The 57,671-nt window shown below is 46.9% G+C and carries 45 protein-coding genes (2 of these 45 running past the window's edge); 17 read left to right on the plus strand and 28 right to left on the minus strand.

Annotation, left to right across the window (positions count from 1 at the left end; genetic code table 11):
* Positions 1 to 1,411, plus strand: the 3' portion of a protein-coding gene (locus tag LJ740_RS04525; RefSeq protein ID WP_229527852.1) for an SDR family oxidoreductase. 629 nt of this gene lie to the left of the window's left edge; only the last 1,411 of its 2,040 coding nucleotides appear in the window; the start codon falls outside the window, past its left edge; it ends in the stop codon at positions 1,409 to 1,411.
* Between the two features lie 91 nt (positions 1,412 to 1,502).
* Here LJ740_RS04525 and LJ740_RS04530 read toward each other — a convergent pair whose 3' ends face one another.
* From LJ740_RS04530 to LJ740_RS04540, 3 genes are read right to left on the minus strand one after another with little or no spacing between them, the layout of a single operon-like run.
* Positions 1,503 to 1,727 (minus strand): tautomerase family protein, encoded by a 225-nt coding sequence (locus LJ740_RS04530; RefSeq protein ID WP_229527853.1) that lies wholly within the window; start codon positions 1,725 to 1,727, stop codon positions 1,503 to 1,505.
* Positions 1,728 to 1,739: 12 nt separating this feature from the next.
* Positions 1,740 to 2,132, minus strand: a complete 393-nt coding sequence (locus tag LJ740_RS04535) for a nuclear transport factor 2 family protein (RefSeq protein WP_229527854.1) — start codon at positions 2,130 to 2,132, stop codon at positions 1,740 to 1,742.
* A complete protein-coding gene (locus LJ740_RS04540) occupies positions 2,113 to 2,727 on the minus strand; it encodes a glutathione S-transferase family protein (RefSeq protein WP_229527855.1) in 615 nt (204 codons plus the stop codon). The genes LJ740_RS04535 and LJ740_RS04540 overlap by 20 nt, the downstream gene beginning before the upstream one ends.
* Before the next feature lie 133 nt (positions 2,728 to 2,860).
* Between LJ740_RS04540 and LJ740_RS04545 the strand changes: the two genes are divergently transcribed.
* Positions 2,861 to 3,739 (plus strand): LysR substrate-binding domain-containing protein, encoded by an 879-nt coding sequence (locus LJ740_RS04545; RefSeq protein WP_229527856.1) that lies wholly within the window; start codon positions 2,861 to 2,863, stop codon positions 3,737 to 3,739.
* A 15-nt stretch (positions 3,740 to 3,754) separates the two neighbouring features.
* Here LJ740_RS04545 and LJ740_RS04550 read toward each other — a convergent pair whose 3' ends face one another.
* The 10 genes from LJ740_RS04550 to LJ740_RS04595 form a co-directional block, all read right to left on the minus strand.
* Complete coding sequence (locus tag LJ740_RS04550) at positions 3,755 to 4,672, minus strand: LysR family transcriptional regulator (protein ID WP_229527857.1); 918 nt, start codon at positions 4,670 to 4,672, stop codon at positions 3,755 to 3,757.
* A gap of 527 nt (positions 4,673 to 5,199) precedes the next feature.
* Positions 5,200 to 7,377, minus strand: coding sequence for a beta-lactamase family protein (locus LJ740_RS04555; protein ID WP_229527858.1), 2,178 nt, complete (start codon positions 7,375 to 7,377; stop codon positions 5,200 to 5,202).
* Between the two features lie 137 nt (positions 7,378 to 7,514).
* Positions 7,515 to 8,702 carry an MFS transporter gene (locus LJ740_RS04560; RefSeq protein WP_229527859.1) on the minus strand — a complete coding sequence of 396 codons (1,188 nt, stop codon included), beginning with the start codon at positions 8,700 to 8,702 and terminating at the stop codon, positions 7,515 to 7,517.
* Between the two features lie 32 nt (positions 8,703 to 8,734).
* Entirely contained in the window at positions 8,735 to 10,579 is a 1,845-nt protein-coding gene (locus LJ740_RS04565) for a serine hydrolase (RefSeq protein ID WP_229528044.1), read from the minus strand.
* Positions 10,580 to 10,623: 44 nt separating this feature from the next.
* Positions 10,624 to 12,333, minus strand: a complete 1,710-nt coding sequence (locus LJ740_RS04570) for a tetratricopeptide repeat-containing sulfotransferase family protein (protein WP_229527860.1) — start codon at positions 12,331 to 12,333, stop codon at positions 10,624 to 10,626.
* Between the two features lie 43 nt (positions 12,334 to 12,376).
* Positions 12,377 to 14,797 carry a TonB-dependent receptor gene (locus tag LJ740_RS04575; protein WP_229527861.1) on the minus strand — a complete coding sequence of 807 codons (2,421 nt, stop codon included), beginning with the start codon at positions 14,795 to 14,797 and terminating at the stop codon, positions 12,377 to 12,379.
* Between the two features lie 106 nt (positions 14,798 to 14,903).
* Positions 14,904 to 15,773, minus strand: coding sequence for a carbon-nitrogen hydrolase family protein (locus tag LJ740_RS04580; RefSeq protein ID WP_229527862.1), 870 nt, complete (start codon positions 15,771 to 15,773; stop codon positions 14,904 to 14,906).
* A gap of 99 nt (positions 15,774 to 15,872) precedes the next feature.
* A complete protein-coding gene (gene pdxR, locus LJ740_RS04585) occupies positions 15,873 to 17,687 on the minus strand; it encodes a MocR-like pyridoxine biosynthesis transcription factor PdxR (RefSeq protein WP_229527863.1) in 1,815 nt (604 codons plus the stop codon).
* A 36-nt stretch (positions 17,688 to 17,723) separates the two neighbouring features.
* On the minus strand, positions 17,724 to 19,010 hold the full coding sequence (gene gabT, locus LJ740_RS04590; protein WP_229528045.1) for a 4-aminobutyrate--2-oxoglutarate transaminase: 1,287 nt from the start codon (positions 19,008 to 19,010) through the stop codon (positions 17,724 to 17,726).
* Positions 19,011 to 19,027: 17 nt separating this feature from the next.
* On the minus strand, positions 19,028 to 20,476 hold the full coding sequence (locus LJ740_RS04595) for an NAD-dependent succinate-semialdehyde dehydrogenase (RefSeq protein WP_229527864.1): 1,449 nt from the start codon (positions 20,474 to 20,476) through the stop codon (positions 19,028 to 19,030).
* A 437-nt stretch (positions 20,477 to 20,913) separates the two neighbouring features.
* Between LJ740_RS04595 and LJ740_RS04600 the strand changes: the two genes are divergently transcribed.
* The 6 genes from LJ740_RS04600 to LJ740_RS04625 all read left to right on the plus strand — a co-directional run bounded on the left by LJ740_RS04600 (position 20,914) and on the right by LJ740_RS04625 (position 28,226).
* A complete protein-coding gene (locus LJ740_RS04600; RefSeq protein ID WP_229527865.1) occupies positions 20,914 to 22,170 on the plus strand; it encodes an efflux RND transporter periplasmic adaptor subunit in 1,257 nt (418 codons plus the stop codon).
* A gap of 41 nt (positions 22,171 to 22,211) precedes the next feature.
* On the plus strand, positions 22,212 to 22,928 hold the full coding sequence (locus LJ740_RS04605; RefSeq protein ID WP_229527866.1) for an ABC transporter ATP-binding protein: 717 nt from the start codon (positions 22,212 to 22,214) through the stop codon (positions 22,926 to 22,928).
* 1 nt (position 22,929) lies between these two features.
* On the plus strand, positions 22,930 to 24,246 hold the full coding sequence (locus tag LJ740_RS04610) for an ABC transporter permease (RefSeq protein ID WP_229527867.1): 1,317 nt from the start codon (positions 22,930 to 22,932) through the stop codon (positions 24,244 to 24,246).
* Positions 24,247 to 24,256: 10 nt separating this feature from the next.
* Positions 24,257 to 25,462, plus strand: a complete 1,206-nt coding sequence (locus LJ740_RS04615) for an ABC transporter permease (protein WP_229527868.1) — start codon at positions 24,257 to 24,259, stop codon at positions 25,460 to 25,462.
* A 73-nt stretch (positions 25,463 to 25,535) separates the two neighbouring features.
* Positions 25,536 to 26,903 (plus strand): sigma-54-dependent transcriptional regulator, encoded by a 1,368-nt coding sequence (locus LJ740_RS04620; RefSeq protein ID WP_229527869.1) that lies wholly within the window; start codon positions 25,536 to 25,538, stop codon positions 26,901 to 26,903.
* 30 nt (positions 26,904 to 26,933) lie between these two features.
* On the plus strand, positions 26,934 to 28,226 hold the full coding sequence (locus tag LJ740_RS04625) for a sensor histidine kinase (RefSeq protein ID WP_229527870.1): 1,293 nt from the start codon (positions 26,934 to 26,936) through the stop codon (positions 28,224 to 28,226).
* A gap of 16 nt (positions 28,227 to 28,242) precedes the next feature.
* Here LJ740_RS04625 and LJ740_RS04630 read toward each other — a convergent pair whose 3' ends face one another.
* The 4 genes from LJ740_RS04630 to LJ740_RS04645 form a co-directional block, all read right to left on the minus strand.
* A complete protein-coding gene (locus tag LJ740_RS04630; protein ID WP_229527871.1) occupies positions 28,243 to 29,751 on the minus strand; it encodes a hypothetical protein in 1,509 nt (502 codons plus the stop codon).
* A complete protein-coding gene (locus LJ740_RS04635; protein WP_229527872.1) occupies positions 29,735 to 30,364 on the minus strand; it encodes a hypothetical protein in 630 nt (209 codons plus the stop codon). Before LJ740_RS04635 ends, LJ740_RS04630 begins: the two co-directional genes overlap by 17 nt.
* 67 nt (positions 30,365 to 30,431) lie before the next feature.
* Positions 30,432 to 31,538: a hypothetical protein gene (locus LJ740_RS04640; protein ID WP_229527873.1), complete on the minus strand. Its 1,107-nt coding sequence runs from the start codon at positions 31,536 to 31,538 to the stop codon at positions 30,432 to 30,434.
* Between the two features lie 77 nt (positions 31,539 to 31,615).
* Positions 31,616 to 33,442, minus strand: coding sequence for a family 31 carbohydrate-binding protein (locus tag LJ740_RS04645; protein WP_229527874.1), 1,827 nt, complete (start codon positions 33,440 to 33,442; stop codon positions 31,616 to 31,618).
* A 389-nt stretch (positions 33,443 to 33,831) separates the two neighbouring features.
* Between LJ740_RS04645 and LJ740_RS04650 the strand changes: the two genes are divergently transcribed.
* Positions 33,832 to 35,241 (plus strand): alpha-amylase family protein, encoded by a 1,410-nt coding sequence (locus LJ740_RS04650; RefSeq protein ID WP_229527875.1) that lies wholly within the window; start codon positions 33,832 to 33,834, stop codon positions 35,239 to 35,241.
* 54 nt (positions 35,242 to 35,295) lie between these two features.
* Here LJ740_RS04650 and LJ740_RS04655 read toward each other — a convergent pair whose 3' ends face one another.
* The 8 genes from LJ740_RS04655 to LJ740_RS04690 form a co-directional block, all read right to left on the minus strand.
* Positions 35,296 to 36,198, minus strand: coding sequence for an AraC family transcriptional regulator (locus tag LJ740_RS04655; RefSeq protein WP_229527876.1), 903 nt, complete (start codon positions 36,196 to 36,198; stop codon positions 35,296 to 35,298).
* Positions 36,199 to 36,203: 5 nt separating this feature from the next.
* On the minus strand, positions 36,204 to 36,830 hold the full coding sequence (locus LJ740_RS04660) for a flavodoxin family protein (protein WP_229527877.1): 627 nt from the start codon (positions 36,828 to 36,830) through the stop codon (positions 36,204 to 36,206).
* Positions 36,831 to 36,908: 78 nt separating this feature from the next.
* On the minus strand, positions 36,909 to 37,847 hold the full coding sequence (locus LJ740_RS04665) for an alpha/beta hydrolase (RefSeq protein WP_229527878.1): 939 nt from the start codon (positions 37,845 to 37,847) through the stop codon (positions 36,909 to 36,911).
* Between the two features lie 59 nt (positions 37,848 to 37,906).
* The gene (locus LJ740_RS04670; protein WP_229527879.1) at positions 37,907 to 38,821 is read right to left on the minus strand and encodes an alpha/beta hydrolase; all 915 of its coding nucleotides are present in this window, start codon (positions 38,819 to 38,821) and stop codon (positions 37,907 to 37,909) included.
* 277 nt (positions 38,822 to 39,098) lie between these two features.
* Positions 39,099 to 39,428 carry a hypothetical protein gene (locus LJ740_RS04675; RefSeq protein WP_229527880.1) on the minus strand — a complete coding sequence of 110 codons (330 nt, stop codon included), beginning with the start codon at positions 39,426 to 39,428 and terminating at the stop codon, positions 39,099 to 39,101.
* A 192-nt stretch (positions 39,429 to 39,620) separates the two neighbouring features.
* Positions 39,621 to 39,830, minus strand: coding sequence for a helix-turn-helix domain-containing protein (locus LJ740_RS04680; RefSeq protein ID WP_229527881.1), 210 nt, complete (start codon positions 39,828 to 39,830; stop codon positions 39,621 to 39,623).
* A gap of 22 nt (positions 39,831 to 39,852) precedes the next feature.
* Entirely contained in the window at positions 39,853 to 40,374 is a 522-nt protein-coding gene (locus tag LJ740_RS04685; RefSeq protein ID WP_229527882.1) for a DUF2975 domain-containing protein, read from the minus strand.
* Between the two features lie 101 nt (positions 40,375 to 40,475).
* Positions 40,476 to 41,678, minus strand: a complete 1,203-nt coding sequence (locus LJ740_RS04690) for a benzoate/H(+) symporter BenE family transporter (RefSeq protein WP_324255598.1) — start codon at positions 41,676 to 41,678, stop codon at positions 40,476 to 40,478.
* 127 nt (positions 41,679 to 41,805) lie between these two features.
* Between LJ740_RS04690 and LJ740_RS04695 the strand changes: the two genes are divergently transcribed.
* The 3 genes from LJ740_RS04695 to LJ740_RS04705 all read left to right on the plus strand — a co-directional run bounded on the left by LJ740_RS04695 (position 41,806) and on the right by LJ740_RS04705 (position 48,847).
* Positions 41,806 to 42,351, plus strand: a complete 546-nt coding sequence (locus LJ740_RS04695; RefSeq protein ID WP_229527884.1) for a helix-turn-helix domain-containing protein — start codon at positions 41,806 to 41,808, stop codon at positions 42,349 to 42,351.
* 272 nt (positions 42,352 to 42,623) lie between these two features.
* The gene (locus LJ740_RS04700; protein WP_229527885.1) at positions 42,624 to 46,148 is read left to right on the plus strand and encodes a glycosyl hydrolase family 18 protein; all 3,525 of its coding nucleotides are present in this window, start codon (positions 42,624 to 42,626) and stop codon (positions 46,146 to 46,148) included.
* Positions 46,149 to 46,225: 77 nt separating this feature from the next.
* Positions 46,226 to 48,847 (plus strand): glycosyl hydrolase family 18 protein, encoded by a 2,622-nt coding sequence (locus LJ740_RS04705; RefSeq protein WP_229527886.1) that lies wholly within the window; start codon positions 46,226 to 46,228, stop codon positions 48,845 to 48,847.
* An 80-nt stretch (positions 48,848 to 48,927) separates the two neighbouring features.
* Here LJ740_RS04705 and LJ740_RS04710 read toward each other — a convergent pair whose 3' ends face one another.
* From LJ740_RS04710 to LJ740_RS04720, 3 genes are all read right to left on the minus strand, one after another.
* Positions 48,928 to 49,335, minus strand: a complete 408-nt coding sequence (locus LJ740_RS04710) for a hypothetical protein (protein WP_229527887.1) — start codon at positions 49,333 to 49,335, stop codon at positions 48,928 to 48,930.
* A 205-nt stretch (positions 49,336 to 49,540) separates the two neighbouring features.
* Positions 49,541 to 50,938, minus strand: a complete 1,398-nt coding sequence (locus tag LJ740_RS04715; protein ID WP_229527888.1) for a sensor histidine kinase — start codon at positions 50,936 to 50,938, stop codon at positions 49,541 to 49,543.
* A complete protein-coding gene (locus tag LJ740_RS04720) occupies positions 50,935 to 51,612 on the minus strand; it encodes a response regulator transcription factor (protein WP_229527889.1) in 678 nt (225 codons plus the stop codon). Before LJ740_RS04720 ends, LJ740_RS04715 begins: the two co-directional genes overlap by 4 nt.
* Before the next feature lie 380 nt (positions 51,613 to 51,992).
* Between LJ740_RS04720 and LJ740_RS04725 the strand changes: the two genes are divergently transcribed.
* From LJ740_RS04725 to LJ740_RS04745, 5 genes are all read left to right on the plus strand, one after another.
* Positions 51,993 to 53,729, plus strand: a complete 1,737-nt coding sequence (locus tag LJ740_RS04725) for an LTA synthase family protein (RefSeq protein WP_229527890.1) — start codon at positions 51,993 to 51,995, stop codon at positions 53,727 to 53,729.
* 42 nt (positions 53,730 to 53,771) lie between these two features.
* Entirely contained in the window at positions 53,772 to 55,397 is a 1,626-nt protein-coding gene (locus tag LJ740_RS04730) for a phosphoethanolamine transferase (RefSeq protein WP_229527891.1), read from the plus strand.
* Between the two features lie 12 nt (positions 55,398 to 55,409).
* Positions 55,410 to 55,790: a diacylglycerol kinase gene (locus LJ740_RS04735; protein WP_229527892.1), complete on the plus strand. Its 381-nt coding sequence runs from the start codon at positions 55,410 to 55,412 to the stop codon at positions 55,788 to 55,790.
* A 177-nt stretch (positions 55,791 to 55,967) separates the two neighbouring features.
* Positions 55,968 to 57,038 carry a DUF2868 domain-containing protein gene (locus tag LJ740_RS04740; protein ID WP_229527893.1) on the plus strand — a complete coding sequence of 357 codons (1,071 nt, stop codon included), beginning with the start codon at positions 55,968 to 55,970 and terminating at the stop codon, positions 57,036 to 57,038.
* A protein-coding gene (locus LJ740_RS04745; RefSeq protein ID WP_229527894.1) for a GTPase/DUF3482 domain-containing protein crosses the window boundary here: on the plus strand, positions 57,035 to 57,671 show its 5' end (the start). Its footprint extends 737 nt past the window's final position; the window shows 637 of its 1,374 coding nt (coding positions 1-637); it begins with the start codon at positions 57,035 to 57,037; the stop codon falls past the right edge of the window. The genes LJ740_RS04740 and LJ740_RS04745 overlap by 4 nt, the downstream gene beginning before the upstream one ends.

A 57,671-nucleotide genomic window follows, 5' to 3' on the forward strand; every position in this document is an offset into this window, starting at 1 on the left:
TTTGCCCGTTTATCGCGGCAACCCCACCAATATAGTGCCGGTTGATTTCGTCGCTGACGCTCTTGACCACATCAGCCACAAGCCGGATCTGGACGGTAAATGCTTTCATTTAACCAACCCAGAACCCATGACTTTCGGCAAGGTAATCAACAACTTCCTGAAAGCCGCTAAAGGACCAACGATGAAGCTGGATATTCCAGCGGAGCGACTACTGGATTTTCTGCCTGCGGGTCCCAGAATGTTCCTGAAAAACAAGGCCATTGTTCAGGGCGTGAAAATGCAGGTATTGGAAAACCTGAAAATTCCCAAAGAGGTCATGCTAACGGAATACCTCACTACCGAATACGACTGTAGTAATACCCTCGCCGCCCTCGAAGACAGTGATATCCATTGTCCTCAACTTAAAACCTATGCCCGCCGCTTGTGGAATTATTGGGAACAGCACCTCAATCCTGAGTACCTGAAACCCCACTACCTGCCTGACGTGGTTAAAGGAAAACACATATTAATTACTGGCGGTTCTGAAGGCATTGGCCGCGAAGTGGCAGACAACTGTGCCAGGGCTGGAGCCAAAGTGATTCTGGTAGCCAGAACCCAGGAAAAACTGGATGCCGCAGTGGAAGAAATCAGAGCAGCGGGTGGTGATGCAGTGAGTTACTCCTGCGATCTGTCGGATCTCAACTCCCTGGATGATCTAACAGAGAAAGTGCTGAAAGATCATGGTCATGTGGATATCTTAATCAACAACGCTGGCCGTTCTATTCGTCGCTCGTTAAGACTCACCTACGAGCGCTTCCACGACTTCGAACGGGTGATGCAAATCAACTATTTCTCTGCTATTCGTCTGACTATGAACCTGCTACCTTCCATGGTTGAGCGCAAAACGGGTCACGTCGTCAATATTTCAACCATTGCCGCCATGAGTTCCGGTAGCCCGAGATTCTCATCCTATACCGCTTCAAAAAGCGCGTTGGATGCCTGGTCCAATACTGCGGCCTTTGAATATGCCTCTGACAACATTCAGTTTACCAATGTTCACATGCCGCTGGTACGCACTAAGATGATTGCCGCAACAACGCAATATCAAAGTGTTAATGTGTTAACCACTGAACAGGCAGGAAAACTGGTTAACAGCGCGCTGATCAATCGCCCTGCAGAGGTTAACACCATGACGGGCACCATCATCAGACAGTTGGGTATCCTGGCTCCGCAATTAAACCACCTGGTATTCTCCACTTTGTATCAGTTAACCGATGACTCAGAAGCCGCCAAAGCCTCAGCATCGGCCAAACCGGTTGAAGATGATAAGCATGCTATCGCCGATAAAGCGATGGACGCATTGCAACGCCTGAAGCTGGACAAGGAGACACTGGAAGCCGTGGACAACCTGCTGCGCGGTTACCATACCTGACGGAATGCCTGCACAGGCAAACTCTACAGATATTCCACATACAATTTAAAAGGTGCTGCTCGAAAGAGCCGCACCTTTTTTGATATGAGAGTCACCCTTTCAGAGCTTGTCGATACGCCTCTACCGGCAATCCTCCAACACCCCAATTGGCCAGCTCTACTTCGCTGATCACCACATGGGTAGTAGCCGGATCTTTGTGAATCTCCCGCTGTAACAACTCGGTGACGCCTTTGATCAGGTTCGCTTTTTGCGCTGCGCTGATCCCTTGCCCATTTTCTCCACCTTCTTTGGTAATTTGAATATTTACGTATGGCATTTTTTACCTCCTTTAAGGTTTATCTGCGTACATTTTATTGACGATACGCCACTGCCCGTCTTCCCTTAGTAACCCCAGAAAATCGATAAACACATCATCCAGCAAAGGACATAACACCTTAACCATTGCCTGTTCACCAATAATTTCCAGCGTCAGTATTTGATAATCAAAGGCCGCACCTGTTTCAGCCGGAACCGGACGATCTTCCACCCGCGCCAACCACTGATTGAGGTCCCGGCGAATGCCCGGTGCCTTGAGCACACAGTCTTCACTAAACAGAGTGCGTAGCAACCCGGTATTGGCAAAATGCAGTCCTTCGAAATAGTGCTGAACAATCTCTCGGATCTGGCTTTCAGCTTCAGGCATTGATAAAGCTTCAGATTGTTCAGCCAACACTTTCAGCATCCTTATTTTGCTCTGCCAACGCCGTCTGGAAAGCGTCATGTTCTAACACCTGTTGAATCATGCGCTGCGCTTTTTCACCGATGCGGATATCCACCGGGAAAAACTGCCCCCAGCGGGAATACACTGCTAGTAGCACATCTGCCGGAGATAATTCAGTTCCCCGCAAATAAGGCCCTTCACCCAGCTTAGCTTCCACTACTTGCCACAATTGATTGATGGCCTGGGCGGCGGCATTGAAAAATTCAAGGCGTACCTGTTCATCCTGAATGTGATTTGCCGCAAAAAATAATCGGCTGTAAGCCGGATGCATACTGGCGTTTGCCAACATCATGTACTCAATTGCCGTCTGTCTCGCTTCACCACTCACTGGCATCAATGGGTTTGGATGATTATCCAGCAAATGCAAGATAATGGCCGCACCCTCGGTGTAAAGTCGCTCGCCTGTTGCCAAAGCTGGCACCATTTTCGTGGGATTAACGGTTTCATAATCTGATAGTGATTTTGCAGACTTGAGTCTGGGTGTTTGCCCCAGTAATTTCAGAATGGTATGGGTTGCCAATGAACAGGAATCAGGCACATAGTAAAGGGTATACATTGCATTACTCTCCAGGTTAATCAGCTTAATTGCTGTAGGGACAGTTTGCGCTGCAAACCCAACAACAAAAACACTACAAATGGAATTGCATTAGTGCCAAAATGGAATCAATTAAATCTATCGCACAAGGCTAATGAATAAATTACGGGGCATGTTTCTGTTTAGTCGTCTGGCCGAACTGGGCAGCTTTGTTGCAGTGGCAGAAGAAATTGATTCCACCGCTTCAATGGTGAGCAAAGAAATTCAGAAACTGGAGCAGGACATTGGTGCCCGCCTGCTGCACCGCTCTACCCGCAAGATTCAGTTAACGCCTGTTGGAGAAGGTTATCTGGAGCGTTGCCGACAGATTTTAGCTCAGGTTAATGAAGCTGATGCCTATGTGCAGCAAAGTCAAAATAGTATGCGCGGAAAATTACGCATCAATATGCCCATGGTATTAGGTCTGACGGACCTGAGCCTGGTCATCGCCGACTATATGCGCACTTATCCCGATGTTGAGCTGGACATTCATTTGGGAGACGAAAGTGTGGATTTATTGGAAGGCGGTTTTGATCTTGGTTTTCGCGCCAGTAGTCAGTTACTGGATTCGGGATATGTTGGCAAACCTTTAAAAGCGTTTGATTATCATATTTGTGCTGCACCGCAATATTTAAAAACCCACGCCCCGATTAAAACTGTCCAGGATCTCACTCAGCACAACTGCTTTGAATACAGTTATTTCAAAGGTGGTAAGGTATGGCCGGTGGCACAGGGCATCAATATCAAGGGCAACCTAAAGGCCAATAACACGCTAATGATTCGCGACGCCGTGGAAGCCGGGCTAGGTCTGGCCTTTTTGCCCGGCTTTGTGGCCAAACCGGGATTAGACAGTGGTCGCTTGCAGGAAGTGTTAAAAGAACAACCTAAACCTAAGCTCACCCTGTACGCCCTCTATCCCAACAGAAAACACTTGCCGCCAGCGCTGTCTAAATTTATTGAATTTATTCAAAACTGGTTCGCCAAATCAGGTTAACAGGACTTAATTTACTTAAAACTCAGCTGCAAAGCTCTCTTTAGCAAACTGCACTTTTTTCTTTTCCCTGGCAGATTTTTTCGTTACCAGTGACAGGTTAAAATCATAGTTCAGCTTATCTGGTTTTATCAGTCGAATTTCACCGCGATTTAACTCCTGTTGGATTTGGCTTTGTGGCAAATAACCCAGATAACAACCTGACATCACCATCACCTTTCGGGTCTCAAACTGATAAGCCCTCGCAGACAAATTGAGATGTCGCAACTGCTCTTGCCCCATGTGATCAATTTCAATCCCGGGATGAATAGCCTGTTGTTGCTCCAATGTTGTTTCAGTAATATCCGAATCCAACACTGAAAACAGTGGATGATCTTTGCCGCAACACAGGAATATGGGCTCAGATACCAGCGGCGCATACTCCAGTCCGTCGATATTGTGATACGGCGGGATCAGGCCAACATGGGCTTTATCAGCCAACAAGGCTTGTTCAATGTTAGCCAATGATTCGATGTCCAGCACCAGATGCAAATTACCAGCTTGTTGATTAATTTTAGCGATGACTCTGGCGAGCTTTTTTTGGTATTCACCGGACAGCTGGTCCGAACAGAGTATCACCAGCTCGCCACTCATGGCTTTGCCCAGATTACTCACGAGAAACGAAAAATCCGTCATGGAGTCAAACAGCGTCAATGCCGCATGATACACCTGCTGTCCTTCTTCAGTCAGCGCAAAGCCCCCACGCCCACGACGACACAAGGTCAGTCCCATTCGGGTTTCCAGATTCGACATATGAACACTGATGGTGGAACGCGTGACATTTAGACTGGACTCTGCCGCCGCAAAACCACCGCTTTCAACCACGGTTTTAAAAATACGCAGCAGCCGTAAATCGTACTCTGTGATGGGTTTAGGAATAACCGAAGAACGTTTCAATGTTTTAACATCTTAAAACTGAATATACTTAGTTTGATTTTGAAGCCCATCGCTCTATAAATCAAGGAGGTGAGAAGTTTTCCTTGTATCATGTTGAAATTAAATCAACTTACAATTAGTTCGTTCTAAAAATCACTACAATTCTATGTTCGAAGTGCCTTTCCGGGGTTCCCTTTTAGGCGCTATAACTTCCGCTTTCAGAAGAAACAACAGTTAGAGATATCAGGGAAGATATCTCAATCAATGCCAGTATAGGGACATACTGTCATTGATGGTCACTGTTGTTCTGAAAGCGGAGGTTTTGCTTTTGCGCGTCAAGGGCTGCGGGGGTTTCTTAAGGGGTGTCGCAGACAACATCCCTTGAGGCGCTGTCGGCGCTCCGACATTACAACAAAAGACGTTGAAGTTAGCACTTTCTGCAAACAACATTCTTTTAATATGCCATCAACCAAAAATAGATTATGTGAAACCACACACAAAAGGCGACCCGCAGGCCGCCATAACTTACAACATGAAGCTGATGTTGATTAACTACAGAAGTTATAAATCTTATTTAATTCAATCACTGTGTTCACAAAAGTATGCTCGTGATTATCGCTGAAGAAATAATAATTGATATCACCAGGCAACATCACAATACCGATTCCTCCATAACCGGACATGTATGGGATCCAGGTATCATTGCTGCAACCCAGAGCCTGCTTCGCATTCCAGCCCCAAAATCCATTCTGATACTTATCGATACTGCTGCCCGCATCCAGTCCACGGTTGCTGGTTTGCTGCATCGCATCAGCCAGCAATGTGGGATCTAACATAGTGACGCTGTTAATTTTGCCATCGTCCTTGTTCAGGAACTCAGCCAGTTTTACGACATCATCGCGATGATAGGTTAAGCCATAGCCGGTATAGGCCTGTGCCGCAGTATCAAAAGTGCGTAACGTGGTATAGGTAACCGGACTCAAATCCAATGGTTTCCACAATTCTTCCACCAGCATATCTGCATAAAATTCCGCACCGCTGCCCTCCCAGGCCTGATAAAGCGCATTGATCCCCTTGCCTAATATATAAGTGTCTGTAGTGTGATACACCCATTTAGTGCCGGGCGTGGCTTTGCGGCTGTAACTGCAGGAGAAACTGGATTTCTGACTGTCGGTATAGGTTAAAAAGAATCCATTTAACATACCGGTAGAGGCTTCATCTGCCTGAAATGCATCTGAATCGTAATTACCGGTAGCCATATCCAATGTATCCTCCAGGGTAACATCACTCCACTGAGAGCCGCCACAGGAAGACACCCAGTTAGCCACCGAGACATCTTTCTGACTTCCGGCGTATTTGTGTTCCAGGCGCATAAGCCCAATACCACCCACTACCGATTTCGCGGTGGAATAAGACGGTAGTGCCATAACGTCGCAATAGGGATAACTGCCGTAACGGGTTTCACATCCGCCGGTGTAATGCGTACCATCCACCACAACACCAAAGGCGCTGCTATGGGTGGCTGATTGTTCACTACCAATCACAGATACCTGCAGGTTTGCAGTAGGATAATCGTTGTCCAGCTCGGATACAGGCTTAACCGGCATACGACTGGCGACTTCAGCTTCGTAATCCACCTGCAGTTGTTGTGCGCCGGTAACGGCGTATGGTGCATATTGCGCACCTAAAATCCCCCAACTGTTAAATTTAAAATAAGCACAGGTTTCGGAAGCAATTTGATAGGCAACATTGGATACCGAGCCATCGTCTTTAAACAGAAAGGTCATGACCCCGTTGTGGGTACAGTTTGCGCCGTTTTCCTGTAATGCAAATGGCAAGGCGACCCGTGAATAATTATTGTCGCTGTTTTCCTGCCAGACGCGACCAGGCTCAATAATATAAGACCAGGCCGGATGACTGGTGGCGATCAGACCTCGCTCTACCGGAATTAGGTGCGTTCCGTGCTGAACAAACTCAAAACTGAATTCGGGTAAATGTTCCGGATCTGTGTAAGAGCCCGCCAGACTGGTACCCTGCTCCACCAAATTACCAGTGGTACTTTCGTTTAACAATTCCAGCTCACCGGAAAACTGATGAGTTGGGTTTTTAGCTTGCGCCGGAACGGCAAAGGCAGAGAAGTCAGTTAAGCTGGTGTAACCAGAAAATAAAGTACTGTAGGTCATGGCGCTGCGACTGACATTGCCAGTACCATTCAGGCTGTCGTAGAGGCTGGTTTGTTGCTCACCGGTAATACTGATGTTGTCAGCCCAGCAATAATCGTTGGTCCAGTTGCCGGCGGCCCGCACTCTCACCTGTAACGCACTATTATCATCCAGTGCCACATTGCTGTAACTGCCGGAGTATAAGGTCACGCCATTATCCTGACCGTCCACCACCTGTACTACTGTTTGCCAACTAGTACCGCCATTGCTGCTGACTTCACCAATGCATTTGTCGCTGCCTTCCAACGAACTGGCAGCCATTTCGATACTCACATTGACGTTGCTGTAGCCTGCTGTGGAAACACTTTGAGTGGCGGTACGGGCACGGGTTAGGCGTAAGGAATAGTTACCTGCATAGACTGTCACCAGATTGCCGCCATTGCCAGACATTGTCCAGCCGTTGGCATTGGCATCCTGAAAGTCTTCCAGAAACACTTGTTCAGCGGTCGCTGACAGTGACACGAATGCCGAAGCCAGCACAAGGTATTTTATCGTTGCTTTCATTTTCTTACCTTTGTTCATTTTATGCCTGAACAAATATTAATCACAAAGACGAAATCAAATAGAGCCAGATTAAGCGTTTCGATTGGACCAGAAAGGTGCCCGGGTTTTCACAGGGCGGAATGATCGAAGTTGGTAGATTACTTCCTATCCAGTGAAATGGCGGGTCTAAAGGCAAACACCAGGCAAAGCAGCAGTCCTACTGTAGCGGCATTAATGAGCGGGCCATAGACTTCATTGCGTAACAATAAAGCTCCCACCAAAGGTCCGGAGGCGAGGCCCATTTTGGAAGCAAAACCGCCCATCGCCGCATATTGTCCGGCCTTGTCCAGTTCCGAGCAGATGCCAAACAAGTAAGGCAAGACAAACGCCCAGCCCACCCCGATAATGATGTTGCCATACAAATACACCGAAGCGATCTCGCTAAAATGCAATGCCCAGGTACACGCGGCCGTCACCAGAATACCAACGGTAAGGGGCAGCATTCGCCCGTATCGGGAGCCTAAAATCATAACCAGAAACGCGCCCACCAGCGCCACCCAACTGGCAGCTCCTAATGAAGGGCTCATAAATTCAATGGCCAAGCCTTCTTCTCTGCCAATGGCGATCATATAAGCAAATAAGCCCATATTGGCGGCCTGAAATAAAAAGATTGCGGTCAATACCAATACTAACAAAGACAAGTTAGGCAGCTTCATAAGGGCTAATTTAGGTCCCTTATGTTCGGATTTAATTTGGCTGTTAACCGGATAATCCGGCAGGAATATCAACATTACCAGACTGACTGCAGTAAACATCATAAGTGCATAAAACAATACGCTGGTGCCGTATTCAGGCACCAGACCGGGCAAATACATCAGCCCCAGGCCGCCCAACCCCCACTGAATAAACAGCAGATATCCAAAGGTTTTATCCGGATCAGTAGTGCGGGAAATAATGCCAAACCCGATCCCCACCAATAAACCGCCCAACAAGCCATGTAAGCCCCGCAGAGCAATCATAGCCAGCGGTTGAGCAATAAAAGTGGAGCTAAAATCAATTAACAAAATCGCCAACATCAGCCCGAATGACCACAACCGCCAGCGAATGTGCTTAATAGCAAACACCGCCGCCAATGCGCCTACTGATGCACCATAGAGATTCGCCGAACTGACATAGCCCGCCTGCTGACTGGTAAAACCTAGTCCATCCACCAGACCACTAACAACGGCAGGCATGATATTGATATAAAAAATACCGGCAGTGGTGAGAAAGGCCAAAAATACACTGGCGGCAATGCCATTGGCTGCCACATACCAAGGTTTGTCGGGATTCTGATTTTCTGTCAATGTCTGCTCCACCCTTGTCTCTCCTGTTATTGTTATATGTTAATGCGGCAAATATCCGCTAACTTGTTGAGTTCGATGGCGGCGTCACGCCAATTGTATTGATGCCCATCACTGACATAATAAAACTGCAAATCCGGGCGCAGAAACACCAGCGCCAATCCACCATAGCCCATCATGTAGGGCACATAATTATCTTGCTCACAGCCCAAAATGGGTTTCAGGTTGTAAGCCCAAAAACTGTTGTTATAACGGATATTGGCAAACTCAGTGGCCAGGGTGTTGTGAACGTGGGGCTGCAAGGTGTCGGACAGCATGTCTGAATGCAGCAGCGCTGCAGTAGCAGCAGGGTTTTGCCACTGTTGCTGTATAAAATCCGCCAGTTTGTGAAAATCGCCGGGCAGAAGGAATAAGCCATATCCGGCAAACGGTTGCTCAGTACTTCCCTGAGAGCGTCGGCTCTTTTGGGCCAACTCACTCAGCTGCGCCGCAGCAAAAATGCGCTTTACCAGCACATCGCGAAACACATCTGCGTCTGCATTAGCGCTTTTATCCTGCCACCAGGCCTGTAGTACAGCGCCTAACAAATAGGTATCGCTGGTGTGGTAGACAAACTCAGTGCCTGGCGTGGATTGGCGAGGAAATTGATTGCAGGCATATTGTAATTTCTGCTCATGGCTGGCAACGCTAAAAAAACCAGAACTATCGCTGCCACCTTCATCGACACCGTGTTGGCGTGACTGATAATTCCCGGTACTCATATCCAGCAAATGGCCAACGGTGACTCCCTGCCATTTGTCGATATTGGCTGCCGTGCGGCACTGTGCAATCCACTGCGTCACCGGGATAGACAAAATATCACCGTAGCTCTGTTCTAAACTCATCACTAATAAACCAGCAAATATGGATTTAGCCAGTGAATAGGAAGGCAACACCAACTGCTCACAAAACGGATACACACCGGCCCTTGTCATACAAGGTGTGGCATAATGCTCCCCCTGATAAATCACGCCCAGCGCAGATAAGGCCTGCTCTGGAATAAGATGCTGTAGCTGCAATCGAGCAAAATCCATTTCCTGGGCATGGTTTGCCAAATGCTGCAATGGCCTGATTTTTGGATTGGTTTCCGCTAACACAGGGCTATCAGCCATGGAGGGTATTTCTGTGCTGAACTCGCTGTGCTGCAGAACAACCTGACCTTTTCCCCAAAAATCAGCCTGAAAGTAACCACAGGTTTCTGAGCTAATTTGATAATAAAAAGTGCTTAGTTCAGTGCCCAGCGTAATATCCAGAAACAGCGCCCCGTTGTGCACACAATTTTGATTTTTTTCTACCAGAGCAAAAGGCAGGGCAATCTGTAACTGCGGACTTTGCTCAGACAATTGCACCACATTTCCTACACCCAAAATATAATCCCATGTTGGGTGCTGAGTTTCCTGTAATTGGCGGTTAACCGGTACTATGTGGTAACGCCGATTGGCATGAACACCGCCTGCGGGTTGCGGCGCATCTTCTGCCAGGATACGAAAGTCCAATTGCATTTCTGGCAACACTTGGCGCTTGTCACCAAAGCTGGGCGGAGAAGTGTTTTGTGAATACAGGTAGTCTTCGGGCTGTGAATGAATGTTAATATTTGCCTTGCTGACATCGGGCTGAAGCCTGATGCTACCGCTTTTTAGCGTAACCGGGATGTTGCTGTGTACCGGCAAATTAAACATTGCCATAGTACGAGGCGCAGAGTCTGTGATATCCGCTAATAGCAAGTTTTCTGCAACAAGCCTACCTGCCTTATTTGCTGCAAGCGGATTATCAGCCGCGAAAGCCGCGGCGCTGTAAACGCTTAACGAGAACCATGCTATTCCAATCCCGGCCAGGGCCATTTTATGCACAAACAGTGACCTTATCAGCAACACCCAAAACCGCATCAACAAGGCACTCCCAGTGCTTGTAACTGCTGTTGCAGAGGATGCAGGTGCGCTTCATATCGACGCCATTTATCCACAGAGCCTTGATGAATAGGCTGTCGAACTTGTGCTGCACTGGCGGTACTTGAAGGAGCCAGGTTCTGGTGAGTTTGCGCATATGCCTGGCGCCAGGTCAGATTACAATAGGTAAATAGCTTGTGCCCTTCCTGCTCAGGCTCAGTCACCAGTTTTTCATAGTTAAGGGTATAAACCGCTTTACCCATTGAGGCCAGCCACTGCTGCATTAACCGGTAATGTGCCGCATAGTATCGGGCCAGTTCATCCAGTTGATAGGAGAAGGGGTAGCCATGGGTAAAGAGGCTCTTATAGATGGCATAGCAGGTATCCATCGGAGAGCGTTGCACATAAACAATTTTCGCGCCGGGTAATGCCCGATGGATCAACGGCATGTTCAATGAATTCAACGGCAACTTATCAATAAAGTGCCGGGTGTGGCCGGTTTCAGGTCGGGTACTGTCGATGTACGACTGTCCCAATGTCGCAAAATCGATGCTCCCAGATTGCCGTATCAGTTCCTGGGGGCTTCTGGCCTGGTGTCCCTGTGCTTTAACCTTCTGCATCATTTGCAATGCAAAGTTATTCAGCTCACCGGCAATGTACACCTGAGGGTCCTGACTTAACAAACGCTCCACCAGCGTAGAGCCGGTTCTGGGCAAACCCAGAATAAAAATAGCTTCGTCATTTTCGTAACCGGCAACGGTATCTGCAGTGTAATCAAACCAATCAGCATCAAACTGGGTGGCTAATTGCGTTAGAATTGCTTCGTCTCTGGTGACATCATATTGCATGATACTGCGCCGGGCGTTGGCCCCTTGTTGCAAGGCTGTAAAGCTGTCGTCATATTCACCCATATCCTCCAGCTCTTTCGCCAGTGCATAACACACCTGAGCCGCAGGTAAAAATTGGCCTGACGTCTTAGCCAGTACCGACTCTAACTCAGTAATATGATTATTCTCATGAGTTTGCTTGCGCAACCCCGAACGCAATAATTGCGCTTCCGTATCCAGAGGATTCAGTTGCAGAGCTTTGTCCAGCGAAGCTTCAGCAGCATCAATATCCCCCAGATAACGCTGCACCGACGCCAGGTTAAACAACAGTTGCGCCCGTATTCCGGTATTTTCTGGCGATTCAGAATCCACTAATGCTAACGCTTTCTGATACCGTGCCTTTGCTTCGTTGTAGCGTTGCAGGCCATTGAGTATTAATGCTAATTCAGTGTAGAAATCCAAAGAAGATGATTGAACATGCAGCAACTCATCCAGTAAGTAGTTGGCGTCTGTGCGACACTGCATACGCAACAAAGTATGAGCTTTGTGCAATTGCCAGCGTTCATTTTCCGGTTCAATTTCAATGGCGGGTTCAATGTGCTGTAATGCCAGTTCAAACTGTTGCATCTGAAAGGCTAAAAAGCTGCTGGCAAACCAAACGTCTGCTGAACCAGAGCAACGTGCGATAAGATGATCACAGGCCTGACGCGCAGGTTTCGCTTGCTGTCGATTTATGATTTCCCAGACATCATCCAGCGCCGCTTCAAGCGCTGGCGTATTTGGTAGAAGAGATTCTGAAGATGATGAAAACTGCAATATAAACCGCCTGCTTTGAGAATTCACATTATTCGCGATAAAAAACAGGAAAGCCAGTGTTGCCACTGACCTCCTGCTCCCACGCACGACACATGAAGAAAATGCTCAATTAAAACCGATAAGTGGCACTCAAACCAATGGTTCTGGGCAAACTAATATAGTCTTTCGAGGAATTTGCCAGGAAAGCCTCTGAGGGCTCCGTACCCATATGCGATTCTGTGATTAAACCGGTAACACCCTCTTCGTTAGTGATATTCTTCACGTACAAAGACACGCTCCAGTCATCCGCCATCAAACTCATACTGGCATTAAATAGTGCAAAGCCATCAATGTCGGCCTGATGTTTAGGACTATCACCCAACCAGTTCACCGAATCAGACTGATAATACATATTGGCTCTGGAAACCAGATACATACCGTTATCCAGTGTGTAAGTATGATCGATGGCAAAACTTAAGGTGTGCTCCGGTGTTAAGGGTAGCTCAGCGCCATCGGCTGCCACCAGATAGGTGGGCGATTCGCTGGAAATTCCTGATGGCGCATAAAAATCACCGGTTAACTCGCCTTTCACAAAGGCATAACCTAACACGTAGTGCCACTCTGGACTCAGGTAGCCTTGTAATTCTAATTCCAGCCCCCGGGTCTCCGCTGATTCACCGTTGGCGACAGTAAAGAAGCCCCAGTAGGACGCCGTGTTTAATTGCGGATCCTGCCAGTCCATCATAAAGGCAGACAAGGTGTAGCTGTGTTGATTGTCCAGTAATGTGCCTTTCAGACCGATTTCATAGTTAGTGGTACTGTCAGAGTCGTAACTTTGCCATTCTGCACGCTCTTCCAGACTGCCTGACAGGGGTACAGCGTTAGCACCACCCCGTCTGAAACCTTCAGAAATAGTCGCGTACAACATGGTATCCTGACTTAAATCATAGGACGCATTGACCTTGAATAGCGTGCCATTTTCATCATCAGAGAAACTGGGATCGCCCCCCAAAAATGGCCAGATAGGTAAGGACAGCTCTGTGTCATTTTGGGTTTCAGTCTTAAAGTAGCGCAAACCACCTACCATGCGAAACTCATCAGAGAAGTGATAAGTCAGCTCGCCAAACAAGGCACTATCTTTAAATTCGACATTGCGCACATAATGAAAATCATTGTCGGTGTAAACCATGCCAAAATCGCCCATGGTGTCCCACCAGCTAAATGCTGCGCCAGCCCACTCCTGATAGCCTGGCATATAGCTGTCCTGGTACACGGTAGCATCCTGGTCCATGCGATAAACGCCAGCCACCCAGTCAATATTGTTGACCCGCTCGTTTGACACCAGGCGCACTTCCATTACTGTCGCTTCTTCATCATAACCACGCACAGCCTGGGCCATAGGTCGGGGTGAGCCGTAATACAGGCCGGTAAACCAGGCGTTTTTAGCATAAAAACCGGTGTTATCACTGACCGCCTCACCGCTGTGATCATAGCGAGATACGCTGGAAGTCAGCGTGGCAAACCCGAGGTTCCACTCCAGCTCCAGTGCTGATAATGATACATCTCGCTCTGATGGTTCCAGTTGCACCGCACCATTTTCATATTCACCATAAGCTTGTTCTGTGCCTGTGGTCCAGTGAGTGCCGCGCGTTACCTGACGACGCCCGCCGATCTTATCTTCCTGAAATTGGTGTGACGCCAGTAAGGTAGCGTTATCACTGATTTCAAACAAAGCTGAAACCCGCCCGTAATCAATATCAACGGTGTCAGCATCTTTTTTACTGGTGAATATAGGTCCACCTGCGGCAATATCGCCATTTTGCGCAGCTGGTGCGTAATTATTTTGGTCCAGTTGGTACAAGGTGGTGTAATCCACGATGCCATCGTTATCGATTTTGCCAAAGTTCGCTCTTACTGCGACTTTATCGCTAATGGGAATATTCACCAACACATCAGCGCCCAAATTATGGCCATCTGAGCCATCTGTCTGACCGTAATTCAGGCCTACTGAGCCAGAAAATTCCGAGGTATCCGGTTTGTTCATGCGGTATTTCACCGTGCCGGCCAACGCACCGGAACCGTACAGGGTGCCCTGCGGACCGCGTAACACCTCTACCTGTTCCACATCTTTCAGGATAAAGTTGGCGTATAAAGGTGTCTCGTTAACATAAGTCGCCACGGTAGGCACCGCAGATAAGGGCACATCACCGTTCGCGCCATTATCCACGTTAACACCACGGATAATCACACCGTTCACCGTGCCGGAGTTACGATAACCGCGATCAACGACGGTAATCCCCGCTACACCACGCATCATTTCAGAAGCATCGACAATTTGTGCATTGGCCAGTTCTTCGCCGGATACTGCAGAAATATTGTAAGGAATATCCTGAATTGATTGCGCACGACGGTTTGCTGTCACTTCGATAACTTCAAGTTTTCCTTTTTCAGCCTCGGCTTCCTGAGCAAAGGCTGCAGGTGTACCTGCCAGCAGAAGCGCGGAGGAAACTGCGCTGGTCAGTAGTGATTTTTTGAATGTGACGGTTTTCATAGTGTTATCCCATTGGTGTTATTTTTGTACAGTCACTCGCAGCCTAGAACAGAGTTAAAAATCTCACTAGTACCAGTTTGCGATGACAAATTGGTCCAGTAAGGTGTTATTTTTTCTCAACTGTATTTTGCTTTTCGCCGGGCATTTGCAATTTGCCCAACTCATTTAATCCGGACAACGCCGCTTTTTCAGCCTGATAAGGAGCAAAGCGAACCGTATTGTCACGAAAGCTCTTTAGCGGCTGGCCCAGCCCCAGAACACCGCGTTCGCGGCAACGGCGTACCCGCTCAAAATCAATTTCAATTGGCATAATTTCCGGATTTTCACCGGCCTGATGCAAAATATCGCCTTCGGGCCCTACAGCGACTGAGCGCCCGTTGCCCAGCTCACCGGCACAATTTATCGATAACACATAGCTTTGCTGCTGCACGGCTGTGGTTTGGCTCATAGCCACTTCCAGATGTCGGTCGATGGTGCCAGTTAAGGTGGGATATATCAGGCATTCTGCGCCCATACTTGCCAGGGTTCTGGCCATTTCGGGAAACCACAGGTCGTAACAAATGGCAATACCGATGCGCCCCTGAGGAACATCCACCACCACAAACTGCTCGCCGCAGCTAACGCCTTTTTCGTAAGGATAAAACGGAAATATTTTGCGATAACGAGCCACCACGTCACCATTGCGATTGATCACTGAACAGGTGTTGTATATCTTTTGCTCATCCCGCTCGAATAACGAGCCAGCCACCAGCCATACATCTTGCTCCAGGGCCAGTTGGCATAACTGCGCTTCGGTATTGCCGGGCAAGGCTTCCGCATTCGCGGGATCTGTGCCGTGGACGGCCAGTTCAGGCAACACCATCATATCCAGCCAGGGGAAGCGTTTTTTAGTCAGTGCCACCTGTTGTTGTATATGTGCCAGGTTATTGCCGTTGGATAGGGCCAGTTGCAATCCTGCAACAGAAAAATGAGTCATAAGTTCTTCTCAGAGCGGTTTTCATCAAGACTATGGGTCCACTTTAGGGGCATCCTGACAAAAACAATAGTACCAGTTGCATTCTGAGTATGGTGCCAGTTATGCCGGATAACCTTTCACCTGCAACTGCCTGACGAAACAATAGTGCTGATCAAACCATTTCATTTCATCGCCATCCAGAATGACATAATAGCCTTTGGTTTCACCATAGCCCCACAATTCCCAGCGACGATAATACATACCATTTTCTATCCACCAGACACCGGAATCCACTTCCGGGTCCAGTCCACCGGTACGGCCCGTCATACTGCCATCTGGCCAGAGTTCAATCTCACATAGCACGCCATACACCATTTCACATTCCAGTTGCACGCCGGGCAGCACCTTGTGCAATGCGGCTTCGTCCAGCAGCTTACCTTTGGCATTGCTGAGTTTTTCTTCGTGTTTAGCGGTGAGTTGATGGATCAGATCGGCCAGCTTTTCCACACCGGCGCGGATCTTGTTATTTTCAATACTGGTAATGCCCATGCGAAAACAGTTTTCAGGCGCCTGCTGTTGTGCAAAGTAGCGTTTAACCGGCTCAATGAGTATGCCTTCTTCCGCAGCTTTTTGCCGCAAGTGCTCACCGTCCAGGGTTTCAGGGCCAGTGATCCACCAGGCTGTGCCGCCTTGGGTGGGACCGGTATTGACACAGTTAGGCAAATAAATATTCAGGGCCTCTCTCAGGGTCAACCAACGTTCAAAAAACAGCTTGTGCAAATGCATCATGTAGGCATCGTAATGACCTAATGCCAGGAAATAGGCCACTGTGCGCTGACTGGATAACGGCGGATTGCGGGTAAACAGACGCCGCAATTTTTTAAGTTCAGCAATCACGCCAGAGTCCGCCACAATAAAGCCAATTTGCGAGGCGGAGACTAATACCTTAGACAAACAGGATACGTAAACCACCCGATTATCTCTGTCCAGACTGCGCAATGCCGGATGAGGTTGCCCCAGAAAATTACTTTCAAACTCAAAGTCGTCTTCGATGATCAGTAAATCCTGCTCCGACGCCTTGTTTAACAGGGCATCCCGACGGTCCATTGACATAGTCACACTGGTGGGAGTCTGGTGGCTGGGCGTTGTGTATAAAATGTCGCAATTATTGAGTCGGTCATCCACCAGGATACCGTTTTCATCCACAGGCTGATAAACAAGCGAGGCGTTATTTTTCAACAGCAAGTCGCGCATTTTGGGGTAGCCAGGCTCCTCTACGGCCACTGTGATGCTACTGTCGACAAACAGTTCAGTGACCAGATGCAAAGCCTGTTGTGCCCCCGTGGTAATTAGAATTTCTTCCCGCTCTGCCTGTATACCGCGCCGGGGCAAGATTTTGCTGCGGATCTCATCCAGTAACATAGGATCATCTTCAAACCCCTGCAACTTCGACCACTGCACAATTTCTTTGGTGGCGTTGGCTTTACTGTTAGCCTCCCGCCACTCTTTGACCGGATATAACGATGAGTCGTATTTGCCATCAATAAAGGGGTAGCTATAGCTTTGCCAGTTTTGTGGACTGGATACCGACGTCGTACTGGCAATGGCGCCTTTAAAGCGATGCGCATTGTCTCGCGACTGATGATTAAATAAAGAAGGCGGTGTTGCCAACACATTACGCCTGGCGATATCTTCACTGACAAAGATACCGCTGCGGTCCCGGGTGACGATATAGCCTTCTTCCATCAGGGTCTGATAGACCAGAACCACGGTATTGCGGGACACCCCCAGTTGTTCCGCCAGTTTGCGACTGGAAGGTAATTTGGCACCAGGTCGAAAAGATCCAACCAGTATCCCTTCCACCAACTTTTGTCTAATCTGCCCCTGCAGACTTTCATCACTGGTGGGGTCGATATGAATCAAACGATTGATCATAATGTTTTGCTATCTCCCCCACGGTGATCTTTTGATTTAAATTTTCTTAGCCAACCTGCAAAACAGGCTGTCAAACTCATCCAGTCCTTCCTGTAGCACCTCATCTGAGATGGTCAGGGCAGGCAAAAACCGGATTACATTGCCATAAAAACCACAGGCCAACAATATCAATCCTTGCTGCGCAGCCCCTGCGATGAGCGCCTGAGTTAGTGCAACGTTGGGTTGCTCAGCGTCTCCGTCAAGGCAAAGCTCCATAGCAATCATAGCGCCCTGATGACGTACATCAGAGATCAGCGCCGGAAATTCATATTGCAGTACCTTAAGGCGAGTAGCGAACTGCTCACCAATTAGGTTCGCTCTGGCGATCAGGTTTTCTTTTGCAATCACATCCAATACCGCCAGTGCCGCCGCACAACCTACCGGCGACCCGCCATAAGTGCCCCCTAAACCACCGGGTAGTGGCGCATCCATAATCTCACTTTTACCCACCACAGCCGCCAGTGGAAAGCCACCCGCAATGCCTTTTGCCATGGTGATCAAATCCGGCTCAACTTCGGCCTTTTCAATGCTGAACATAGTGCCGGTACGGCCAAAGCCCGACTGAATTTCATCGGCAATCAGTACAATTCCTTCCTCATCACACAGGTTGCGCAGCGCCTGCAAAAATGCCGGCGGTGCAGCGTAAAAACCGCCCTCGCCTTGTACTGGCTCAATAATTATTGCTGCTACGTCCTGAGGGGCGATATCTACCTTAAACAGGGTGCGTAACGCTTTCATCGCCTGCTCTGTGCTGACACCGTGTAAATCACAGGGGAATGGTGCGTGAAACACTTCCGCCATATAGGGACCAAACAGGTTTTTATAAGGCGTGATTTTTCCGGTCAGTGCCATCGCCAGGTTAGTACGGCCGTGAAAACCACCGTTAAAGGCAATCACGCCTCTGCGACCTGTATAAGCCCGGGCAATCTTGATGCAGTTTTCTACTGCTTCAGCGCCGGTTGAGACAAAAATGGCTTTTTTCTCCGAATCGCCAGGCGCTATTTCCACCAGTTTTTCTGCCAGCTCAACACCCACCTGATAAGGGTTAACCATAATACAGGTATGACTAAACTTTTCGCTTTGTGCCCTTACCGCCGCCACTACATCAGGATGACTGTGACCGGTGTTACACACAGCGATACCGGTAGCAAAATCAATATAGCGATTGCCTTCCACATCCCAGACTTCGGCATTTTTCGCACGCTCAACATATACCGGATAAACATTGCCCTGACCACGGGCAAATACCTTGCTTTTGCGTTGTTGTAATGACTGGTTTGTCACTGTTTCATTTAGCGGGTTCATAGGTTGATTCCTCCAAGACACAAATACTTAATTTCCAGATAATCATCCAGGCCATAGCGGGAGCCTTCACGGCCATTGCCTGATTGCTTTACACCGCCAAATGGCGCAGCGGCATTAGAGATGAGCCCTTCATTGATACCCACCATGCCAAATTCCAGCCCTTCCGCGACACGCCAGATCCGGCCGATATCGCGCGCGTAAAAATAGGCTGCCAGGCCATATTCAGTGTCGTTCGCCATGGCGAGCACATCGGCTTCATTTTCAAAGGCAATAATGGGCGATACCGGGCCGAATATTTCGTTACAGGCAATTGGCATGTCATTGCGCACCTGCGTTAACACTGTCGGCTGGTAAAAATTGCGTTGCGGCGTGGTTCCACCGGCAACCACTTTCGCCCCTTGCGCCACCGACTGAATGACCAAATCCTGCACCTGCTCCGCCGCCTGCGAGGAAATCATGGGACCAATTTGTGTGCCTTCAGACATGCCATCGCCAACTTTTAAAGCTTTAACCGCCTTTACAAACTTTTCAGTGAAAGCCTCAAGAACCTTGTTTTGTACAAAAATACGATTAGTACAGACACAGGTTTGCCCGGCGTTGCGGTATTTGGAATCCAGTGCGCCCTGTACCGCCGCGTCAATATCGGCATCATCAAAGACAATAAACGGCGCATTGCCGCCCAGCTCCATGGAGACCTTTTTAATGCCTTCTGCACATTGGGATATCAACTGACGACCCACCTGAGTAGAACCGGTAAAAGTAAATTTGGCCACGTCGGGATGCTGGGTCAGCACTTTGCCCATGCCTCTGGCATCATCGCCCACCACCACGTTAAACACGCCCGCAGGAATGCCTGCCCTTTCGGCCAATTCAGCCATGGCTAGCGCCGACAAAGGTGTTTGTGTTGCCGGACGCACCACGAAGGTACAACCAGCCGCCAGCGCTGCAGCGGCTTTACGGGAAATCATGGCATTCGGGAAATTCCAGGGAGTAATGGCTGCCACCACACCCACCGGCTGCTTAATCACCAGGATGCGCTTGTCACCGGAGGGCGCCGGAATAGTGTCGCCATAAACCCGCTTAGCTTCTTCAGCAAACCATTGAATAAATGCCGCACCATAAGCGATTTCGCCGCGAGCTTCACCCAGAGGTTTACCCTGCTCAGCAGTCAGAATCTGCGCCAAATCGTCCTGATGCTGCATCATCAGGGCGTACCATTTTTGCATCAAAGCAGCACGCTCATTAGCAGAGGTTTTTGACCAGTCAGCAAAGGCTGCTTTGGCGCTTTTTACCGCCAGTTCAGTTTGTTCAACGTCAGCGTTGTGTACCCGGGCGATAACTTCACCGGAAGCCGGATTGGTTACCGGGAGCTGAGTATTGCTGCTGTGCCAGCTGCCGTTGATATAAGAAAAGTGTTTGAGTAATGCATCATCATGCAAACGCATTGTGTTTCACCTGTCATGTCATTGCGAATAGGTGAATTAGAGCGGGATCAGGCAACAGATAAAATACAAAACTTTCAACTTAATGTTTTATCCAATTAAAACTTTATATCACTCCGCATGACATACCAGGGCAAAAATACCCTGGCTTAAAAAACTTCTATGTATGGCTAAATAGCCCTGGATTTGGAGTATTAAAAGTGTCCGCTGCGGACACTTTTTCTGTCCGCGGACACTTTCCCAGTGAGACGAAAAATATTTATTCGTTTATTTTCAATGACTTACAAATTGGCACGGTACTGGCTATTTTTTCTGTAAATTTATCGAAGGAATGCCACTATGTTGCTATTACAGTTTTTTACTACGCCATTGACCATCCTGGCCTTTGCATTTTGTGTCGCTTTGTATGACGACTATTCAGCATTAAAAAGGGGCCAACAATGATACGGGATACAGGCGCACAAGATGTAGTGATGGCGACACCCCGCAAGGGCAAAATAAAGTGGATAGTCGCAGCTGCGGTATTGGTGATCGGAGCCGTATCCGCCAATGCATTGATAAACAGCAGTGACGCCAGTTTATCGATCGAACGCGCGACGGTACAAATTGCCACAGTAGAAAAAGGCGAATTGATGCGAGACATCGTGGCTACCGGACGCGTTGTAGCAGCCAATGCCCCCCAGCTATACAGTCCTGAGAAAGGGTTTGTAAACCTGCAGGTAAAAGCCGGTGAGGATGTTAAGACCGGTCAGGTGGTCGCTACAGTGGACAGCCCGGAGTTAGATAACCAACTCAAACAGGAGCGCTCTGAGCTGGCACGCCTGGAAGGTGAGCTGGCGCGTAAAGAGCTGGACACCCGACGTCAGTCACTCACCATATCCAAACAGGCGGATTTAGCAAAACTGGATCTGGTGGCTGCCGAAAGGGAAAACCGCAGAGCACAAATATCCATAAAAGATCATTTGATTAATCAGATTGATCTGGAAAAAGCCAAAGATGAACTGGCGCGTGCGCAGGTTACTTTTAAACACGCAGAGCAGGAAGTGGCACTGGCCAAAGATACCCTTGCCTTCGAACTGGAATCGGTGCGCAATACCATTGAACGACAAAAACTGGTGGTATCTGAACTGGAACGTCAGGTAGAAGCCCTCACGATTAAGGCTACCGTGAATGGCATGGTTGGGAGTCTGTTTGTGCAGGACCGTACTCTCGTAGCAGCCAATGATTCATTGATGACCCTGGTGGATCTCAGTGCTTATGAAGCTGAAATCAATGTACCCGAAAGCTATGCCAATGATTTGGGCTTAGGGATGGATGTTGAACTGAAATTAGCGAATAAAACCGTTACCGGCACGCTGTCCGCTATTTCACCTGAAGTAACCAACCGCGAAGTCACAGCCCGGGTTAAATTCAGCCACGACAACAACATGGGCATACGCCAAAACCAGCAGTTATCAGCGCGGGTATTACTGGAACAAAAACAAGATGTATTAAAAGTCCGACGCGGCAGCTTTACCCAATCTGGAGGTTTTGTGGCTTATCGTCTGGAAGGCGATATCGCCCGACGCATCGATATACAACCGGGTGCTACCAGCATGCGGGAAGTAGAAATACTCAGTGGGGTACAACCCGGCGATCAGTTAATTATTTCAAACTACGAAGAATTTGCGCAAGCCAACTCAATTTTGTTGCGCTAAGCCATTAACTATTACAAGACAGAATAAACAAGGAATCCACTATGTTAAGTATGCAAAACATCAGCAAAATGTATCAGACTGAAATGGTACAAACTCACGCCCTAAAAGACTTTAACCTGGAAGTGGATGAAGGTGAATTTATCGCCGTAACCGGCCCGTCAGGTTCAGGTAAAACCACCTTCTTAAACATCGCCGGCATGTTAGAGCCATTTACCGGTGGTACCTATTCTCTGGATGGTGTGGATGTGGGCAGTCTGTCAGATAACGCCCGTGCTGATTTGCGCAATCAGAAAATTGGTTTCATCTTTCAGGGCTTTAACCTGATCCCCGATTTAAACCTTTATGAAAACGTTGAAGTGCCGTTGCGCTATCGCGGTATTAAATCCGCAGAGCGCAAGCGCCGCATTGAAAGCTGCCTGGAGCAGGTAGGCCTGGCCAGTCGTGCCAAACATTTGCCGCAACAGTTGTCCGGCGGTCAGCAACAACGCGTGGCGATTGCCCGTGCCCTGGCGGGCGAGCCGCGCTTTTTGCTGGCCGACGAACCCACCGGCAACCTGGACAGCCTGATGGCCCGTCAGGTGATGGAGCTGCTGGAACAAATCAATCGCGATGGTGCCACTATCATCATGGTAACTCACGATCCTGAGCTGGCTCGTCGGGCACCGCGCAATGTACAAATCGTCGATGGCCAGATGGCAGACATTACTCTGTATCAACGCAATGGTGTTGAACCTATGCAAAAAATAGCAGGAGCCTGAGATGTTTTTACACTATCTGGATTTAAGCTGGCGCAGCTTTAAGCGCACTCCGGTGGTCAGTGTATTGATGGTATTTGCCGTTGCTGTGGGTATCGGTATCACCATGACCAGTTTGTCGGTGTATCACATGATGTCGATGGATCCCATTCCTGAAAAAAGTGATAAATTATTCCACCTGCAGTTACAAACCATGGAAGGCGAACAAACCCGTCGCGGCTCGCCAGATGGTTTACCCTACCAGATGACCTATCAGGATGCCGTGGCATTGAGCAATGCGCCCATTCCTGCACGCAAAGTACCCAGTATGAAAGCCGGTTTCTCGGTTCATATGAATACACCAGAGGTTAAACCCTTTATTGAAACTGCGCGCATGACCAATCGCGATTTCTTTGACATGTTCAACCTGTCGTTTGTGCATGGTGGCCCCTGGACACTGGAACAACAAGACAATGCCACACCGGTAGTGGTAATAAACGAAGAAATCAACAATCGTTTATTTGGAGGCGCGAACTCTGTTGGCAACATGATCTATCTGGATAACCGCAGTTATCTGGTTGTCGGTGTCATGAAGCAATGGAAACTCAATATCAAGTTTTATGATGTCAATAACGGCGCATTCCACGATGCCGAGCAGTTGTTTCTGCCCTTTTCATTAATCGCTCCCTTTGAAATAGACACCTGGGGCAACACCAATGGCTGGAAAAGTGAAGAAACTAACACCTTTCAGCAAAAAATGCGCTCTGAGGATCTGTGGATTCAGTTTTGGGCTGAGTTAAACAACGAACAGGAAGAGCGCGAGTATGGCGAATTCCTGATGAGTTATATGCAGGAACAACAAAAATCAGGTCGCTTTGACCGTGACCAGCTGGAATACGCTCTGCGGGATGTGTTGGAGACTATGGATTACCGTGGTGTGGTATCTGAAGATAACCGTATTTTAGTCGGATTAAGCTTTATGTTCCTGGCCGTATGTCTGGCCAATATTTTAGGACTACTACTGGCTAAATTTTTACGTCGCGCTCCGGAAGTAGGCGTTCGCCGTGCCCTGGGAGCCAGTAAAACCCAGGTTTTCTATCAACACTTAGTGGAAGTCTCGTTACTGGGACTGATGGGTGGCATCGTTGGCATTGGCATTTCGCAACTGGGTTTATGGGGTGTACGTTTGACTCAGGACTATTACACCGAACTCGCCACCATGGATATCACCATGCTCATAGCCGCCCCGGCTATTGCCATTACATCCTGCGTCATAGCCGGTTTGTATCCAGCCTGGCTGGTGTGCGGAACCACGCCTGCCACTTACCTGAAAACTCAATAGGAGAGCCAACATGTCTGAATTAAAGCCTATTTTTAATGCCCTGTTGCGCTCCAAAGCAGGCGCACTGATGCTGCTGTTTCAAATCGCGATTACCACAGCGATAGTCAGTAATGCGGCATTCATCATTTATGACCGGATGACTTATCTGAACAAAGAAACAGGCTATCCGGAGGAAGAACTGTTCTATTTTCGGGTCACCAGTTTTGAGGAAAACGCCGATTACAATCAACAAATTGAACTGGACGAAGCCCTGCTACGCAATATACCGGGCGTGATCAATGCCGCGAACTTCACAGCGGTGCCATTAACCGGTAGTGGCTCAAGCTCCAGCTTTAGTGTTGTGCCAGAGCCCGAAGAAGGCCGCTCTGCCAATGCCGCCTATAGCATGTCGGATCACAACGCCATAGAAACTTTGGGTGTCAAACTCATAGCAGGTCGGGACTTTACTGAAGAGGATGTGGTGTTTGCCCAAAATTACGACAAGCTCCCTACGGTAGCGATTGTCAGCAAGGCCTGGGCGGAAGAACTGTTTCCCGATGAAGACGCTTTGGGCAAGGTATTTTACGTGCGCAATGCTCCGGCTAAAATTATTGGTATTGTAGAGCAAATGACCGCCCCCTGGCCAAGTAGCAACGTGGCAGAAAAAGTGGTTATTTTTCCACTGATTAACGGAACAGCCAGACAAAAATTCATTGTCCGTGCTCATGCCGGTGAGCGGGCCGCCATAATGCGACAGATTGAAGATTTGATGCTGCAGGAAAACAATCAACGGGTTATCACTTCACTACAGGGATTAGATGAGGCCAAAGCAGAATACAATGCCTCTGATACATTGATGTTGAGAATGCTGGTTGTGTTAATTGTCGTTTTAGTGTCTGTGACAGCACTGGGGATCTTTGGATTAACCCTGTTTAATATCAGCAAGCGCACTAAACAAATTGGTACCCGCCGTGCCATCGGCGCCAGAAAATCAGACATCATTCGTTATTTCTTACTGGAAAATACCATGGTGTGTCTGGCGGGCTTAGTCCTTGGCTGTATCGGTGCAATATTGGTAGCGCATCAGTTAATGGCACATTATTCCCTGCCTGCGCTAGATTATGCCTATGTTGTTGGTACCGCGTTGTTTGTATTGCTGATCAGTCTCTTAGCGGTTATTGTACCCGCCAGAAGAGCTGCCAATATCTCGCCCAGCATCGCCACTCGTAGCATCTAAGCCGCCCTCAAAAGCAGCGCCAGACGCCACTGGCGCTGCTAGGCAACAAACAAAGACATAAACACCGGGAAATATGGATAAGATACTGATTGTTGACGACAATCCCGCCGTGCTGGATGCCCTGTCACTGATGCTGGAACTGCACGGTTATCAACCTGTGACCGCTGCCAGTCCCGCAGAAGCCATTCAGGCCGTGGATCACCAATGCATTACACTGGTGATTCAGGACATGAACTTCTCCGCTGATACAACATCAGGCGAAGAAGGTGTTGCATTGTTTTATCAATTGCGGGAGCTTAACCCTCACCTGCCTATCATTTTGATCACCGCCTGGACCGAGCTGGAGCAGGCAATAGGACTAGTGAAAGCCGGTGCGGCCGACTATATCGCCAAGCCATGGGATGACAGTAAATTATTAACCAGCGTGGCCAACCTGATCGAACTGGGCAAAGCCAAAGCGCAATCGGCGCAACTGGCCCGGGTTAAACAGGCACAGCAAAATGCCGTTCAGGCGGCACAAGATATTGGCTTAATTTACGCCAGTGAACCCATGCAACGCACTGTCGATATGGCTATTCAGGTGGCCCGCTCTGATGTATCGGTACTTATCACTGGCCCCAATGGTACTGGTAAAGAAAAAATTGCTGAGCTGATACAATCACAATCCCCCCTGAAACAGCAGCCCTTTATAAAAGTCAATGCCGGCGCGTTGCCCAAAGAACTCATCGAAGCAGAGTTGTTTGGCGCAGAAGCCGGGGCTTATACCGGCGCCAATAAAGCCCGTATCGGCCGTTTTGAAGCCGCGGATGGCGGCACGTTATTTTTAGATGAAATCGGTAACCTGCCACTGGACGGGCAAACTAAACTGCTCAGAGTCTTGCAAACTGGCGACTTTGAACGCTTAGGCTCAGTGGTAACCCGGCATGTTAAGGTTCGGGTGGTTTCAGCCACCAATGCCAATTTGCTCAGTATGATAGCCAGTGGCGACTTTCGCGAAGATTTGTACTATCGCCTCAACGTAATTGAGTTAAATGTGCCTGCCCTGTGCGACAGGCGCGACGATGTGTTACCCCTGATAAACCACTTTTTGCCCGGGCGGGAAATCAGTAAGACGGCGCAAAAGCAGCTCACAGATTACGACTGGCCAGGTAATGTCAGAGAGCTGGAAAACGCCTGCAAACGGGTGGATGTGTTAAAGCCAGACGGTGTATTAGAAGCTGAAGATTTTGCCCTGTCAAAACCTGCAACTCAAACCGTGAATTCACCGCTTAGTACCCATCAGACGGCAACTTCTGTAGCCGCTCAGGCCGAGCCTGGCAAACAGGACTTACTGGATGCCATGAAAGCGCATCAGGGTATTATCGCCAGAGTGGCTAAGCAGTTTGGAATGAGCCGCCAGGCCTTATATCGCCGCCTGCAAAAATTTGACATAGACTATTAACGCCGTACTTCAGGATGTAAAAATCAGCACATGAATTTACAACTAAAACTGCAAAAGGTAGTACTTTGTTGCACTCTGTTCGCCTGTATTCCGACGCTTTATCTGTTACAGACTCATGTTGTCAACAAGCTGTTGTTGTTAACCGGTATTGTGTTTTTTTGTTGGCAAGTAAGCGGCTATGCACTGCGTCGTTTTAATCAGGGCATGGCAGGACTTGAAACCGGATTACTCAATTTTCTGGATGGCGAATACGCGTCTTTGTTGTCCTACAATGATAACGACGAATTGGGCAATCTGAGCCGATTGTACAATCAAACCGCCGAAAAACTCCGAGCCGAAAAACACTGGATTTACCAGCGAGAATTAATGCTGGATAAAGTACTGCAAAACTCCCCGGAAGTCTTGTTGCTGATCAACGACCGCCAGCAGGTGGTTTTCAGCAACTGGGCCGCCCGTCACTTTTTCCATATCAACAATACCAAACTGGAAGGTTTGGTATTGGAAGAACTACTGAACAATGCTCCGGAAGCAGTCAGTAATGTCATACTCCAGGCGCAGGAGGGGTTATTCAGTATTAACAATGACTCTGACGAACAGCAAACCTGGCATCTGGCCACAGGCCAGTTTTTACTGAATAACCAACAACATCAGTTGTACATCTTAAAACAAATGACCCGGGAGCTTAGCCGCCAGGAAGTGGCCGTCTGGAAAAAGGTGATCCGCATTATCAGTCATGAGTTAAACAACTCCCTTGGCCCAATCTCTTCTATGTTGAACAGCGGTAAGTTACTCACTGAGCAAGTGCAGGATGAGCGCCTTAACCGGGTATTTAATACCATCGAAGAGCGCATTAAACACCTGGTCACTTTCGTGCAGGGTTATGGCAAATTTGCCAAACTGCCGGAGCCCAAATTGCAATCTGTTGAATTTGAGAAGCTGGCGGAACAATTGTCACAACAATGGTCTTTTAATGCTGACTTCCCCGAAGGATTAGTATTTCACGCCGACCCAATCCAACTGGAGCAATTGCTGATAAATCTGTTAAAAAATGCTCATGAATCTGGTTCTGAAGCTGGTGACATTACGCTGCGTCTGGAGAAAAAGCTGAACCGCGTGGTCATTGAAGTGTTAGACAAAGGCAAAGGCATGTCTGAATCAGTGCTTTCTCAGGCGCTGATCCCGTTTTATTCCACCAAAAATAGTGGCAGCGGCCTGGGCCTGGCGCTGTGCCGGGAAATTGCTGAAGCCCATCACGGTCACATTGCGCTACAAAACCGCCAGGAAGGCGGACTTTGCGTCAGGGTGAGCCTGCCAGGCGTATAGTTAATGGAGCATGGTTTTAGTTAAGACCTGCTACTTGTTGTTGAGGGTGCCCAGTTGCTTCTTGTAGTAACGGAATTAACTTATCAGCGACAGGTAAAAATACCTGCTGATAAACATCATCAACGTCTTTTGGGAAATACACCCGATGTACCTGATATCGCGCTTCGCCCTGCAACTGGAACAGGTGCAACATTTTAAAATCAATAAGTTGCGCCAGATTTTGCACCGTTTCCGGACATTGGAAAACACCATAAAAGGGTTCAACTTGTTGTAGTATTTCCATAATTTCCGGGTCAACGCGACGCAAATCATCGAGTACCTGCAACATCAATAAATCGTATAGATCTGACGATGCAGTCTGCCACAGAGGCGCTGGTTGCTCCTTATTGTGCAAGGTGGCCAGTGAAAAAGCCTCCTGAGTATTCAGACCCAACGTTGCCAGTTGCAAATCCAGCGGTGCAATAGATTGTGGGGACGCGGGCAATAATTCCGCTACTAACTGCCTTCGCTGTTGCAACCAGTCATGCAGGCCCTCAACCCGATTCACTTTACTAAATCGAAGAGGATGTGCATCACGAAACTGATAATAAGACAGCAAAAGTGCTTTTCTTGCCTGGCGGTAAGCCGTTTCCTGATGCTGAGTCAAACGCCTGAATGCCCCCTTGGCTGTCGCGCTGCCCATCGCCAGATTGGATACCAATAACTCTGGTCCGAAATCGTGTTCCGCAATAAAACGAACACCACCGCGACGCATTGATTCCGGCCGCCAAACCAGGAATGAAAAACGCTCTGAATTGCTGTCTCCCTGAATTAAACGATTGATTTTTTCAGCATGAGTGTGATGCATAGCTTCCGGCCTCGGCCCATCAATGATGCTGTCACCAAACACGCCGGGCCATTCCAAGAAAGAGCCCCAGACAGGCCGCGCATTGCTGCTGCCATGACATTCCTGACAGCTGGGGTCATTGCGTTTCAAGGTTGGTTTACTCCCTGAGAAGTCAAACACTGAAAACTCCCAATGACCTGTTTCACTGTGTAATTGCGCCACGTCCAACAGGTGATAAGTAGGGTCATCGGGTTTGGTACCTACATTCATTAAAAACTGCCCGTCAGTGCCAAACAAAACAATACGCGGAAACTCAAGATTAGCTTGCCCAGTGGCCCGGGTATGTTCCAGCAACGAAAAGTGTGTGCGGTAATGCCGGGGTAAGTGTGCGAGCAAGCCTGTTACGCTGCTGATGTCATGGCGTTCAATGAATTCTGCCACTCCGGTGACAGTCATCGGCAGCGCCTGCTCTGCAGTAACCGTATGCAGCGAAGCTATCGGAGTAATGGTATCAAAGGCCGATGCCGGACAAAGCTCAGCGCCAGAAAAATGTCCACCGGAATGGTACAGTTGTTTCTGTACGACAGCCTCATTAGCCGGTGCATAATCAAGCTCACCAGCCGCCATAGAACTGCTAACCTGGATAAAAGCCAATGCAAAGCATAGTGCCATACCCTGCCAGTTAAATCGATTCTTCATTTAAATTCACCCGGGTAAATTTACTGTGTTCAAGAATTTGTCGTACACTGCGCCTGATCCATTGCGAAGGAAGCGGCCCAGGTTCCAGTTCGTAAGACTGAAGCTCAACATTAAACCGGCAATCCCAATGATACAGGCGCATAATGTTGTTTTCTAAAACCAACAGACTGATGCTCCCCGGCCAGCGGACAAAATACTGATAAGACATACATCCTTCCACCACGTGACCATTTGCAACGACCACGTCAGGAAACTCTACTGGCCAGTCTGAAATCAGAAATCGCTGTAAACCATCGCCGGAATCAGCCAGCGTTGCGACGTAATTACCGAATTTATCCATGTCCACCATTGGCACCTCAACGTCGGTACGGGTATCCACAACAGGCTCAGACTGATGCCGCGGTGTTTTTACAAAATCAGCGCTGGGCCGCTGAACATTAACCGCATCATTGGCTTGCGCTCTTTTGAGCGGCAAAGGCGCACTAACGGAACTTGTTTCAGCCGTGCAACAGGTAGATTTTAGTGACCCGACAGCCAACCAAATGCCAAGGGTCAAACCCAACGAGGAACCTACAATGGTCAGTAATCGCCGATTAGAAGTTGATCGCGGCATCATTTAGTACCAACAAAAGGCCAAGCCAATCGGGCACAAACGTCCTTGTTTGCACGCTTTCGAGGCTTTATGAGCAATAGTCAGTCATTTGCTGCGGTGTAAAGCATTGGTTTGTGCTGGCGCAATAATGAGGATGTGAAGAGGGGCAATTATTGCTCACCGGAAAATCGCCATCGCCGCCATTTCCGTTATCGCCATTTCCGTTATCGCCATTTCCGTTGTCGCCATTGCCGTTATCGCCATTGCCGCCATCTCCGTTGCTACCACCACCGGTATCGCCGCCATTATTGCCTCCGGACATTGCCGAAACCAGTTGACTAAATTTGCCATTGTAACCAGGATCGCATACCCGTTTGCTGCCATTGTATTGTCCATCGTACCAGGCGGTTACCGCAGAGGGGTTTGAACCAATTGTTGAGCCTGCTGTGGTTTTCCAATAACTGGGTTGCCATGTGCGGGTGAATGCCAGCATATTGTTCTTAACATGTTCTTCGAGATCGCCGGCGTACTTGTCCACCATGGGATCCCCCAAATAAAGTCCGATATAGGACAAAATATCGTCCGTTGCCAAACCAGAACTAAATCCGGTGGATAATAACTGACAAGGATCAGCACCTTTTGCCTGACTGGCTTCGTTGCGATCGATGATCTGATCACCATTCGTGTTCAGCTCTGCCACCAGACCTAAACCTCGATTTTTAGCCGTGGTCACCTCACTGCCATCAATGACACCATTATTATTTGTATCTTCGGCAAATAAGGCAGCAAAATACAGGGCTGCATCAGCCGCAGATATCGTGTAATTAACTCCCGGCGGTTGACCGGTATAGCCTGACTGATCAATGAATTGCTGATCAATGTCGATGCACAGGTTGTATTCAATATCCAGGATAGATTCACGTACCTGCAAAGGATCATTACAGACCCCCATGGTAGTCACTATCTGACCTGCAGCATTGCTACAGGCAGTGCCATTGGCCAACACATTCACGCACACTGCATCACACCAAGGTTGTGTGTGCTCAGTAGACATATCTTTACCTGCGGCAGCGGGATGTTTTTCCCCCAGTTCAATGGGTGGGCATTGCGCCGCATTTAAATTGAAACTCAACAAAACGCCAAGCGATACCAGGGCGTAAGCAGAACCATATCTTGCAAATTTAAGCAATCTCATAAAAAACCTTTTTAATGTTAACTTAGACAGCGGGGAGCAATTAGCTTCCCCATGAATTGAAACTCTGTCCCTGGTTATCAGGGTGATGTAAATGTCACTACATTAGAAATCAGGTATTGCCCTTGCGTAGCATCCTCGACTTTGAATTCAATACTGTAAGATTGCCCCAGGATGGCATTCGTTACCGTACGGACATATTCACCATTACTTTGCGCACCTGGTACACAATAGCCATCACTACACAGGTAATGCCAGGCGGCTGACCAGCCATTGTCTTTGTGAAATATCTGAAAACGGCTGTCAGACAGATAACGTATGCCAAAATCACTTTCAGTCGCGGGGTTTTCACCGTTATCGCCGGAACCTGAACCACTGCCGCTATCGCCACTATCGCCATTCCCCGGTTGGCCAGCATCCCCCGAGGCTGTGAATGTCACAGTATCACTGGTTATAAATTGACTTAGCGCATCATCCTGAACTTTAAATTCAATATCGTAACTTTGGCCGAGAGTCATGTTGTCGAACTGCAACTGATAGTAGCCATTGCTGAGTGTCCCCGGGTAACATGCCCCGTTGACACAAAGGTAATGCCAGTTTCCGGTCCACCCATTGTCCCGGTGAAATACCACAAAACTATCGTTATCGATGTAACTGATGCCAAATTCGCTATTCGGGTTTCCACTCCCGCTATCACCGCTGCCATTGCCATTGTCGCCGCTGCCATTGTCGCCATTATCGCTGCCACCATCACTACTCTCCCCGTAACCTAACTGTGTAAACAGGTTGCTTCCCGCTTTGAGAAAAGTACTTTGATTGATTTGTGCGTTCCAGTTGCTCAGTATTGTGCTGTTAGCCTGTACCCGACTATCTCCCCAATAGCCTTCGGTGTAACCGGTAAACACACCATTACTGTATCCGCCCCAGCGATATTGCTCCGGACTATCCCAATCGGCGTTGATGTAGGTTATTCCTTTAACGACATCAGCGTAATCCTGCAAAATGAAATTAAAATACCCTGAAAACCACTCGTTCCAGATCTGTTGTCCTGACTTGTTTATCCGGTTGCTTCCGCCTGCGCCGTCTGCAGAATAGGTGCCTTGCGCCAGGTCATATCTCTGTGGTGTTGATTCATTGATAAACAGTGGCTTACCTTTCTGTCGGGCAAACTCCGCCGCCTGTTGAACGCGGCTCAGACTGGTGCAGTCTTGTGGAGAGAAGTAAGACAGTCCGATCCAGTCAACAATGTTGTCGCCCGGATACCAGTTATTCAGATCCTCGTACTGATTGTAACAATAGGAAGAAACCTGCCATACCAAAGCTATTTTATCGGCGTGCCCCAGGGCATCTATTCGATTTCGGACATACTGAAAGGAGCTTTTTATGCGCGCGGGGGTATGACTGGTGTTCCACTTAACACCATCAACCTCGTAGGCCCAGCGCAAATATACAGGGCGATCATAGCCTGCCAGCGTATTCAGTAAGGTATCAATATTGGCGTTGTAATTCCCGGCGACAACAGCGCCAAGCTGATTATTCATTGATACACCAACAATTAATGCCGCATCAGGAAACGCCGCAGCCAACTCAGCAACGTTGTTGCGCCCTGCTCCTGCATCCGCATCAGAAAACAGCCCATCCAGTTGCACAATACCAACATAATTTGCAACACCACCTGGGCGCTGCCCTAAATCAGCGACATAATCATTGATGCTATCGACATCCTGACCGATGGAAAAGAGTACCCCGTTGTTGGGTGCCAAAGTTGCATCTTCCGGCGCCGCATTAACACTATGACCAAATAAAAAACAACACAAAAGCAATAGTCCTGGCGCAGAGAGGTTGCCTAACTTCCCTACCATTTCCGTTCTTTGTTGCACTTTTCTGATATTGTAAAACCAATGCATTTCACCCCCTTTTCGATTAACACCTGAAAAACATTTAATTAACATTTGCACACACTATAGGGCGAATTTTTTGCACCTCAACAGAACTGGTGACTTTGATAAAGCACTTACAAAATTTCGTTATAACCTCCCCGGGTCACAGCCTGACTGCCAGGCAGCACCAATGTTCATCAAGAATCACAACATACGGTTAAGTGTCCTTGTCTTCACACCAACGTTAATTAATTGTTAATTTTGTGTGATGAATACGTATGCATGCGGTTCAAATAGTGTACAGAAATGGTCAGACTTAACCCGGTCAAAAAATTAAACGTCCCGCTTTCCTTGTGCACACGGCGGCTTCGCTTTTTTGATACCAGGATTAAACATCACAGTATTGAGATTAGAAAATGATTAAAAAGTTAAGACAGTTACTCACGGGTATCGTGATATCCGCCGTATGTTATTTGCCGGCCGCCCAGGCAGATGTCATCCTCCACGCCTTTAACTGGGAATATTCCGAAGTGGCCGCCAAAGCTCAGGAAATTGCCAATCTGGGTTATAAAAAAGTGCTGGTATCTCCGGCTTATAAATCCAGTGGGAACGAATGGTGGGGCCGATATCAGCCGCAAGACTACCGTGTTGTCGACAACCCTTTGGGGGACACCAATGACTTTCAGGCCATGATACAGGCGCTGCAGTCTGTCGGTGTTGAAACCTATGCCGATATCGTGTTTAACCACATGGCTAACGAAGCCTGGCTGCGCTCAGACCTGAATTACCCCGGCACTCTGGTGCTGGATGAATATGCTCAGAACGCAAGTTATTACAATTCTATCAAGCTGTTTGGTGATCTTACCGACAACCTGATCGCCCCCTGGGATTTCCACGATCCAGGCTGTATCACCGACTGGAACAACCCGGGCCATGTACAATACTGGCGCCTGTGCGGTGGTAACGGTGATACAGGCTTACCGGACCTGGACCCAAATAACTGGATTGTGGCGCAACAAAAACAATACCTGCAAACCCTTAAAAACATGGGAGTAACCGGCTTTCGGGTAGATGCGGTTAAACACATGACCAACTATCACATCAATGCGATATTCGACCAAAACATTAAAAATGGCGTGCATGTATTTGGTGAAGTGATTACTTTTGGCGGTGCCGGAAACTCAGACAACGACAACTTTCTGGTTCCTTATATGAGTGGCACGGGCCACGCCGCATACGACTTCCCACTATTTGCGCAAATGCGCAGTGCTCTGGGTTTTGGTGGTTCCATGAGCCAGTTAGTTGATCCAGGCGCTTATGGGCAGGCACTACCAGGTTCGCAAGCCGTTACCTTTAGCATTACCCACGATATCCCGCTGAATGACGGGTTTCGCTTTCAAATATTAGATCCCACCGACGAATTCCTGGCCAATGCTTATATTCTGGGACGCAACGGCGGTGTACCTATGATTTATTCAGACCATAATGAAAGTGCTGACAAAGGCGACAATGGTCGTTGGCAGGACATGTACAAACGCGGTGACATAGCCGGCATGATTGATTTCCACAACAGTGTGCAAGGCTCAGGTATGCAGGTGATTAGCCACAGCGACTGCCACATACTGTTTAAACGCGATCATCAGGGCGTAGTCGGTATCAACAAGTGCGGTAATGGCATTGATGTTTGGGTAGATACTCAGGCTGACAACCTGTGGTGGTATCGCAACTACCGCGACACCTTAAGCAGCGATGTGCAATACATCACCAGCCAATGGCATAAGTTCTATTTGCCTGGCCGCGGTGCCAGAATGTGGCTGATGGAATAAAGATTCTGTTTAATAAATGATCCAAAAGCCCGGTTATCTCCGGGCTATTTGTTGTTACTGCCCATCACGTAATCGCTTGATATCTTTTTGTGGAGATAACCCAAATAAACGACTGTACTCGCGACTAAATTGCGAAGCACTTTCGTAACCTACCATGCTGCTTGCTAACGAGGCATCTAACCCGTTAGCCACCATTTGATCTCTCGCCTCTTGTAGCCTCAAAGTTTTTAAATATTGCAAAGGACTGTTACCTGTTAGTGATTTGAAATACTGCCTGAATGTTGAGGGACTCATGTGCGCTTTTTCGGCAAGTGTATCCATACCAATTTGCTTCATGAAATTGTGTTTCAACCAACTGATCGCAGAAACCACTCTGCTATTCGGTGACCCTTCAGTGGCTAAATGTCGCAAATGCAACCCATGTGGACCATCCAACAACCTGAATACTATTTCTTTCTGGATAAGTGGCATCAGTCCAACTTTCAATGTTGGTTCATTCTGTGTTTCAAACAACCGCTTAACAGTGTGCAGCATTCCCTGCTCCACGTCGTGGCATGACAGAGCCTGATAGCGGATATCTTTGGCCGGTTGAGGAAGTTTAAGTTCTTCGCAGCATTCCAGAATAAGGCCGTAGTCCAGTTTTAAAATTACCGCAATAAAAGGGGAAGTTCGGCTCGCTTCTGTAACATGCGAAATTACCGGTAAATCAAATGTAGTCAGCATCGTTTGCCCGGCGCAACAATGCCTGATATCACCATCTAACAATAGTTCCTTACTACCCTGAAGCACCAATGCAAGACTGAGTGTATAAACACAATGCAGCGGTTCCGTCGGAGAGTTCCTCAAATGCACCGTTACACCGGGTATTTGTGTATCGTGGTCTCCCACTTTTCGGTACTTGCGGTAAACAAAATCAGTCAGCTCAAGGTGCTCGGAATTAGGTGTCAATGCGGTCATGTTGGTTACCCCGGGTATTTATTGTCGAAGACAGATAACATTTCAAAAACAGACAGTTGTGCTCCCATCCGACCTCGCTTTACATACTGGTGTTCAAAAGAAATCGCGCCCTTTTGAATCACTAACTTTTTAAAATCATCAATAAATGTCTGCTCAAATTTGCTGTTAAAGGTATTGAACAGCACAACATGCTTACCTGAAAAATCATTGTTTTGCACCACTTGCCAGATTGGCGGAGCGGGACTGTATAACCATATTGGCGAGCCGAGGTAAATGGTATCAAATTCAGTCAGATCCAGGTTTTCAGGGGTGATATCGGCAACATGATTTCTGGCATCAGCCAGCGCAGAAAGCCAACCAGGTACCCCTAAATCATAATCTTTGGCGTTAATCTCGATTAACCTGGCATTTTGCTTTGCTGCAATATGATTAGCCAACACTGACGTGCTACCTGATCGAGAAAAAACAATCACTGCGGATTTTCCAACTTCATCTGTTGATGTTTGTTGTTCAGCCACAAAGTCCCGATGTACCTGTGATTGCTGCCACTCGGTACCGGTGACGTAAAGTGTGACAATTATCACTAACGCTAGCAGAACTAAAAATCCGATTGCCAACCATTTTATAAGCATGTGTTTGTCCTCATACTTCTGCATTGTAGCCCCTGCGATATTGAGCAAACCTCAATACCGCAGTAAGCAATACACCGCTTAGGCCAGGTGTTTAGCCAAAAACGGAATCATTTGCTCCATTGCCTGAGACACCGCCTTGGGATTGTCATATAAATCATAATGGGACCAGTCATCTAATTTCACCAGTTGACGATCCTGACTGGCTGTCGCTCTGCCATAAATCTCCTGCCCGTCTCTGAACGCCCCAAAAGCCCCCACTTTGCTGCCTACCACAGACATCAGAGGTTGAGTCAACAACGTTTCGGCAAAAGCAAAAGCGTCCCAGCTTAATATTTTTTGCGCATGAGAAAACAACATTTTTGTTGCTCCCCCTGGGCTTTGGCCACGAGCAGTTTTGTAATAATCGGTTGCTTCAAAAACATCTCTCTCAGTGAGCCCATGTTCTTTGGCAATTTCGGGACTTGCCGGCAGCAACTCGTTCACCAGCAAACTCTCCCCCTTAACTTCAGCAGTGCGTCGCTCTGCCATGGCCTGCAATGCACCGACCGGATTAAATTGCGTGAAGTCTTCCCTAAACAAACGACCAAGGTTTACCGGGGTAATGCCAACGACGGCTTTCAATCGCTTTTCCGTCAGGGCAGCATTGAATATGTAACCACCACCGCCACAAATGCCGATACCCCCGATACGATTCATATCGACATAGGGCAATGTAGCCGCAAAATCGATTACACAGCTGATGTCTTCAACGCGACGTGTTGGCTCTTCAATAAAGCGGGGCATTCCGCCTGATTCGCCCTGGAAACTGGCATCAAACGCGAGTACAACATAACCTTGTGCAGCGAGCGCCTTGCCATAAACCGCACTGGAAGTTTGCTCTTTACAGCTACCAAATGGGTGAACACTGATGATTGTGGGGTACTTTTTCTGTTCACTAAAATTATCTGGTGTGATTATTAGTGTTGAGATTTCCCACACCATATCTTGATGTTGAAAAGTTACTTTTTGGGTATTCATAATCGTTCCTAAACTGGTAAAACGAGGGAATCAATCCCTCGTAAATTAAACAATTGGCATTAAATAGTGCGTTGGAAGAAAGGTGCGATTGCTGAAATTGCACTCGTTATTTCCTGCTCACCATCGTAAAGATGCATGTGATTTGCACCGTCGACTATGTGCATGTGTTTATCTTCACTTGCCGCACGCTGCATTAAATCGTCACTCATCCATTTACTACCGGCATCACTACCAACCACCAGCAGCAGCGGCTGAGTTAAAAAGGCTTCAGCTTTAAAAAATGCATCATAGGTAATGATTTGGTTCAAACTTCTCGCTGTCGCAAAGCCTGGGGCTGTAGGACAGGCAGCCCGCTCTGTGTGATAATATTCCCACGCCTGACGCAGCTCCTCATTTGGCGCATCCTCTTCCTTAAGTGGTGCCATTGGAATAGTGGCAATTTCAGCGCCACTGGCATCAGAGGTTCTCGCATCCGAACCCGCCTGAATATAGGGAATGGCATCACTGTCTTTGACGTTATTTTCCCAACCATTTCTAAACATTTGTCCAATGTTGACCATACTTACAGTCGCGACGGCCTTAATGCGACGATCATTAATAGCTGCATTAGCGGTATATCCACCACCCGCACAAATACCCATTGCACCAATTCGATTGTTATCCACATAAGATAATGTCGTTAAGTAATCAATCACAGCACTGACATCTTCGGTACGAACATGAGGGTTTTCAGTTTGGCGAGGCATTCCCGTGCTTTCTCCCTGGTATGATGCATCGAAGGCGATGGCGATAAAGCCATGTTCAGCCAGTCGTTTAGCATAGGTACCAGAAGTTTGTTCTTTTACACCACCGCCAGGATGTGAAACCACAACGGCTGGATAAGTCGTACTCTCATTAAAGTCAGCCGGAAAATTAATCACACCAGCCAGTGAAATATCTAAACCATTAGTATTGGGGAAGGTTACTTTTTTCATTTTCGATGCTCCTGATAAGCTAAAAAACTGTGGGTTATCTTACAAACTGCGCCGAACAAATATTCACCGCATCCGTTGAGATAAAGTATAGGAAAGGCACCTTTTAAAAGTTTGCCTAAAATGACGAACAACTTGCCTGTTTTGATGTAAAGCGTAAATATTGCAAGGATGAGTGAAATGAGGGAGTTGATAATAAAGGACGAATACTGACTTCCCAGCGAACCTGAGAACTTTACAAAACCAGGGCAAAAAAGCCCTGGCTTTGAAGTACATGTAACTATTCGTTTAAATTGTCGATGGGAAGTTTAGCTTTTCTATGAAAGGCATAGTTGGTAGCACTCCAAACTGCAGCACCATAACATAAAGAGGCAATAACCCAGACTAAACAACTCAACAAGAAGTAGGTTACAGGCTCTTCCGCTTCCAGGGTGATAGACTTAAACATAGCGGGGCTAAATATAATAAAGAAAATAACTCCCCATTTAAGCATGCCTTCTACCAATAAAAATCGCATCAATCCCCGATGCTTGTAAGCTTCCCATTTCCGAACTTCAACGTCTGTCCAGTCTTTAAATAAAGAGCATGAATAGATTAGTATTTTGTGCATTCGCCTTTCCTACCTCTCAGCCAAACCCACAGAAAAACACATTGCATTGTAACTATCAGAAAAAAGTATGCCTTGATGAAAATCATAAGTAACCTGTACCAAAGTACAGTTTTTCACATTGATCGCCGAAATCTGTATTTTAACTAACAATACACCTTGTTACGCCCCTAAATAGGCGTCACCAGCAATTGCTTACTCTTCAGCAACGTATTCCAGAATATCGCCGGGCTGACACTCCAGGACGGCGCAGATTTGTTCCAGGGTGCCAAAACGAATGCCCTTGACTTTACCCGTGCGCAGCAAAGATAAGTTTTGTTCGGTGATACCCACTTTGGCCGCCAGCTCTTTGCCCCGAACTTTGCGTTTTGCCAGCATGGCATCCAGATTTACCACGATTGGCATAACGATTCTCTATCACATCTCACTATATAAACTGCTTATTTTCTTCTTCCAGCGCGTTGGCTTTCACCAACATATCACTGAGTACCCAAAAGATAATGGCCAGTGCCAGCATGGTAAACTCATCACTGCCCAGAATCAGCGATAACACCTTTTGCCCGGGAGGGTGATGCCAGGATAACAATAAGCTAAGTATTGCAATATGAAGGGGCTTTAACAAAGACTGCAGCAGTAAAAACAGGGAAAACAAACGCAAATTGCGACTGTTGGCGAGATTGAACAACTCGCCTCTGGCAAAGTTTACAAATGCTTTGCGCAAATAATAAAGGCCCGCCAGTCCAACACAAAAATAGGCGAAAGTCGCCGCCCACACAGTATACCATTGCACATCCGTAACCCCGTGCCATTGAATTGCCAGATTCAGTGTTTGCTGTGCTAACGAAGCAAAAGCCTGAATATCAATCACCAGGTAAGCGGCAATTAAGGGGGAAAGCACCAAAATTATCTGACAACCCCACGAAACCACCCAAGCTAATTTTTGTGTCATTTTACTCTCAACAATAGCATCATCATGCCATGAATAATAACTGATAGTATGACAATAAACAGCCCGAAATCAGGTTGTCAGAGGTTCTAAAAGAATTTGGTTCAATCGGAAGACTTCATGAATTTTAAATGCACAATCCCCACAATTAAGCCCCATAATATCGAATTTAAGCCCAACAATTGAATACCGGATAAGGTGAAGAGGAAGGTCAAAATGGCCGACTCTCTTGCTGTGACATCACTAAAACTCGATTGTAAACACATCAGTAAGGTGCCCAACAATGCAAAACCTGCCAGCATTTTGATCACCTCACCGGGCATGGCCAGAAACAGGTTTACCACGGTTGTGGCAAAAATCCCGGCTAACAGATAAAACAATCCGGCCCAAAGCACAGCCTTATAACGCTGTTTAGGATCAGTATCTACATCAGAAGTCATGCAGATAGCCGCCGATATTGCTGCCAGGTTGAGACTAAATCCCCCCAGTGGCGCGGTTAGCATGTTAGTTAACCCGGTTCCGAGTAAAACAGGTTTAACCGGTGCCTGATACTGAAAACTTTTCAGCATAGCAATGCCTGGCAGATTTTGGGAAAGCATTGTGACCAGGTATAAGGGTAAAGATAAATTCAGCACAGCTAACCAGTCAAACTCAGGGGTAATCCAGACAGGTTGAGCCAGTTCGGTGCTAATCCCCTGCCCGTCTAACCCTATGCCGAAGCCATTTACTCCGTTAAAAGTAATAATGAGCGCCAGCAGCAAAAGGATCGCCATTGCGTATTTTGGAACAAAGCGTTTTGCCAGTAAAAAGCCACTGAACATCAAAACAAAACTCAGTGTATCGGATTCAGCAATAGCGAAACTACTGAGACAAAAAGGTAACAGAATGGCCGCCAACATTGCCGTTGCAATGGCGGGTGGTACGTTTTGTAAGACGTCCCGAAAAGGTCGAATCAAGCCGGTCAGAAACACCATCGCCCCGGTTGTTACAAATGCCCCCAAAATTACCGGCATCTCATAATTAAACGAGGCCCCCGCTAACATAGCCGCTCCCGGTGTGGACCAGGCGGTCAGCAAGGGCGTTTTATAATACCAGGACAACCCAATGGAGCTTAGCCCCATGGCAAGTCCCAGCGCCAACAACCAGCTTTCAGTCTGTTGTGCGCTGGCTCCCAGTGCTGTCGCAGCCTGAATAATGATAACGATAGAGCTGGTATAGCCCACCAGTACCGCGGTAAAACCAGCAGAGATGTGACTGATCCTGATTGTATTGTTCATCAAAACCTCAATGTTTAAGCAAGCTGCTATGTTGAAATGAGTTGGATAATGCTATGCTTCGTGCGTTATTACGCACAAACAAAAATAACACCGGACGCTATAACGCACAAGCGATAACAACAGCAGATTTTAAAAATCAGTCAAATTTAAAAGCATCATGAAAGAAAAACAGTTTTTGCAGGAAGTTGCCCAACACTTAAAATCCCTGCGTCAGCAGAAAGGTTTGAGCCTTGATGCCACGGCAAAACTCACTGGTGTTTCCAAAGCCATGCTGGGACAAATTGAGCGTCAGGAATCCAGCCCCACCATCGCCACTTTATGGAAAATTGCCAGCGGTTTGGAATCCTCATTTTCTGCATTTTTTGCCACCCCCATGGAATTGCGAAGTAGTGAACGTGCCTTTCCAAATGACGGCAACATGCGAGTAAAAACACTGTTCCCATACCAGCCAGATTCCGGCATGGAAATGTTTGAAATCACCCTGACGCAGTATCACGAACAACGCTCTGGTCCACATAACGTAGGGGTTATCGAACACGTTCATGTGTTACAAGGCGAACTTGCCCTGTTTTTTGATGATCAGTGGCATACGTTTAACACCGGAAACAGCGTGCGCTTTTTCAGTGATCAGGCACATGGTTACAAAGCACTTTCAGACACCGTGGTTTTTCAAAATATCATTTGTTATCCAGGTAACAGCTGATTGTTTTTTAATCTTTTTCATAACTTTATTGCCATAAAAATCATCGGCTTATCATCGATTATGGATATTTTTGGGTAATTATTCTTTACGCAATGTAAGGATAATGTTAATTCTTTAATAACGCTGATGGCACGCTCAGCTTGTAACAATGGAAAGTGAAATCAGGATAGAGGAACAGAAATAACACAGTTCCTTTTTCTTTGTTAGGGAATGACAACGTTGTCATTTATGCACAGGTTACATTAACCATAAAACCAACAGAGGAACCCAGAATGACTTTTCAACGCAACGCCTGCTTGCAAAAGATGGGCATTGGAGTATTCACTGCATCTTGCTGTCTGATATCGTCGGCATTATGCGCCAATAGCTGGCAAACCGATGTCGCGGTAGTTGGGGACGAAGGACAATGGTGGAACAATTACACCATTACTTTGACCAATACCGGCAACGACGCTATCGATCTGGACGATGCCCAACTCACATTTGACTCGCAAATTGTCACCAGCGCACCGAATTGGTCCGGCACTGACATCAGCTATCCGGCGTTAAATGCCAGCTCCACCCAAACCGGAAACCATTACGACAATTCTTTACAACTGGATTTTGAAGAGAACAGCTGGACGGATTCTCTACTGGAACCAGGCAACAGTGTGGTCCTGACCTACGGTGTCAGCGGTCAGATTGGCGTTACTCAGGTGGAAAACAGCCTGAGTCTGACCCTGAGTGGCAATACCTCCCCTTCCCTCACCGTTTCTTTTACATCTCCCCTCAACAACAGCGAGTTTGTGGAAGGCGAAGTCGTTTTACTCTCTGCCGACGTACAGGCCAGCAATACCAGCGTTACTCAGGTGAACTTTTATCTGGATAACCAGTTGTTGTTCTCCGATACGGAATCTCCCTGGGAAACGAACTGGACAGCCGCAACCCCGGGAGAAAAAGCCCTGTCGGTTGAAGCCCTGGATGGCAATAATTTAAGCGCGAATGACAACGCTGTCATAAGTGTACTGGCCGATGAACCTGATGGCTCCCTTTCCGTGTCGATTGTGGCTCCGGTGAGCGGTGCCAGTTTTAATGCCGGTGAAAATGTGGTTATCTCCGCAGACGTGGCCGCCAGCAATGCGGTAACGGATCGGGTTGAGTTTTTTGTAAACGGACAACTGTTGTCTGTCGATAACAGCGCGCCATACAATGCCGACTGGCAAGCGTCTAGCTCAGGTGAACACCTGATATCAGCCACCGCTATTGATACCACTGGCGACATTAGCGACAGTGCAAACACCACGATTCAGGTAAATACCGTAACAGAACCACAGGCTCCGCAAATGACCCTGCAATCTCCAGGGAACAACCTGTTCGTCAATCAAAATGTAACCTTAAGAGCCGATGTCAGTGATGTGAATGACGACGTGCAAAGCGTTGAATTTTTTGTCGACGGACAATCCATTGGCGTAGTTAGTCAGCCACCTTATCACCTGGCCTGGCAACCGGCTCAATCCGGAACAGTTGAACTGAGTGCCACCGCCACAGATGCTGAAAACCTAAGCGGTCGATCTGAAGCTTTGACTGTGACCGTCAATGAGACCGCCACCGGTAATCTGTCCTGTGATATCAGCCAAATCTATCGCGCAGATGGCAGTGAGTGTATGGGCGATGATCATCCACGGCGCATCATTGGTTACTTTACCTCATGGCGTACCGGCAAAAATGGCTTACCGTCATATCTGGCTAAAGATCTGCCCTGGGATAAACTCACCCACATTAACTACGCTTTTGCCAGCATAAACACCCAAACCAATGAAATTCAGGTATCAGCCGAAGCCACAGACATAGAATGGCCAGAGGTGGCCGGTGCCGAAATGGATCCCGAATTCAGCTACAAGGGGCATTTTAATCACATTGCCTCGCTTAAAAAGCAATATCCCGATGTAAAAACCCTGATATCTGTTGGTGGCTGGGCTGAAACCACCGGATTTTATGCCATGACTACCAACCTCGACACTTGCGGCGTCAACGCTGCTGGTATTGCGGCTTTCAACGCTTCAGCGGTGGAGTTTATCCGCGCATATGGCTTTGACGGTGTTGATGTTGATTACGAATATCCTTCTTCCATGAATGATTCCGGCAATCCAATCGATTTTGCGATTTCAAATAAGTGTCGTCCACAACTGATGGATAACTATGAAGTCTTTATGGCCGAGCTACGCATCGCGCTGGATAACGCGGGCGCACAGGACAATCGCAAATACATGCTCACAATTGCGGCGCCATCCTCAGGTTACCTGCTGCGGGGCATGGAAGATTTTGCGCTGGGAGACGTGCTGGATTACGTCAACATCATGAGTTACGACCTGCACGGTGCCTGGAATGAATATGTTGGCCCCCAAGCCGCTCTGTTCGATAACGGGGATGATGCTGAACTGGCCGCCGCCGGCGTTTACACCACTGCGCAATATCAGGGTATCGGATACCTGAATACTGCCTGGGCGTACCAATACTTCAGAGGCGCATTTGCCCCGGCACAAATTAACGTCGGTATTCCCTACTACACCCGAGGATTCCAGGGCGTTACTGGCGGAACGAATGGATTGTGGGGTAAAGCCGCATTACCCAATCAAACCGAATGTTTACCCGGTACTGGTGCCAATACACCTTGTGGATATGGTGCAGAAGGCATTGATAACCTTTGGCATGATCTGGACGACCAGGGTAATGAAATTCCGGCAGGCTCTATGCCTATGTGGCATGCCATGAACCTGATGCAGGCCGACAGCCTTAACTTCGGAGACATGCCCAGTTACGGCCCAGACTGGGGACTGGACAGCAATGATCCCGCCGACAAAATTGTGGGCGATTACGAGTATCACTACAGCCAGGCGTTAGGTGCCAGCTGGTTGTGGAATCCGCAAAAACAAGTATTTCTGTCCATCGAGGATGAAACCTCGTTAGCACAGAAACTGGATTTCATTATCGAAATGGGTGCCGGTGGCATGATGGTCTGGGAAATGGCCGGAGACTACGGTTTTGATGCAGCCAAAGGGGAATACACTTTCGGCACAACCCTGACGGATCTGGCCTACAACACCTTTGCCAATGCGTCGCCAATGACCTTGGAGCAAAACACCTTGCCGGTGCCAGATGAAGTGATCGATTTCAGTGTATCAACCCGAGACTGGCCGGTGGGCGACAACAACTACCCCATCAATCCAACACTGGTGCTCACTAACAACAGCCAACACACTATTCCGGCTGGCAGCGAGATCAGCTTCCTGATGCCTACCTCCACCGGGGATGTCATCACAGACTGGGACGGTGCCGGTGTGAATGTCACTGATTCGGGTTATACCGGCAGCAACTTCAAACTCAATGGCTCCCGGGCGGATTTCCATACTGTGAATATACCACTCAGTGGTGCTGCCTCAATTGCGGCAGGCGCTGAGTTCAGCGTATCCATGGTGTATTACCTGCCGGTTTCCGGTCTGGGCGAGGGTTTGCGTATACAGGTGGGAGATAAAGTACTGGGCCTGAAATCCGCCTATCCGCACTTACCTGAATTCAGTGGTGCAAACGGAGACGGTGGTGATGGCGGCAACAGTGGTACAAGCTGTGCCAGTCAAAGTATAGATCCAGCCAGCTACCCGGCTTACCCCGACTTTCCGAATACCGATTGGCAAGGCAATCCCAGCCACGCCAACACAGGCGATCACCTGACTCATCAAAACAGCGTTTGGCAAGCCAACTGGTGGACAACAGCTGAACCCGGTAGTGACGGCAGCTGGACAGCTATCTGTAGCTACTAACTCCGGATCAGGCCATTGGCGTAATCGCCAATGGCCTTTTATCAAACAACACAAACAAAGCAACAAGAGTAAGGAAAATGAAACTAAGACAATTCACGCTGGCAACAGCATTGCTCAGTACCGGCTTTGCTGGTCAGGCACTCGCAGCCGCCCCCGGCGCGCCCACTATTGACTGGATGGAAACCAATTTCGCCATCATAGAAATTGATGAAACCGCCAGTGCTTATCAACAATTGGTTACGGTCAATGACTACGCCGAAATTCCGGTTAGCTGGTCAAAATGGTCTGGCGATACGGCCACTTCAGCTCGGTATCTGCTGGATAACACTGTCGTTTTAGAGCAAACCTTAAGCGGAGGTGGAGCCTCACAAACCGGCAGTGCTACGTTGCAGGTCGCCACGGGAGGACAATATCAACTGAATGTTGAACTCTGTAACGCTGACGGATGTACTGCCGGAGCATCGCCGATAGCCATCAAAGTGGAAGACACTGACGGCAGCCACATGGATCCGCTGGTATTAACGGACGGGGAAAACAATCAACCCTACACCAACAGCACTAACTCTGTTGTGGGAAGTTACTTTGTTGAATGGGGTGTTTATGGCCGAAAATTCCCGGTGGATAAAATCCCGGCTTACAACCTTACCCATATCCTGTATGGCTTTATTCCAATCTGTGGCCCAAATGACTCCCTGCAGGCCGCCAATCCAGGCGGTCACAATGTACTAGTGGCCAGTTGTAACGGCATGCCGGATTTCAGTGTCACTATTCACGATATTTTTGCCGCAGTAACTAAAACCCAAAATGGACAGGTGTCCGGTGACAGCTACCGGGGTAACTTTGGCCAGCTAATGGCATTGAAACAGGCCTACCCTGACCTGAAAATCCTGCCATCTGTGGGTGGCTGGACCTTATCTGATCCCTTCTATTACCTGGGTAACAGTGCCAATCGCCAAACCTTTGTGGATTCTGTGGAGCAATTCTTGCGCACCTGGAAGTTTTTTGATGGTGTAGATATCGACTGGGAATATCCAGGTGGTGGTGGTGCCAATGCCAGTCTTGGCAATCCCACCACGGATGGCGAAACCTACCGTTTGCTGATGCAAGACTTGCGCGCCATGCTGGACACTTTGGAAGCCGAAACCGGCAGAACCTACGAGCTTACCTCTGCCGTAGGTGCCGCTGAACAAAAAATTAATCGCATTGATTATCAGGCTACTCAGCAGTACATGGATTACATTTTCATTATGTCCTATGACTTCTATGGCGCTTTTGATCTGAATAAACTGGGACACCAGGCAGGCGTGTATGCGCCCGATTTTCGCGCTGGTGATGCCCAAACCCAGCAATTTAATCTGAGCGGAGCTGTGGATGAATTTCTGGCTCAGGGCGTATCGCCCTCAAAACTGGTAGCCGGTGTTGCCATGTACGGTCGCGGCTGGACAGGCGTTAGTGGTTATGATCAAACCAGTCATATGACAGGTACAGCCACAGGTCCGGTTGCCGGTTCCTGGGAGCCTGGTGTGGTGGACTATCGCGACATCGCTCAATACCGCAATTCATCAGAGTGGAGCTATCATTACGACAGTACCGCTGAAGCCCCTTACTTGTTCAAAGCCAGCAGTGGTGATTTGATAACCTATGACGATGCCACGTCAGTACAGGCCAAGGGGGATCTGGTGGCAGCAAAAGGACTGGCGGGATTGTTCTCCTGGGAAATTGATGCCGACAATGGCGACATCCTTAACGCCATGCATGTCGCATTGGGCCATGGTGGCGGCACGGGTAACAATGCCCCTGCAGCACGTGCCGGATTAGACCAGACTATTTCCACTCTGCCAGCAACTGTTACACTCAATGGCAACAGCTCCACCGACCCGGACGGTGATACCCTGAGTTATCAGTGGCAACAATTATCTGGCCCTTCGGTAACACTGAGCAATGCCAACAGCGCTGTCGCCTCTTTTAGTGCAGACGTTGTAAGTCAGGATGAAGTGCTGGTGTTTGAACTCACTGTCGACGATGGTGCGCTAAACGATACTGATAGCGTACAAGTCACCTTAAAAGCGCAATCTCAGGGTAACAACGCACCTGTTGCAAATGCCGGTAGTAATCAAACGGTAGCGGCAAATGCTTCAGTGACTCTGGACGCCAGTGCATCCACAGATGCAGACGGTGATACCCTGAGTTACAGTTGGCAGCAGGTATCAGGTACCGCCGTTACCTTAACCAACGCAGCCTCTGTACAAAGCAACTTTACCGCTCCCACTCTTTCCAGCAATGAAGATCTGGTATTCCAGGTGCTGGTGGACGATGGCACCGACAGCGACACTGCAACCGTAACAATTACAGTAACCGGCACAGGCACCGGAAATCCTTGTGATGCCAGCGATCCTAATGCTGGCAATTATGCTGCCTGGAGTGCTGGCGCCACCTACACCGGCGGTGCGACCGTCAGTCATAACAACCTGGTATGGCAGGCTAACTGGTGGAATCAAAATTCCGCACCGTCTAACAGTAACTCTGCGTGGACCTTGTTAAGTGATGTAGAATTTCCCTGGGACGCGGGCGTCGCTTATACCGGTGGCAGCGAAGTTAATCACCTGGACAGACGCTATGTTGCCGCATACTGGACTCAGGGTGACGAGCCAGGTGTCGCTGCAGTATGGAGTGACATTGGTGCGGCTTCCTGCCAATAAACACATTTCCTAATCCTCAGTAATGTAAAAGGCGAACTTCATAGTTCGCCTTTTTTTAAACGCTTCGGACAGCAATAGTCTTAGCTTTGGAACTCTTTGTTGAAACGTTTAGCAAACTTTGGCAAATCAACACCGTTACATTTGATATTATTTTTGCTGATGTTTAAACGATCTTTAGCAGCAACAAATGCTGCATTCGATGTTGCTGCAGCAATGCACAATTCTGATTCAGGTGCATTGTCTACATTTTCAAATGTGATAACAGTAGCCGTCTCATCTTCAGCGTTGTTGTACTTCTTATCAAACTGGTTAATTGGCATGCCGTTGCACTGAACGTTAGCTTCACGACCTTTAACCGTTTCACCGTTTTGAACGGCAACAATGCACAACTCAGTGAACTTAGAGCTATCAACATTTACGAACTCAACAGCCGATGCCGTGTGAGCAACAGCAGCGAAAACAACAGTAGCCAAAACAGACTTTAACATAACAACCTCTTAATTTTATATGTGGGGTACAGAACAAAAAACGCGCACATTTTAATCTTTGGTTGCTAGTTGACAAATGAGAATAATTCCAGGTTTGGATTAGTAATAATAATGTGTAAATAAATTATTAACGATTTTAATTAAGGGTTAATTAAAATATTGAGAACATGCTGACAAGAATTTAAAATTCAGTATTATTCAGCTTTTAGTTAACAAACAACGAAAACTCAATTTTTTCCTTCTCGGCTGTTGCGGTCAATTGTGCGTCTATAGCAATAGCAAGAGCTCTGGAAATTGATAACCCCAACCCAAAGTTTTCACAGGATGTTCTGGCAGTGTCTTTTTGCCATAAAGGTTCATACATTTGCTGAAGATTCTCGTTACAGAGAGGTTGAAGCATTGTATTTTGTATAGATATCACCACATTATTTTTTGTAGTAGATCGGGTATTAATCAATATCTCTGAGCTTTCTGGGCTGTGTTGAATAGCATTATTAATAAGGTTAATCAGTATTGACTCCAATGCAAACAAATTACTTACAACAAAAGGAAGAGATTCTTTAGGCTGATAATTAACCCTGTCACTTTCACTATTATCTAAAATTCTCTCCAGTACATAATTGATGTCGCATACATCTTCTTTTCTTAGTTTTTGCCCACTATAACTTTGTAACTGCAACAGCGATGAAACGATATTTTTAAGCCTTTTACTAATCCGTAAAACTTCAGGTTTGAAATCAGCTTCCAGTTCATTTTTTTCAGGAAACCGGAGTACCACTTCTGTCATATTGATAAGCTCTGCGATAGGCGTTTTAAGCTCATGGGCTATATCGGAAGTCAGACGCTTTTCTCTCAAAAACAACTGCCGATTTTCTTCAATGAAGCGATTCAAACTATCTACCATAGGCGTCAATTCCTGGACGGGTTCGTCCAGTGTAATCACAGCCGCTTTATCAGCAATACTGAGACTACACAAATCTTGATTCAACTTGTTTAAAGGGCTCAATCCAGTATCAACCGATTTACGTACAAAAAGTCTAATGAACACTACGACAGCAATGGTTGTTACGATAAAAATGATATCAATTAGCCAGAGTACAAAATTTAATTCCTCAGCAGAGGCGGCATAAGCCAAAACCATGGGTTCTTGCGAGTTTTCCTTAAAATAATCTCTGTCTCGTGTATCCACCTGAGGAATAAATTTAGCGTATGCAATTCTGCCATCTCTGCCATCTGGCAAAAGAGTTTTTGATATTTTCGATTGTCCTAAATTAATATTTTCATAAGGTAAATTTTTGCGGGAAAAAAGATCCAAACTATCAGAGCGCTCAAAAACAGCACTTTTGTACCATAATTGGAAGTATTCTGGCTCTACAGAGCCTTCAAACTCTGGCAAAAATTCCCCAGAAAACCGAAATTCAATCCCATTTTTATCTTGTTTAACAAGCGTCATTAACATACCAGCTTTGGCATGCATTGAGCGGTTAAATTGATGATCTATCCAACTGTCAACGGCAATGTCGGTAGCCAACAAAATACATAGTACTAACCCTGTTATAGTGTAGGAAAGCGTTCCAACTAATTTTTTGCGAATAGACTTCATTGCTGCACGTTTACCAGATAACCAAAACCACGCTTTGTAGTGATGGGTAATTCACTACCTGCTGCTCTTACTTTTTTTCTGGCAGAAGACAAATGCGCTTCAATCGAGTTTTTTGCAATAGAATCGTATTGCCCGGCCAGATATGTACTAATCTTTTCAACAGTGATCACTTTATTCTGATTGGTAAAAAGGCACTCAACGATTTTGTACTCCTTGGGAGTCAGGTCAATTACCATTTTGTTAACCTGTAAAGTCTTGAGCTGTAAATCCAGCGTCAGATTATTTATTACAATCTGATCCTTGATCGCCTTTAACCCCCCACGGCGCATCAAACTCAGTAATCTGGCATGCAATTCGTCAAATGAAAAAGGTTTTATCAAATAATCATCCGCACCAGACAATAACCCATTGACCCGATCCTCTGGTTCTTGTTTTGCGGACAATATCAATACTCGAACATCATTATTTTTATGTCTCAACGTTTCCAGCAACGTGAGTCCATCAAGGCTGGGTAGCATAATATCTAATACGATGAGATCATAATCACCTGACAAACACATACTTAAGCCATGTGCTCCGTCTCCGGTATCGTCTACTGTAAATCCCAAATTTTGCAAACCGACCCTCAAACTTCGCCTTAAAGAAAAAGAGTCTTCTATCAATAATACTTTCATAACAATTGTCAGGCCAAAAACATCCAGCCACTTTTATTTAGATTACCGTAGTTAACTTAAGATTAACTGAAGTTTCACTTAAGTATTAGTTGTTAAGTTAACTTTAAGATTTTCCTAAGTGTTTCTTAAGTTTATCGCCTTAGCATCGCCGCAGTTTTGAATACTTGGAGTTTGTGGTGAGAGCATACCTCAATTGGCTAACCCCACTATTACGTTTTAGCCTTATATTGATTTTTATCTTTTCAATTGTTCGCATTGGTCTGGTAATTTGGCTAAATAACAGAATCAATATTTCTGACCTATTACCAATTCTAATCGGTGGAATGAGAGTAGATCTAAGCAGTTGGGGTTACTTGCTTATTCCTGCGGTATTAATTTTAATGCTGCGACTAATTTTCAATACTCGAAATCTGGACCGTATTTACGCAGTTTACTGCAGTATTGTCTTGATGTTAGTCGCCATTACTGAAACGGCAACACCATCGTTCATTGCACAATATGATGTAAGACCTAATCGACTATTCGTCGAATACCTGGAATTTCCCAGCGAAGTGTTTTCTATGCTGGTACACGGCCACTTGCTTTCGCTTATCATATCTTTAGTGGTGTGTTGTATTGTTACTGTCTTCAGTTTTAAATACATTAGTCGGGGTTTTACAACTAACAATGTACAAATCGTCAGTGATTATCAAATGGCGGGAACTTTGCTCGCTATACTACTACTGAGTCTGCTTGCTGCACGAGGCACGGTAGGTCACAGACCTCTTAATCCATCATTGGTGTACTTTGCTCAGGATGCTTTACTTAACTCATTGACACTCAATTCTTTGTACAGCGTTGCTTTTGCTATTAAGAATAGCAAAAACGAAAAAAGCAGCGCATCTCTTTATGGCAAACTACCAAAACAAGAAATTATTAAACAAGTCAGGCAAGCTGCACACCGTAAGAATTATCTTTCAGAGGAAATTCCTACATTATCAGTCAATTCACCTGTAGCTCAGTTCAACAACAAAAACCTGGTTGTGATTTTAGAAGAAAGTTTGGGTGCGCGATTTGTGGGTCATTTAGGTGGTAGTGGATTAACACCGGAGCTGGACAAGTTATACCGTCAGGGGTGGGGATTTACTAATATGTACGCCACCGGGACCCGTTCGGTAAGAGGCATAGAAGCGCTGACCACGGGTTTCATTCCTTCGCCTTCTCGCGCAGTTGTTAAACTTTCTAAATCACAAAAGCAATTCTTTACTATTGCATCAGCGCTGTCGAAACTGAATTACACAACGCAATTTGTGTACGGCGGAGAAAGTCATTTTGATAATATGAAAAGTTTTTTCCTGGGAAATGGCTTTACCAGCATTGTTGATTTTCATGACATAGACAACCCGAATTTTGTCTCCTCCTGGGGTGTCAGTGACGAGGACTTATTTATTCAGGCTAATATAGAGCTCAATAAACTACATGCGAAAGAAAAGCCGTTTTTCAGTTTGATTTTTACCTCCAGCAACCATGACCCTTTTTTAATCCCGCAAGGTAAAGTGTCATTACCCGACGGCTTTATAAGTGATAATCCTGATCGAGATTTGGCCATTAAATACGCTGACTATGCGCTTGGCCAATTTATCAACAATGCCAAAACACAAGAATATTGGCGAGATACTATCTTTCTGATCGTCGCGGATCACGATGTCCGAGTGTATGGTTCAGAACCTGTACCAATAAAATCATTCCATATTCCCGCTGTAATATTGAACAGCGAACAGGCACCGAATTCAGACTCCAGGTTGACAAGTCAGATAGATCTTCCTGTAACACTATTATCATTGCTTGGAGTGGATATTGCGACTCCGATGGTAGGTTTTGATCTAAATAAGCACTATCCGGTTGAACGTGCAATGATGCAATACTATGACAACTTCGCTTACCTGGAAAACAATCAGGCTGTTATTCTGATGCCGAACCAGCAGGTCAGCTTTTGGCAATACAATCCCGGTAACAAATCGCAAACGAAAGTGCCGCAAAGTCAGGGAAATGAAGATCTCAAAACTAAAGCATTAGCTCACGTATTATTTAGTACTCTCGCATACAGTGAGCACCGCTATCACCTTGCTGACCGCTAAAGCACTCAGATACCAGTTCCATTTATCTTTATTGAGACACCTATGAATATTCTTGTCGGGAAACCGTATCCGCTGCCCTATTTGACCTACTCAAAATTTGTAATGCTAGTCTCTGTTTATATTGTATTGCTGTTTAACGGACCATTTATATACAAGACGTATTCAGCAATTACACTAAATACAGAGACAATTAATTGGTTGTTCATGTTATCAATACCAATACTGTTAACGGCGTTAAGCGTAATTCTCATCAGTTGGTTATCGTTGATAACCTACGTCAAACCCGTTGCAGCTATCAGCGTAATACTCTCCGCAATACTGTTCTATGCAACAATAAACTACGGTGTAATATTCGACAAAAGCATGGTCCAGAATGTCGTTGAAACTAACACTGGTGAAGTACTTTCCTATTTGAGTTTAGAATTTTTTGTATTTTTGTGTTTACTGGGAATTTTGCCTTCGATATTTTTGTGCAGGCTTAAGATAATCGGCAACTTTAGAAATCGTTTGAAGAGTTTTTTAATTCTGAACCTGGTATCTATCTTTGTCTGCGGCGTTACAGCTGTGCCGTTTTATCAAGACTACGCATCAACGGGACGCAATCATAGAGATTTGACCAGCTATATCGTGCCTTTTGCTTTTTATACTGCAGGCTTTAAGTACTTACGTAACAACTACTTTTATCCGCCACTACCATTTCGTCTGTTGGATAGTCATCCCATCCGAAAATCCGGACCAGCCAAATCCATCACCTTGGTGGTTGTGGGAGAAACAGCAAGAGCAAAAAGTTTTTTCTATCAAGGATATCATCGCCAAACCAATCCTTACACCAGACAACTTAATGTGAAATATTTTTCAAAAGTTAAAGCCTGCGGCACTGCAACAGCCATTTCTGTACCCTGCATGTTTTCTCGACTTAATCGCCATAATTACGACGCTCGCATATCTCAAAGTCAGGAAAATGTTCTCGATATCATTCAACGGAGTGGTGTTGATGTGACCTGGATTGATAACAACAGCAGTTGCAAAGGTGTTTGTGCTCGGCTGAAGACGGTACAAATACCCCCAAACAGCGATAATCCTTTGTGTGATGGTCACTATTGCTTTGATGAAGTTTTAGTAAACAAACTCAAATCACTGCTTATTAGCTCAACATCAGCCCATCAACTTATTGTTTTGCACATGATTGGATCTCACGGTCCAACTTACTTCAGGAGATACCCTGCAGAAAAACGTCAATTTAATCCTGATTGTCCCCGCAGTGATATACAGAATTGTGAAACATCAACTCTGATAAACACTTACGATAATACTATTGTTTATACAGACTATGTATTGAGCAAATTAATACATACACTGGATTCCTTAAACGCAGAGCAAAAAACGTTTTTGTATATTTCTGATCATGGTGAGTCACTGGGGGAGAAAGGACTGTATTTACATGGCTTCCCCTATGCACTAGCTCCGGAAGAACAAACCCACATACCTATGATTTACTGGAGTAATCAGTTACAACAACCTGAGTTCAATAAATGTATTGGTCAATTGTCAAAATTACCCTACTCACATGACAATTTGTTTGACACATTGCTTGGCATAAGTTCGGTTGAAACTCCGACTTATATACCTGATTTGGATATTCTTAAACCCTGCACAATAAAATCATAAGAGAATCAAAATATGCAATTTGACAATATTAATAAACCGGTAGGCATTACCAGGTTAAAGTTAGCACTAAACAACTCTGTTAGCGCTATCAAATGGCTATTAAAGAATGAATCGGCATTTAAACAGGAAATAGTTCTTTTATTTTTTTCAATCACAATAGCAACAATGTGGTCAATTACTTTGTATGAAAGGTTAGCCCTTGTGATCTCGGTTCTTGGGGTGATCTTTGCTGAAATAGTGAATACTGCTATAGAAGCATGTATTGATAGAATAAGTCTGGATATTAATTCCTTATCGGGTTTAGCAAAAGATCTTGGATCAGCGGCAGTGTTTATCGCAATTACGATCTGTATCCTTGTTTGGGCTAGCATTCTGATAAGTAACCTGTACTGAAAATAAAACAGCCAATCACTTGATAAACTTAATCACCGTCAAAAAAATCTAAACAACAAATTATTTTCACAAATTAAGCCTTCACTAGAGATATAAAAAGGAAAATGGATAAGATAATATTAAACGTATTCAATACGTTACCAGCTCCATAACCGTGTAATATCAACAGGATAACCATTGCAAACAATTACAAAATCATCCTTTGACACTCAGCATACCGCCCTGATGGCAGGCATTGCACTGGGCTTTTTGTGCAGTGTCTTTTTGCTCGCCGGCGATCAGTACGGTCAGGTTAATATTTTAATTTTATTAGGTCTTTTTGTCGGGGTACCGGTATTGGGCGCTCTGCTGTCTATTTTGCCTCTTACCTTAAAAGAACCACTGGTAATAGAACAGTTAAAAACCCGGTTCGTGTTTCTACTTGGGAAGTCACCGGTTGGCGTCGATGATAAAGTCAGAAAACTGGTGGTCTTATACCATGGACAGTATGCCGGCGTCGGGCTGGCTGTAGGGAGTATTCTGGCTCTGCTGCTATTGCTGGTTTTTACCGATATGCACTTTGTCTGGCGCAGCACATTGCTGACACCGGAAGTTCTGCTCCCTTTATTAGAATTCATTGCGTTGCCCTGGTATTTTTGGGAGTCGGCACAACCCACAATGGCTTTACTGGCCTCTTCACAAGATTCAAGGTTACTCGTTCATACTGGTGAAGCTATGCCATTTTCTGACTGGTGGCCGTTTATCATGGCCTGCCAGCTTTGTTACGCACTTTTACTCCGGATTCTCATGATGGGGTATTTGCGTTTGCGCATTAAAAATGCCGTGGCAAAACCCAACCTCCGAGCTAATGTCGGTCCAACCGAGCAGATGCAGGCATCTTCGTCAAAGTGGACGAAAACACTGCCTCATGAGTTTACTGTCGTTAACTGGGCGGGGTTCTCTGCATCTGTGCTCGAGCAATTGTCGCCCCGGCTGCAACAACAACCGGTTATTAACGCCGGACCGCTGGCAGACGAAACCACTTCACTCTCTAAAGACAACATCAATCTTCTTGTTTTAGTGAAAGCCTGGGAACCGCCCCTTGAGGAGTTAAAAGATTATCTGGACGGTAACGCGGGCTTAATTTGCCCGGTGGAGCTACAAAGCGATGTTATCGCGCCACCAAAGCCGCAACACCTTGATGAGTGGCAGCGATTTGTCGCAACAACGCCTCAGTGGACACTTTATGTCGGAGATTTACACTCATGAGTAACCTATCAATACCGACATTCACCGTCGTTGGGCATCCCAATAAAGGTAAATCCAGTATCGTTGCCACCCTGGCCCAAACCGATCAGGTTGCCATCAGTCAGCGCAGCGGTACCACCGAACATGCGGATCGCTATGAAATCAATATGCCCAGCGGCAAACTGGTATTGGTGGATACGCCAGGGTTTCAAAGACCATTTAAAGCGCTGAAGTGGCTGGAAAGTCACGTCAAAGATGCCAGCGACAGGGCCAATACCGTTGCCATGTTCGTCGCATCACCTGAATGCCAGGCGGCATTTCCCGATGAGGTGCGATTACTCTCACCAGTAGTTGCAGGCTCCGCCATCATCTACGTGGTGGACGGCTCAAGGCCCTATGGTCCGGAATACGAATTCGAGATGGAAATATTAAGGTGGAGCGGTCAGCCCAGAATGGCGCTGATCAATCCCATCGAAAATGAAATGTACATAGAGCAATGGCAAAACGCGCTGGGCCAATACTTTAACTCAGTAAAAGTATTCAACCCTATGACAGCGGAATTTGACAAGCAAAATGCGCTATTCAGAACCTTTGCCCACCTGAATGAAAATTGGCAGGAGCAACTGAATAACATCAGCAACGACCTGCAAACCA

It is taken from the genome of Planctobacterium marinum, assembly GCF_020687805.1.
Lineage (GTDB): Bacteria > Pseudomonadota > Gammaproteobacteria > Enterobacterales > Alteromonadaceae > Planctobacterium > Planctobacterium marinum.

What these genes read in the sequence shown, in the direction of transcription:
- LJ740_RS04530 (WP_229527853.1), bottom strand. Translation starts at nt 1,727, where the DNA reads ATGCCATACGTAAATATTCAAATTACCAAAGAAGGTGGAGAAAATGGG.
- LJ740_RS04535 (WP_229527854.1), bottom strand. Translation starts at nt 2,132, where the DNA reads ATGCTGAAAGTGTTGGCTGAACAATCTGAAGCTTTATCAATGCCTGAA.
- LJ740_RS04540 (WP_229527855.1), bottom strand. Translation starts at nt 2,727, where the DNA reads ATGTATACCCTTTACTATGTGCCTGATTCCTGTTCATTGGCAACCCAT.
- LJ740_RS04545 (WP_229527856.1), top strand. Translation starts at nt 2,861, where the DNA reads ATGAATAAATTACGGGGCATGTTTCTGTTTAGTCGTCTGGCCGAACTG.
- LJ740_RS04555 (WP_229527858.1), bottom strand. Translation starts at nt 7,377, where the DNA reads ATGAAAGCAACGATAAAATACCTTGTGCTGGCTTCGGCATTCGTGTCA.
- LJ740_RS04565 (WP_229528044.1), bottom strand. Translation starts at nt 10,579, where the DNA reads ATGGCCCTGGCCGGGATTGGAATAGCATGGTTCTCGTTAAGCGTTTAC.
- LJ740_RS04575 (WP_229527861.1), bottom strand. Translation starts at nt 14,797, where the DNA reads ATGAAAACCGTCACATTCAAAAAATCACTACTGACCAGCGCAGTTTCC.
- LJ740_RS04580 (WP_229527862.1), bottom strand. Translation starts at nt 15,773, where the DNA reads ATGACTCATTTTTCTGTTGCAGGATTGCAACTGGCCCTATCCAACGGC.
- pdxR (WP_229527863.1), bottom strand. Translation starts at nt 17,687, where the DNA reads ATGATCAATCGTTTGATTCATATCGACCCCACCAGTGATGAAAGTCTG.
- LJ740_RS04595 (WP_229527864.1), bottom strand. Translation starts at nt 20,476, where the DNA reads ATGCGTTTGCATGATGATGCATTACTCAAACACTTTTCTTATATCAAC.
- LJ740_RS04600 (WP_229527865.1), top strand. Translation starts at nt 20,914, where the DNA reads ATGATACGGGATACAGGCGCACAAGATGTAGTGATGGCGACACCCCGC.
- LJ740_RS04605 (WP_229527866.1), top strand. Translation starts at nt 22,212, where the DNA reads ATGTTAAGTATGCAAAACATCAGCAAAATGTATCAGACTGAAATGGTA.
- LJ740_RS04610 (WP_229527867.1), top strand. Translation starts at nt 22,930, where the DNA reads ATGTTTTTACACTATCTGGATTTAAGCTGGCGCAGCTTTAAGCGCACT.
- LJ740_RS04615 (WP_229527868.1), top strand. Translation starts at nt 24,257, where the DNA reads ATGTCTGAATTAAAGCCTATTTTTAATGCCCTGTTGCGCTCCAAAGCA.
- LJ740_RS04620 (WP_229527869.1), top strand. Translation starts at nt 25,536, where the DNA reads ATGGATAAGATACTGATTGTTGACGACAATCCCGCCGTGCTGGATGCC.
- LJ740_RS04625 (WP_229527870.1), top strand. Translation starts at nt 26,934, where the DNA reads ATGAATTTACAACTAAAACTGCAAAAGGTAGTACTTTGTTGCACTCTG.
- LJ740_RS04630 (WP_229527871.1), bottom strand. Translation starts at nt 29,751, where the DNA reads ATGAAGAATCGATTTAACTGGCAGGGTATGGCACTATGCTTTGCATTG.
- LJ740_RS04635 (WP_229527872.1), bottom strand. Translation starts at nt 30,364, where the DNA reads ATGCCGCGATCAACTTCTAATCGGCGATTACTGACCATTGTAGGTTCC.
- LJ740_RS04640 (WP_229527873.1), bottom strand. Translation starts at nt 31,538, where the DNA reads ATGAGATTGCTTAAATTTGCAAGATATGGTTCTGCTTACGCCCTGGTA.
- LJ740_RS04645 (WP_229527874.1), bottom strand. Translation starts at nt 33,442, where the DNA reads ATGCATTGGTTTTACAATATCAGAAAAGTGCAACAAAGAACGGAAATG.
- LJ740_RS04650 (WP_229527875.1), top strand. Translation starts at nt 33,832, where the DNA reads ATGATTAAAAAGTTAAGACAGTTACTCACGGGTATCGTGATATCCGCC.
- LJ740_RS04655 (WP_229527876.1), bottom strand. Translation starts at nt 36,198, where the DNA reads ATGACCGCATTGACACCTAATTCCGAGCACCTTGAGCTGACTGATTTT.
- LJ740_RS04660 (WP_229527877.1), bottom strand. Translation starts at nt 36,830, where the DNA reads ATGCTTATAAAATGGTTGGCAATCGGATTTTTAGTTCTGCTAGCGTTA.
- LJ740_RS04665 (WP_229527878.1), bottom strand. Translation starts at nt 37,847, where the DNA reads ATGAATACCCAAAAAGTAACTTTTCAACATCAAGATATGGTGTGGGAA.
- LJ740_RS04670 (WP_229527879.1), bottom strand. Translation starts at nt 38,821, where the DNA reads ATGAAAAAAGTAACCTTCCCCAATACTAATGGTTTAGATATTTCACTG.
- LJ740_RS04675 (WP_229527880.1), bottom strand. Translation starts at nt 39,428, where the DNA reads ATGCACAAAATACTAATCTATTCATGCTCTTTATTTAAAGACTGGACA.
- LJ740_RS04680 (WP_229527881.1), bottom strand. Translation starts at nt 39,830, where the DNA reads ATGCCAATCGTGGTAAATCTGGATGCCATGCTGGCAAAACGCAAAGTT.
- LJ740_RS04685 (WP_229527882.1), bottom strand. Translation starts at nt 40,374, where the DNA reads ATGACACAAAAATTAGCTTGGGTGGTTTCGTGGGGTTGTCAGATAATT.
- LJ740_RS04695 (WP_229527884.1), top strand. Translation starts at nt 41,806, where the DNA reads ATGAAAGAAAAACAGTTTTTGCAGGAAGTTGCCCAACACTTAAAATCC.
- LJ740_RS04700 (WP_229527885.1), top strand. Translation starts at nt 42,624, where the DNA reads ATGACTTTTCAACGCAACGCCTGCTTGCAAAAGATGGGCATTGGAGTA.
- LJ740_RS04705 (WP_229527886.1), top strand. Translation starts at nt 46,226, where the DNA reads ATGAAACTAAGACAATTCACGCTGGCAACAGCATTGCTCAGTACCGGC.
- LJ740_RS04710 (WP_229527887.1), bottom strand. Translation starts at nt 49,335, where the DNA reads ATGTTAAAGTCTGTTTTGGCTACTGTTGTTTTCGCTGCTGTTGCTCAC.
- LJ740_RS04715 (WP_229527888.1), bottom strand. Translation starts at nt 50,938, where the DNA reads ATGAAGTCTATTCGCAAAAAATTAGTTGGAACGCTTTCCTACACTATA.
- LJ740_RS04720 (WP_229527889.1), bottom strand. Translation starts at nt 51,612, where the DNA reads ATGAAAGTATTATTGATAGAAGACTCTTTTTCTTTAAGGCGAAGTTTG.
- LJ740_RS04725 (WP_229527890.1), top strand. Translation starts at nt 51,993, where the DNA reads ATGCTGCGACTAATTTTCAATACTCGAAATCTGGACCGTATTTACGCA.
- LJ740_RS04730 (WP_229527891.1), top strand. Translation starts at nt 53,772, where the DNA reads ATGAATATTCTTGTCGGGAAACCGTATCCGCTGCCCTATTTGACCTAC.
- LJ740_RS04735 (WP_229527892.1), top strand. Translation starts at nt 55,410, where the DNA reads ATGCAATTTGACAATATTAATAAACCGGTAGGCATTACCAGGTTAAAG.